The sequence below is a fragment of the Streptomyces sp. NPDC001156 genome, from assembly GCF_053598275.1.
This window is the reverse complement of sequence record NZ_JBSFJX010000011.1, coordinates 57,672-114,614: the sequence shown is the minus strand read 5'-3', so window position 1 is coordinate 114,614 and position 56,943 is coordinate 57,672. Positions and strand designations below refer to the sequence as shown.

Annotated in this window: 51 protein-coding genes, 1 pseudogene and 1 riboswitch (2 of these 53 running past the window's edge); of the genes and pseudogenes, 32 read left to right on the top strand and 20 right to left on the bottom strand. The window is 70.2% G+C overall.

The genetic code is table 11. From position 1 onward, the window contains the following. Positions 1-238 carry the 3' end of a glutathionylspermidine synthase family protein gene (locus ACWDA7_RS08900; RefSeq protein WP_450603457.1) on the top strand. The gene continues 947 nt to the left of window position 1, outside the view, so only the last 238 of its 1,185 coding nucleotides appear in the window; its start codon lies off the left edge, out of view; it ends in the stop codon at positions 236-238. A gap of 9 nt (positions 239-247) precedes the next feature. Here the strand turns inward: ACWDA7_RS08900 and rocD are convergent, their stop codons facing one another. Continuing rightward, positions 248-1,453: an ornithine--oxo-acid transaminase gene (gene rocD / locus ACWDA7_RS08895; RefSeq protein WP_450603456.1), complete on the bottom strand. Its 1,206-nt coding sequence runs from the start codon at positions 1,451-1,453 to the stop codon at positions 248-250. 102 nt (positions 1,454-1,555) lie between these two features. Next, positions 1,556-1,645: riboswitch (ZMP/ZTP riboswitch) on the top strand. A gap of 41 nt (positions 1,646-1,686) precedes the next feature. Here rocD and ACWDA7_RS08890 point away from each other — a divergent pair. Beyond that, positions 1,687-3,135, top strand: coding sequence for a glycine hydroxymethyltransferase (locus ACWDA7_RS08890; protein WP_450603455.1), 1,449 nt, complete (start codon positions 1,687-1,689; stop codon positions 3,133-3,135). A 74-nt stretch (positions 3,136-3,209) separates the two neighbouring features. Here the strand turns inward: ACWDA7_RS08890 and ACWDA7_RS08885 are convergent, their stop codons facing one another. Then, on the bottom strand, positions 3,210-3,854 hold the full coding sequence (locus ACWDA7_RS08885) for a hypothetical protein (RefSeq protein WP_450603454.1): 645 nt from the start codon (positions 3,852-3,854) through the stop codon (positions 3,210-3,212). A 161-nt stretch (positions 3,855-4,015) separates the two neighbouring features. Here ACWDA7_RS08885 and trpS point away from each other — a divergent pair, with 161 nt between their 5' ends. Both trpS and ACWDA7_RS08875 read left to right on the top strand, forming a co-directional pair. Next, positions 4,016-5,023, top strand: a complete 1,008-nt coding sequence (trpS, locus tag ACWDA7_RS08880) for a tryptophan--tRNA ligase (RefSeq protein WP_450603468.1) — start codon at positions 4,016-4,018, stop codon at positions 5,021-5,023. Positions 5,024-5,199: 176 nt separating this feature from the next. Next, a complete protein-coding gene (locus ACWDA7_RS08875; protein WP_450603453.1) occupies positions 5,200-5,781 on the top strand; it encodes a 2'-5' RNA ligase family protein in 582 nt (193 codons plus the stop codon). Positions 5,782-5,850: 69 nt separating this feature from the next. Here the strand turns inward: ACWDA7_RS08875 and ACWDA7_RS08870 are convergent, their stop codons facing one another. Beyond that, positions 5,851-6,618 (bottom strand): SDR family NAD(P)-dependent oxidoreductase, encoded by a 768-nt coding sequence (locus tag ACWDA7_RS08870; protein ID WP_450603452.1) that lies wholly within the window; start codon positions 6,616-6,618, stop codon positions 5,851-5,853. Positions 6,619-6,783: 165 nt separating this feature from the next. On the opposite strand from ACWDA7_RS08870, the gene ACWDA7_RS08865 reads away from it, so the two are divergent. Beyond that, the gene (locus tag ACWDA7_RS08865; protein WP_450603450.1) at positions 6,784-7,695 is read left to right on the top strand and encodes a YihY/virulence factor BrkB family protein; all 912 of its coding nucleotides are present in this window, start codon (positions 6,784-6,786) and stop codon (positions 7,693-7,695) included. Here ACWDA7_RS08865 and ACWDA7_RS08860 read toward each other — a convergent pair. Continuing rightward, positions 7,643-8,905 (bottom strand): D-alanyl-D-alanine carboxypeptidase family protein, encoded by a 1,263-nt coding sequence (locus ACWDA7_RS08860; protein WP_450603449.1) that lies wholly within the window; start codon positions 8,903-8,905, stop codon positions 7,643-7,645. The two genes, ACWDA7_RS08865 and ACWDA7_RS08860, sit on opposite strands and share 53 nt — an antisense overlap. 103 nt (positions 8,906-9,008) lie before the next feature. On the opposite strand from ACWDA7_RS08860, the gene ACWDA7_RS08855 reads away from it, so the two are divergent. From ACWDA7_RS08855 to ACWDA7_RS08840, 4 genes are all read left to right on the top strand, one after another. Beyond that, a complete protein-coding gene (locus ACWDA7_RS08855) occupies positions 9,009-9,251 on the top strand; it encodes an SCO4848 family membrane protein (protein ID WP_432931685.1) in 243 nt (80 codons plus the stop codon). A 17-nt stretch (positions 9,252-9,268) separates the two neighbouring features. After that, entirely contained in the window at positions 9,269-10,522 is a 1,254-nt protein-coding gene (locus tag ACWDA7_RS08850) for a metallophosphoesterase (RefSeq protein WP_450603447.1), read from the top strand. Positions 10,523-10,961: 439 nt separating this feature from the next. Next, the gene (locus ACWDA7_RS08845; RefSeq protein ID WP_450603446.1) at positions 10,962-12,518 is read left to right on the top strand and encodes an ABC transporter substrate-binding protein; all 1,557 of its coding nucleotides are present in this window, start codon (positions 10,962-10,964) and stop codon (positions 12,516-12,518) included. Between the two features lie 130 nt (positions 12,519-12,648). Continuing rightward, entirely contained in the window at positions 12,649-13,050 is a 402-nt protein-coding gene (locus ACWDA7_RS08840) for an ATP-binding protein (protein WP_450603445.1), read from the top strand. A gap of 31 nt (positions 13,051-13,081) precedes the next feature. Here the strand turns inward: ACWDA7_RS08840 and ACWDA7_RS08835 are convergent, their stop codons facing one another. Next, positions 13,082-14,551 (bottom strand): ATP-binding protein, encoded by a 1,470-nt coding sequence (locus ACWDA7_RS08835; protein ID WP_450603444.1) that lies wholly within the window; start codon positions 14,549-14,551, stop codon positions 13,082-13,084. Continuing rightward, positions 14,548-15,252 carry a response regulator transcription factor gene (locus ACWDA7_RS08830; RefSeq protein WP_450603443.1) on the bottom strand — a complete coding sequence of 235 codons (705 nt, stop codon included), beginning with the start codon at positions 15,250-15,252 and terminating at the stop codon, positions 14,548-14,550. Before ACWDA7_RS08830 ends, ACWDA7_RS08835 begins: the two co-directional genes overlap by 4 nt. A 157-nt stretch (positions 15,253-15,409) precedes the next feature. On the opposite strand from ACWDA7_RS08830, the gene ACWDA7_RS08825 reads away from it, so the two are divergent. The 4 genes from ACWDA7_RS08825 (at position 15,410) to ACWDA7_RS08810 (ending at position 19,829) form a co-directional block, all read left to right on the top strand. Continuing rightward, positions 15,410-17,812: an MMPL family transporter gene (locus tag ACWDA7_RS08825; RefSeq protein WP_450603467.1), complete on the top strand. Its 2,403-nt coding sequence runs from the start codon at positions 15,410-15,412 to the stop codon at positions 17,810-17,812. 688 nt (positions 17,813-18,500) lie between these two features. Beyond that, positions 18,501-18,902, top strand: a complete 402-nt coding sequence (locus tag ACWDA7_RS08820; RefSeq protein WP_450603442.1) for a TM2 domain-containing protein — start codon at positions 18,501-18,503, stop codon at positions 18,900-18,902. Further along, positions 18,895-19,302, top strand: a complete 408-nt coding sequence (locus ACWDA7_RS08815; RefSeq protein ID WP_450603441.1) for a DUF2752 domain-containing protein — start codon at positions 18,895-18,897, stop codon at positions 19,300-19,302. Before ACWDA7_RS08820 ends, ACWDA7_RS08815 begins: the two co-directional genes overlap by 8 nt. 263 nt (positions 19,303-19,565) lie before the next feature. After that, complete coding sequence (locus ACWDA7_RS08810) at positions 19,566-19,829, top strand: TM2 domain-containing protein (RefSeq protein ID WP_359393847.1); 264 nt, start codon at positions 19,566-19,568, stop codon at positions 19,827-19,829. Positions 19,830-20,270: 441 nt separating this feature from the next. Here the strand turns inward: ACWDA7_RS08810 and ACWDA7_RS08805 are convergent, their stop codons facing one another. The 7 genes from ACWDA7_RS08805 to ACWDA7_RS08775 all read right to left on the bottom strand — a co-directional run bounded on the left by ACWDA7_RS08805 (position 20,271) and on the right by ACWDA7_RS08775 (position 25,456). Continuing rightward, positions 20,271-20,411 carry a hypothetical protein gene (locus ACWDA7_RS08805; RefSeq protein WP_450603440.1) on the bottom strand — a complete coding sequence of 47 codons (141 nt, stop codon included), beginning with the start codon at positions 20,409-20,411 and terminating at the stop codon, positions 20,271-20,273. A 151-nt stretch (positions 20,412-20,562) separates the two neighbouring features. Beyond that, positions 20,563-21,129: a hypothetical protein gene (locus ACWDA7_RS08800; RefSeq protein WP_450603439.1), complete on the bottom strand. Its 567-nt coding sequence runs from the start codon at positions 21,127-21,129 to the stop codon at positions 20,563-20,565. A gap of 147 nt (positions 21,130-21,276) precedes the next feature. Next, positions 21,277-22,038 (bottom strand): succinate dehydrogenase iron-sulfur subunit, encoded by a 762-nt coding sequence (locus tag ACWDA7_RS08795; RefSeq protein ID WP_450603438.1) that lies wholly within the window; start codon positions 22,036-22,038, stop codon positions 21,277-21,279. Continuing rightward, entirely contained in the window at positions 22,038-23,792 is a 1,755-nt protein-coding gene (gene sdhA, locus ACWDA7_RS08790; RefSeq protein ID WP_450603437.1) for a succinate dehydrogenase flavoprotein subunit, read from the bottom strand. Before sdhA ends, ACWDA7_RS08795 begins: the two co-directional genes overlap by 1 nt. 19 nt (positions 23,793-23,811) lie before the next feature. Further along, positions 23,812-24,294 carry a succinate dehydrogenase hydrophobic membrane anchor subunit gene (locus ACWDA7_RS08785; RefSeq protein ID WP_359393837.1) on the bottom strand — a complete coding sequence of 161 codons (483 nt, stop codon included), beginning with the start codon at positions 24,292-24,294 and terminating at the stop codon, positions 23,812-23,814. 5 nt (positions 24,295-24,299) lie between these two features. After that, entirely contained in the window at positions 24,300-24,680 is a 381-nt protein-coding gene (sdhC, locus tag ACWDA7_RS08780; RefSeq protein ID WP_359393834.1) for a succinate dehydrogenase, cytochrome b556 subunit, read from the bottom strand. A gap of 167 nt (positions 24,681-24,847) precedes the next feature. Continuing rightward, positions 24,848-25,456, bottom strand: a complete 609-nt coding sequence (locus ACWDA7_RS08775) for a 2-oxo-4-hydroxy-4-carboxy-5-ureidoimidazoline decarboxylase (RefSeq protein ID WP_450603436.1) — start codon at positions 25,454-25,456, stop codon at positions 24,848-24,850. A gap of 312 nt (positions 25,457-25,768) precedes the next feature. Here ACWDA7_RS08775 and ACWDA7_RS08770 point away from each other — a divergent pair, with 312 nt between their 5' ends. The 6 genes and pseudogenes from ACWDA7_RS08770 to ACWDA7_RS08745 all read left to right on the top strand — a co-directional run bounded on the left by ACWDA7_RS08770 (position 25,769) and on the right by ACWDA7_RS08745 (position 31,662). Then, complete coding sequence (locus ACWDA7_RS08770; protein ID WP_450603435.1) at positions 25,769-27,343, top strand: beta-N-acetylhexosaminidase; 1,575 nt, start codon at positions 25,769-25,771, stop codon at positions 27,341-27,343. 163 nt (positions 27,344-27,506) lie between these two features. After that, positions 27,507-28,082 carry a hypothetical protein gene (locus ACWDA7_RS08765; protein ID WP_450603434.1) on the top strand — a complete coding sequence of 192 codons (576 nt, stop codon included), beginning with the start codon at positions 27,507-27,509 and terminating at the stop codon, positions 28,080-28,082. Positions 28,083-28,307: 225 nt separating this feature from the next. After that, positions 28,308-28,625, top strand: coding sequence for a hypothetical protein (locus ACWDA7_RS08760; protein WP_450603466.1), 318 nt, complete (start codon positions 28,308-28,310; stop codon positions 28,623-28,625). 146 nt (positions 28,626-28,771) lie between these two features. Beyond that, positions 28,772-29,432 (top strand): annotated as a pseudogene (locus tag ACWDA7_RS08755) (RNA polymerase sigma factor). A 503-nt stretch (positions 29,433-29,935) separates the two neighbouring features. After that, positions 29,936-30,610, top strand: a complete 675-nt coding sequence (locus ACWDA7_RS08750; protein ID WP_450603465.1) for an RNA polymerase sigma factor — start codon at positions 29,936-29,938, stop codon at positions 30,608-30,610. Further along, entirely contained in the window at positions 30,610-31,662 is a 1,053-nt protein-coding gene (locus ACWDA7_RS08745; protein ID WP_450603433.1) for a hypothetical protein, read from the top strand. Before ACWDA7_RS08750 ends, ACWDA7_RS08745 begins: the two co-directional genes overlap by 1 nt. A gap of 466 nt (positions 31,663-32,128) precedes the next feature. Here the strand turns inward: ACWDA7_RS08745 and ACWDA7_RS08740 are convergent, their stop codons facing one another. Then, positions 32,129-32,965 (bottom strand): L,D-transpeptidase family protein, encoded by an 837-nt coding sequence (locus tag ACWDA7_RS08740; protein WP_450603432.1) that lies wholly within the window; start codon positions 32,963-32,965, stop codon positions 32,129-32,131. A gap of 231 nt (positions 32,966-33,196) precedes the next feature. On the opposite strand from ACWDA7_RS08740, the gene ACWDA7_RS08735 reads away from it, so the two are divergent. Then, positions 33,197-34,777 carry an acyl-CoA mutase large subunit family protein gene (locus ACWDA7_RS08735; RefSeq protein WP_359393822.1) on the top strand — a complete coding sequence of 527 codons (1,581 nt, stop codon included), beginning with the start codon at positions 33,197-33,199 and terminating at the stop codon, positions 34,775-34,777. Between the two features lie 214 nt (positions 34,778-34,991). Continuing rightward, complete coding sequence (gene leuE, locus ACWDA7_RS08730) at positions 34,992-35,645, top strand: leucine efflux protein LeuE (RefSeq protein WP_450603431.1); 654 nt, start codon at positions 34,992-34,994, stop codon at positions 35,643-35,645. Positions 35,646-35,662: 17 nt separating this feature from the next. On the opposite strand, the gene ACWDA7_RS08725 is transcribed toward leuE, so the two are convergent. Next, positions 35,663-36,820, bottom strand: a complete 1,158-nt coding sequence (locus tag ACWDA7_RS08725) for an acyltransferase family protein (protein ID WP_450603430.1) — start codon at positions 36,818-36,820, stop codon at positions 35,663-35,665. A 246-nt stretch (positions 36,821-37,066) separates the two neighbouring features. On the opposite strand from ACWDA7_RS08725, the gene ACWDA7_RS08720 reads away from it, so the two are divergent. From ACWDA7_RS08720 to ACWDA7_RS08710, 3 genes are read left to right on the top strand one after another with little or no spacing between them, the layout of a single operon-like run. Next, positions 37,067-38,569: a hypothetical protein gene (locus tag ACWDA7_RS08720; RefSeq protein ID WP_450603429.1), complete on the top strand. Its 1,503-nt coding sequence runs from the start codon at positions 37,067-37,069 to the stop codon at positions 38,567-38,569. Then, positions 38,566-40,914, top strand: a complete 2,349-nt coding sequence (locus tag ACWDA7_RS08715; RefSeq protein WP_450603428.1) for a glycosyltransferase — start codon at positions 38,566-38,568, stop codon at positions 40,912-40,914. The genes ACWDA7_RS08720 and ACWDA7_RS08715 overlap by 4 nt, the downstream gene beginning before the upstream one ends. Before the next feature lie 3 nt (positions 40,915-40,917). Beyond that, on the top strand, positions 40,918-42,636 hold the full coding sequence (locus ACWDA7_RS08710; RefSeq protein WP_450603427.1) for a hypothetical protein: 1,719 nt from the start codon (positions 40,918-40,920) through the stop codon (positions 42,634-42,636). A 108-nt stretch (positions 42,637-42,744) separates the two neighbouring features. Here ACWDA7_RS08710 and ACWDA7_RS08705 read toward each other — a convergent pair whose 3' ends face one another. From ACWDA7_RS08705 to ACWDA7_RS08685, 5 genes are all read right to left on the bottom strand, one after another. After that, entirely contained in the window at positions 42,745-44,013 is a 1,269-nt protein-coding gene (locus ACWDA7_RS08705) for an NAD(P)/FAD-dependent oxidoreductase (protein WP_432931723.1), read from the bottom strand. Then, the gene (locus ACWDA7_RS08700) at positions 44,010-44,453 is read right to left on the bottom strand and encodes a GtrA family protein (RefSeq protein ID WP_360998107.1); all 444 of its coding nucleotides are present in this window, start codon (positions 44,451-44,453) and stop codon (positions 44,010-44,012) included. The genes ACWDA7_RS08705 and ACWDA7_RS08700 overlap by 4 nt, the downstream gene beginning before the upstream one ends. After that, entirely contained in the window at positions 44,443-45,486 is a 1,044-nt protein-coding gene (locus ACWDA7_RS08695; RefSeq protein WP_450603426.1) for a glycosyltransferase family 2 protein, read from the bottom strand. Before ACWDA7_RS08695 ends, ACWDA7_RS08700 begins: the two co-directional genes overlap by 11 nt. Before the next feature lie 254 nt (positions 45,487-45,740). Then, positions 45,741-47,072: a polysialyltransferase family glycosyltransferase gene (locus ACWDA7_RS08690; protein WP_450603425.1), complete on the bottom strand. Its 1,332-nt coding sequence runs from the start codon at positions 47,070-47,072 to the stop codon at positions 45,741-45,743. After that, on the bottom strand, positions 47,072-48,058 hold the full coding sequence (locus ACWDA7_RS08685; RefSeq protein WP_450603424.1) for a glycosyltransferase family 2 protein: 987 nt from the start codon (positions 48,056-48,058) through the stop codon (positions 47,072-47,074). Before ACWDA7_RS08685 ends, ACWDA7_RS08690 begins: the two co-directional genes overlap by 1 nt. Before the next feature lie 198 nt (positions 48,059-48,256). On the opposite strand from ACWDA7_RS08685, the gene ACWDA7_RS08680 reads away from it, so the two are divergent. From ACWDA7_RS08680 to pstS, 8 genes are all read left to right on the top strand, one after another. After that, positions 48,257-49,597 carry a DUF6716 putative glycosyltransferase gene (locus tag ACWDA7_RS08680; protein WP_450603423.1) on the top strand — a complete coding sequence of 447 codons (1,341 nt, stop codon included), beginning with the start codon at positions 48,257-48,259 and terminating at the stop codon, positions 49,595-49,597. A gap of 41 nt (positions 49,598-49,638) precedes the next feature. Further along, complete coding sequence (locus tag ACWDA7_RS08675) at positions 49,639-50,979, top strand: cytidylyltransferase domain-containing protein (protein WP_450603422.1); 1,341 nt, start codon at positions 49,639-49,641, stop codon at positions 50,977-50,979. 14 nt (positions 50,980-50,993) lie between these two features. After that, entirely contained in the window at positions 50,994-51,932 is a 939-nt protein-coding gene (locus ACWDA7_RS08670) for an N-acetylneuraminate synthase family protein (RefSeq protein ID WP_360998101.1), read from the top strand. 26 nt (positions 51,933-51,958) lie between these two features. Continuing rightward, a complete protein-coding gene (locus tag ACWDA7_RS08665; RefSeq protein WP_450603421.1) occupies positions 51,959-53,173 on the top strand; it encodes a hypothetical protein in 1,215 nt (404 codons plus the stop codon). Positions 53,174-54,009: 836 nt separating this feature from the next. Continuing rightward, the gene (locus ACWDA7_RS08660) at positions 54,010-54,396 is read left to right on the top strand and encodes a hypothetical protein (RefSeq protein WP_450603420.1); all 387 of its coding nucleotides are present in this window, start codon (positions 54,010-54,012) and stop codon (positions 54,394-54,396) included. A gap of 98 nt (positions 54,397-54,494) precedes the next feature. Continuing rightward, positions 54,495-55,433, top strand: a complete 939-nt coding sequence (pstC, locus tag ACWDA7_RS08655; RefSeq protein ID WP_450603419.1) for a phosphate ABC transporter permease subunit PstC — start codon at positions 54,495-54,497, stop codon at positions 55,431-55,433. A gap of 2 nt (positions 55,434-55,435) precedes the next feature. Further along, a complete protein-coding gene (gene pstA / locus ACWDA7_RS08650) occupies positions 55,436-56,656 on the top strand; it encodes a phosphate ABC transporter permease PstA (protein WP_450603418.1) in 1,221 nt (406 codons plus the stop codon). Positions 56,657-56,709: 53 nt separating this feature from the next. Further along, on the top strand, positions 56,710-56,943 hold the start of the coding sequence (pstS, locus tag ACWDA7_RS08645; protein WP_450603417.1) for a phosphate ABC transporter substrate-binding protein PstS. 1,449 nt of this gene lie beyond the right edge of the window; 234 of the gene's 1,683 nt are visible here — the first part of the coding sequence; it begins with the start codon at positions 56,710-56,712; the stop codon falls past the right edge of the window.

Sequence of the window (56,943 nt, the reverse complement as noted above, 5' to 3'; positions counted from 1 at the left end):
GCCGCTCCTCGGCCGCGAGGGGGAGGGGGTGACGGTCCACGAGCCGGGTGCTCCGGTCCCCGTGCGCGAGGACGCCTGCTGCTACCAGGAGCTGGCACCCCTGCCGTCCTTCGACGGCAACCGTGTCGTCCTCGGCGCCTGGGTCGTCGAGGACGAGTCGGCGGGGCTCGGCATCCGGGAGTCCTCCGGCCTGATCACGGACGAGTACGCGCGCTTCCTGCCGCACGTGATCCTGTGAGGGCCGCCCTCAGATGTCCAGCACCGCACGCAATTGGCCGAGCCCCCAGTCAAGGTCCTTCTCGGCGATGACGAGGGGCGGGGCGATCCGGATCGTGGACTGATGGGTGTCCTTCACCAGGACACCCCGGTCCATCAGCTTCTCGCAGACCTCGCGTGCCGTGCCGCAGTCCGGGTGGATGTCCACGCCCGCCCACAACCCCCGTCCGCGGACCCCGGTGACCCGGCCAGTGGTGGTCAGTGTGCCCAGCTCGCGGTGCAGATGCACGCCCAGCTCCGCCGCCCGCGCCTGGTACTCGCCGGACCGCAGCATCGCCATCACCTCGAGGGCCACCGCGCAGGCCAGCGGGTTGCCGCCGAAGGTCGAGCCGTGCTCGCCCGGCCGGAACACCCCGAGCACCTCGGCGCTGGACACCACCGCCGACACCGGCACGATCCCCCCGCCGAGGGCCTTCCCGAGCACGTACACATCCGGTACGACGCCTTCGTGCTCGCACGCGAACGTCCGTCCGGTCCGGCCGAGCCCCGACTGGATCTCGTCGGCGACGAAGAGCACGTTCCGCTCCCGGGTCAGCTCGCGCACCGCCGGCAGATACCCGGCCGGCGGTACCAGCACCCCCGCCTCTCCCTGGATGGGCTCCAGCAGCACCGCCACGGTGTTCTCCGTCACCGCCGCGCGCATCGCGGTCATGTCCCCGTACGGCACGATCTCGAAGCCCGGTGTGTACGGGCCGAAGTCCGCGCGTGCCTGCGGGTCGGTGGAGAAACTGATGACCGTCGTCGTACGGCCGTGGAAGTTGTTGCCCGCGACCACGATCTTCGCCATCCCGGCGGGCACGCCCTTGACCCGGTAGCCCCACTTGCGGGCCGTCTTGATGGCCGTCTCCACCGCCTCGGCGCCCGTGTTCATCGGCAGCACCATCTCCATGCCGCACAGCTCGGCCAGCTGCTCGCAGAACGCCCCGAACCGGTCGTGGTGGAACGCCCGCGAGGTCAGCGTCACCCGCTCCAACTGCGCCCTGGCCGCGTCGATCAGCCGCCGGTTGCAGTGGCCGAAGTTGAGCGCCGAATAGCCGGCGAGCAGATCCAGATAGCGGCGTCCCTCGACATCCGTCATCCAGGCACCCTCCGCCGTCGCCACCACGACCGGGAGAGGGTGGTAGGTGTGCGCGGTGTGCGCCTCGGCCGCGGCGACCATGGCTTCTGTCGTGCTCACGGTGGCTCCCCTTCCGGCCGTACGGGGCTGTGTTCTGCCTCTCCTATCGTCGCTCGCATGGTGGACGCGGGAACCGGGCCGTGGCACATGCCCGGTAGGCTGACCACGGGCCGTGACTGGCGCGCTGGGATGGGACCGACCATCGGGGAGCGGCCCGGATGCAAGCGAGTGCCGTGCGCCTGGGCCGACCGTGAACCGTGAACGCTTGTAGCCACGCCGCACCGGAGGCCGACATGCCAGAGCAGCCTTTGACCACCGAGTCCACCGCCTTCCGCGCCGCCCTCGACGTGATCCGCGCCGTCGAGCCGCGGGTCGCCGACGCCATCGGCCAGGAAGTCGCCGACCAGCGCGAGATGCTCAAGCTGATCGCCTCCGAGAACTACGCCTCCCCGGCCACGCTGCTGGCGATGGGCAACTGGTTCAGCGACAAGTACGCCGAGGGCACCATCGGCCGCCGCTTCTACGCCGGCTGCCGCAACGTCGACACCGTCGAGTCGCTCGCCGCCGAGCACGCCAAGGAGCTCTTCGGCGCCCGCCACGCCTACGTACAGCCGCACTCCGGCATCGACGCCAACCTGGTCGCCTTCTGGGCCGTCCTCGCCCAGCGTGTCGAGATGCCCGCTCTGGAGAAGGCGGGCGTCCGCCAGGTCAACGAGCTCTCCGAGGAGGACTGGGCCGAACTGCGCCGTGCCTTCGGCAACCAGCGCATGCTCGGCATGTCCCTGGACGCGGGCGGCCACCTCACCCACGGATTCCGCCCGAACATCTCCGGCAAGATGTTCGACCAGCGCTCCTACGGCACCGACCCGGCCACCGGCCTGATCGACTACGAGGCGCTGCGCGCGTCGGCGCGCGAGTTCAAGCCGCTGATCATCGTGGCGGGCTACTCCGCCTACCCTCGGCTGATCGACTTCCGGATCATGCGTGAGATCGCCGACGAGGTCGGCGCGACGCTCATGGTCGACATGGCGCACTTCGCGGGCCTGGTCGCGGGCAAGGTCCTGACCGGCGACTTCGACCCGATCCCGCACGCCCAGATCGTGACGACCACCACCCACAAGTCGCTGCGCGGCCCGCGCGGCGGGATGGTCCTGTGCGACGACTCCCTCCGGGACCAGGTCGATCGCGGCTGCCCGATGGTGCTGGGCGGTCCGCTCCCGCACGTGATGGCCGCGAAGGCCGTCGCCCTGGCGGAGGCCCGCCAGGAGTCCTTCCGCGACTACGCCCAGCGGATCGTCGACAACTCCCGCGCCCTGGCCGAAGGCCTGACGCGCCGCGGCGCCACGCTCGTGACCGGCGGCACGGACAACCACCTGAACCTGATCGACGTGGCCTCGTCCTACGGCCTCACCGGCCGCCAGGCGGAGGCGGCCCTGCTGGAGTCGGGCATCGTCACCAACCGCAACGCCATCCCGGCCGACCCGAACGGCGCCTGGTACACCTCCGGCATCCGCGTCGGCACGCCCGCGCTCACCACCCGCGGTCTGGGCACGGCGGAGATGGACGAGATCGCCGCCCTGATCGACCGTGTCCTGACGACCGCCGTCCCCGGTACCACCGGCAAGGGCACCCCGTCGAAGGCCCAGCACGTCCTGGACCTGAAGATCGCGGACGAGGTGGCGCACCGCGCGAGCGACCTGCTGACGGACTTCCCGCTGTACCCGGAGATCGATCTCGGCTGACCGGACGCCGTCCGGCGGCGCGGGGACCCGCGCCGCCGGCCACGGACGGCCCGCGGCCTACCTGACGGCGTCGGTCACCGGAGCTCCCCGAGAGCCGCCGTACGCCGTACCGCGACGAGCGTGGCGACGGACCCCAGCGCCAGTCCCGCTCCGAGCCCCGCGCCCGCCCAGCGCAGGTCTGCCGAGGAGCCGTCCCCGGCGGCGGTCCCGGGCGGCTCCAGCAGCCCGGCTTTCTCCAGCCGGTCGAAGACCGACCGCGGAGCCCGGTGCCATCTGATGTCGTCGTCGGCGACGTCGGGGGCCGGATCCGACCGCACCCACGCCGTCCCGTCGTCGGCGAGGAACACCTGATCCTGCCGCTCGACGGCCACGTCGCCCCCGGGTGCCCGAGTGGTGTACGGCCACCCCCCGATCCCGGTCAGCGCCCACGTCACGGTGGCCCGCACCCGCGGGTAGCTCCCCTGGGCCCATGCGTCCGGTACCCGCTCGGTCCTGGTCTCCGTCGGGGCCAGGAGCTGCCACAGCAGCACGAAGTCCCGGTCCCCCGAGCGCAGTGTGGTCATATGGCCGGTACCGTTCGCCACGACGAGCGCCAGATCGGGGATGTCCTTGCTCACGCCCCGCGCCGGTGCGGCGGCTCCCGTCAGTGCCGTGACCGCCACCGCGAGCGCCGCCATCAGCCTGCCGAGCACCTGCACGCGGACCCCCTCCATCGTCATGACTCCTTTTACACCGCCGGGGTTACACCGCAGGGACGCACCGGGGGCACACCTGTTGCCCACCAGTTCCGGACCGGCCCCCCGAACCTGAGAGAATGGTGGGCATGGCCTCTGACAGCCCGCACGGCTCCCACCACAACCCGCAGGGGAATGGCTCCGCCATGCAGCGTCCTCGCGTGCTCTCCGGAATCCAGCCCACCGCCGGCTCGTTCCACCTCGGCAACTACCTCGGCGCCGTCCGCCAGTGGGTGGCCCTGCAGGAGAGCCACGACGCGTTCTACATGGTCGTCGACCTGCACGCGATCACCGTCCCGCAGGACCCGAAGGAGCTGCGCGCCAACACCCGCCTGGCGGCCGCCCAGCTGCTCGCGGCGGGGCTCGATCCGGAGCGCTGCACCCTCTTCGTCCAGAGCCATGTCCCCGAGCACGCCCAGCTCGCCTGGGTCATGAACTGCCTCACCGGTTTCGGCGAGGCCAGCCGTATGACGCAGTTCAAGGACAAGTCCGCCAAGCAGGGCGCCGACCGGGCCAGCGTCGGCCTGTTCACGTACCCCGTCCTGCAGGTCGCCGACATCCTGCTGTACCAGGCCAACGAGGTCCCGGTCGGCGAGGACCAGCGCCAGCACATCGAGCTGACCCGCGACCTGGCCGAGCGCTTCAACGGCCGCTTCGGCGAGACCTTCACCGTCCCGCGGCCGTACATCCTCAAGGAGACGGCGAAGATCTACGACCTGCAGGACCCGTCGATCAAGATGAGCAAGTCGGCGTCCACGCCGAAGGGGCTCGTCAACCTGCTCGACGATCCGAAGACGACCGCCAAGAAGGTCAAGAGCGCGGTCACCGACACGGACACCGTGATCCGGTACGACACGCAGGAGAAGCCCGGTGTCAGCAACCTGCTGACCATCTACTCCACCCTCACCGGAACCGGGATCGAGGAGTTGGAGCAGAGGTACGAGGGCAAGGGCTACGGCGCCCTCAAGACGGACCTCGCCGAGGTCATGGTCGACTTCGTGACGCCGTTCCGGGACCGCACCCAGCAGTACCTGGACGACCCCGAGACGCTGGACTCGGTCCTGGCCAAGGGCGCGGAGAAGGCACGAGCCGTCGCCGCGGAGACCCTCTCCCAGGCGTACGAGAGGGTGGGCTTCCTGCCCGCGAAGCACTGACCGCCACCGCCGCGACCCATGCCGGGGCCCGGCACGCCCTGGAGGTGCTGCACTCCACTCCGTCCGCGCCTGCCCGACGGCATGGTCGTGGCCGTACAGTCGGGAGGGACGGACACCGCAGCGGCGGCTCGTCCCGCACACCGGCCGCGCACACCGACACGACGACAGGAGACGACGTGGGGACCGTAACGATCGGTGTGTCGATCGCGGTCCCGGAGCCTCAGGGCAGCCACCTCCAGGAGCTGCGCGCGGGCTTCGGCGACGCCGCGGCTCACGGCATCCCCACGCACGTCACCCTGCTGCCGCCCACGGAGGTCGACGCCTCCGAGGTGCCCGCGATCGAGGACCACCTCCTCGAGGTCGCCGCCGCCGCACGCCCCTTCCGCATGCGGCTGTGCGGCACGGGCACGTTCCGGCCCCTGTCCCCCGTGGTCTACGTCCGGGTCGTCGAGGGCTCCGAGGCGTGCACATGGCTGCAGAAGCAGGTCCGCGACGCCTCCGGGCCGGTGGCGCGCGAGCTGCTCTTCCCGTACCACCCGCACGTCACGGTGGCGCACGGCATCGACGAGGCGGCGATGGACCGGGCGTACGAGGAGCTCGCCGGCTACGAGGCCGGCTGGCCGTGCACGGGCTTCGCGCTGTACGAGCAGGGCCCGGACGGTGTCTGGCGCAAGCTGAGGGAGTTCGCCTTCGGGGGCGCGATGGTGCCACCGCAGGCGGGCGCACCGACGCGGGACGCCACCCTGCCGCTTCCCTAGGCCCGGTCGTCGCCCTTCGGGCGGACGACGCGAGCCGAGCGCACGACCCGGTCGCTCCCGGGTCCCGCATTACTGAATCGGCAGCCGCCTGAACAGCGTCCGCGGCACGAGTCGCAGCACCGACATCGCCAGCCGCAGCGTCCCCGGCACCCACACCACCTCCGACCGCCGGCGCAACCCCAGCTCGATCGCCGCGGCCACCTCCTCCGGCGTCGTGGCCAAAGGTCCCGCGTCCCGGGCCCGTGTGCCGCGCCGGTGGACGGAACCGGGGCGCACGACCATGACGTGCACACCGGTGCCGTACAGCGCGTCGCCCAGGCCCTGGGTGAACGTGTCCAGCCCCGCCTTGCTGGAGCCGTAGATGAAGTCCGTGCGGCGGGCGCGCTCGGCGGCGACCGACGACAGCACGACCAGCGAGCCGCGGCCCTGGTCCTGGAGGGCGCGGGCGCACACCAGGCCCGCTGAGACCGCGCCCGTGTAGTTGGTCTGCGCGACGCGGGCCGCGGCCACCGGGTCGCGCTCGTCGGTGGCCTGGTCGCCGAGCACGCCGAACGCGAGGAGGACCATGTCGACGTGGTCCTCGGTGAACATCTTGCCGAGGGCGGCTTCGTGCGCCTCCGGGTCTAGCGCGTCGAAGGCGACGGTACGGGTGTCGGCACCGAGCTCCCGCAGGTGTTCGGCGGCCCGGTCGAGCTCGGGGGAGGGGCGTCCGGCCAGCCAGACGGTGCGGGCGCGCCGGGCGATGAGGCGGCGTGCGGTGGCCAAAGCGATCCCGGACGTGCCGCCGAGGATCAGCAGGGACTTCGGGGAGCTGAAGGCGTCCTTGTGGGAAGGCATGATCGCGACCGTATCGCCGTAAAAGGGGCATGGTGGTACGGATTCTCCACTCGGTGCGGCTCCTCACCGGAATGGGTGACCAGCCGTGGCGGACCGGGGATGCCGTATCCGTGGCTGAGGGGGTACTCGAGGACTGGTGGAGGGGGACGAGGGGAGAGTCAGATCATGGACTGGCTGAAGAAGCTCCCCGGTATCGGGCCGATCGTGACGCGGCTCATGACCACGCACGCCTGGCGTTGCTATGAACGCCTCGACCGGGTGAAGTGGAGCCGTCTCGCCGCGGCGATGACCTTCGTCAGCTTCGTGGCGCTCTTCCCGCTGCTCACCGTCGCCGCCGCGATCGGCGCCGCGACGCTCAGCGTGGCCCAGCAGAACAAGCTGCAGAGCAAGATCGCCGAGCAGGTCCCCGGGATCTCCGACCAGCTCGACATCCACGCTCTGGTCGCGAACGCCGGCACCGTCGGGTTCATCGCCGGTGCCACGCTGTTCTTCATCGGCATCGGCTGGGTCGGCCAGGTGCGGGACTGCCTGCGGGCGGTGTGGGAGCTGCCCGAGGGCGCGGAGAACCCGGTGCTGGCCAAGGTCAAGGACGCGGTGGTGCTCGTCGGCCTGGGCGGCGCGATCCTGCTCACCATCGCCACGTCCACCGTCGCCTCCGCGCTGGTCGACTGGATCGCCGGGCAGATGGGCCTCGACAAGGGCGGCTGGGGCAGCCTCCTGTTGCGGATCGCCGCCTTTCTCGTCGCCGTCCTCGCCGACTTCCTGGTCCTCCTCTACGTCCTCACCCTGCTGCCCGGCGTGGAACCGCCGCGCCACCGGCTGCTGACCGCCGCCCTGATCGGCGCGGTCGGCTTCGAGTTGCTCAAGCTGCTGCTCAGCGGCTATATCCAGGGCGTGGCCTCGAAGAGCATGTACGGCGCCTTCGGGGTGCCGGTCGCGCTCCTGCTGTGGATCAACTTCACCTCGAAACTCGTGCTGTTCTGCGCCGCTTGGACGGCGACGCAGAACAACGGGGCCGAGGAGGTCAGGGACGCGCCCGGCGACGCACCAGATCAGGCAGCGGCCAGCGGCGGTTGACCAGGTACACGCTCGCCGCGAGCAGCACCAGGACGCCGCCGGTGATGGCGAGCGCGGTCCCGACGCCGCTGGAACCGTTCTGCGTCACCGTGGCGGCGACCGGTTTGGTCGATTCCCCGCCCGCGGGGGTGGCGGACGGAGTGGTGCCGGGCCTCGACTGCACCTGCGCGTCCTTCGGGGCGACGAGCTCACCCACCGGTGTCACCTTGCCGGCCGCGGCGAATCCCCAGTCGAAGAGCTGGGCGGTCTCCTTGTAGACCTCGTTGTGGTCCTTCTTCTCCGGGTTCATGACCGTGACGAGGAGCACCCTGCCGCCTCGTTCGGCGACGCCCGTGAACGTCGCGCCCGCGTTGGTGGTGTTGCCGTTCTTCACGCCCGCGATGCCGCGGTAGGGCGTCATGTCGCTGTCTCCGGACAGCAGCCGGTTGGTGTTCTGGATCTCGAAGGACCCGCGGGTCTTCTTGTGGCCCTTCGTGGTCGTCTCGCCGGGGAACTTCGCCCGCACCGTCGAGCAGTACTCCCTGAAGTCCTTCTTCTGCAGCCCCGAGCGGGCGAACAGCGTGAGGTCGTAGGCGGACGAGACCTGCCCCGGGGCGTCGTAGCCGTCCGGGCTGACCACGTGGGTGTCGAGGGCCTGGAGTTCCTCGGCGTGGGCCTGCATGTCCTCGACGGTCCGGGCGACACCGTGGTTCATCGCGGCCAGCACGTGCACCGCGTCGTTGCCGGAGCGCAGGAAGACGCCGAGCCACAGGTCGTGGACCGTATAGGTCTCGCCCTCCTTTATCCCGACCATGCTGGAGCCTGCGCCCATGCCAGCCAGGTCCGTGGGGGCCACCTTGTGTGTCTCGTTCCGCGGGAACCTGGGCAGCACGGTGTCGGCGAACAGCATCTTCAGGGTGCTCGCCGGAGGCAGCCGCCAGTGCGCGTTGTGGGCGGCCAGGACCTCACCGGACTCGGCGTCGGCGACGATCCAGGAGCGCCCGGTCAGGTCCTTCGGGAGCACCGGGGCACCGCCGCCGAGGTTCACCTGCGTTCCGGGCTTGGCGAGCGACGCGCCGCCGACGGCCGACATCACGGCCGGGGGTGTGACGGACGCCGACGGGCTCTGCGTGGCCGCGACGGCGGTCGCGGGTGCGGTGAGCGAGAAGGACAACACGGCTGCGGAGGCGAGCGCCGCGCGGCGCCCGGCGATCTTCTTCAAGGCGAACACGATCGCGAAAGTACCGGGTGCGGGACGGGAAGTCCCGCCCGGTCCCGGCCGAAGCCGCCCACCCCCGAGCGAGCGCCGGGCCAAGAGCGGCGATACTGGACGTATGAAGCTCAGCCGCCCCATTTCCTGGTTCCTGCTCGCCTTCGGGGTGTGGAGCTGGGTCATCTGGATCACTTTCGTCAAGAACCTGTGGAAGGACGGCAGTGGACTCGCGTTCGACGACGCTGGGAACCCGACGGCGTACTTCTGGGTGCACTTGACGCTCGCCGTCGTCTCCTTTGTCTTGGGGACTGTCGTCGGGGTCATCGGGTTGCGCGGACTGCGCGCGTTGCGGCGAACGTCATAGCGCGGGACGCGAACCCGGTGGCCGTCTTCGCGTTCGTGCTCATCGTCGTGACCGTCCTCACCGCGTTCGCGGCGCTGCACTGGTACGCGTGGCGCCGGTTGGTCCGCGACACGACACGAGGCCCGGGCCCGGTCCGGCGCCTCGGCACCGCGGTGCTCGTCGCCGGGCCGGTGCTGGCCGTCGCGGCCCTGGTCGCCGAGCGCGCGGGCGCTCCCTTCTGGCTCCAGCGCGCCCTCGGATGGCCGGGTTTCCTGTGGCTGGCCGTGTCGCTCTACCTGCTGCTCGCGCTGCTCGTGGGCGAACTCGTGCGGCCGCTGCTGGTACGCCGGTTCGGGCACCGGCGGGTGCCGACGCGGGAGACGGCCCCGACGCCCGTACCGGTATCCGCGGGGACGGCGGCGACGGACCACGAACCGGAGGCCACCTCTTCGCCGGTTCCCGCCGTCGTCTCGCGCCGCCTCCTCGTCTCCCGGGTGGTCGGCGGCGCGGTGGCCGCCGCCGCGGTGGGCACGGTGGGCTACGGCACCTACGGGGTCCTTCGCGGCCCTGCTGTGAAACGCGTCACGATCCCGCTGGCCAAACTCCCGCGCGCCGCCCACGGTTTCCGCATCGCCGTCGTGAGTGACATCCACCTCGGCCCGGTGCTGGGCCGGGGCTTCGCCCAGCGCGTGGTGGACACGATCAACTCGACCCAGCCGGACCTGATCGCGGTCGTCGGCGACCTGGTCGACGGCAGCGTGAAGGACCTGGGCCCGGCGGCGGCGCCGCTGTCCGGGCTGAAGGCGCGCCACGGCAGCTACTTCGTCACCGGGAACCACGAGTACTTCTCCGGCGCGGACGCGTGGCTGGAGGAGGTACGCCGGCTCGGCCTGCACCCGCTGGAGAACGCGCGCACGGAACTGCCCGCGTTCGACCTGGCCGGGGTGAACGACCTGGCGGGTGAGAGCGAGGGCGAGGGCCCCGACTTCACCAAGGCGCTCGGCGACCGCGACACCTCACGCGCCGTGGTGCTCCTCGCCCATCAGCCGGTTCAGATCCATGAGGCCGTGAAGCACCAGGTGGACCTCCAGCTCTCCGGCCACACCCATGGCGGCCAGCTCTGGCCGGGCAACTTCGTCGCGGCCGCCGACAACCCGACCCTCGCGGGCCTGGACCGCTACGGCGACACGCAGTTGTACGTGTCCCGGGGAGCGGGCGCCTGGGGGCCGCCGACACGGGTGGGCGCGCCCTCGGACGTCACGATCGTGGAACTGGCCTCGAAGCAGGTGTGACGGACGTGATCGCGCGGCCGTTCCCACGACCGGGAAGGGGCCGTGCTGCGGTCTCATTGGCCTTACCGGTCTTGGCGATTGCGCCCGCTATCAACGGCAGGATGAATTCGACGCCGAATGGAGAAACGTTTCCACCGGGCTGAAAGTCGTCCCCCTGGGAAGATGTGCCAGGATGCCAAGATCGCGATTTCGTATGCGGTGTTGCTCGGGCAACGCACCTGGTGCCACCCGGCCCGTGCCCGCCGGGTGGCGCTGTGGGTTTCCGGGGGCAATCCAGCTGGAGAATGCGTGAACCGTGGCCGAAACCTGATGGAAACAACCGCCCGTCAAGTTCTTTTGCATCTCAACGGATCTCCCTTCCCTCACGTGAAACACCTGTGATTAGGTAATCCGCGCCACCGGGGAGTGGCATGCGCTGAGGGCCTGGGGAGGGGCGCCGATGCGATCGGTTCGCATGCGGATTCTCGCGACTGTGCTGGTACTGGCGGGCGTGGGAGTGGGCGGGTGGCAACTGCTGCCGGCCAAGGAGAACACCAACAGGACGATTACGGTCGGGACGACGGACGCCGTCACCTCGCTCGATCCTGCGGGGGCCTACGACGCCGGATCCTGGGCTTTGTTCAGCGGTGTCTTCCAGTCACTGCTGACCTTCGAGTCCGACGGTGTGGAACCCGTGCCGGACGCCGCCGAAAGCTGTTCCTTCATGGGGACGGACCTGACGACGTACCGCTGCACGCTCCGCAAGGGACTGACGTTCCCGAGCGGCCGCACCATGACGGCCGAGGACGTCAAGTACTCCTTCGACCGGGTCAAGCGCATCAACTCGGACGTCGGCCCTGCGACCCTGCTCGACACCCTCGGCTCGGTCGACGCGCAGGGCCTCAACGTCACCTTCCATCTGTCCTCGCCGGACGCGACGTTCCCGTTCAAGGTGGCCACCGGAGCCGGTTCGATCGTCGACAGCACCAAGTACCCGAAGGACGCGCTGCGCACCGATACCGGGGCCGACGGGACCGGGCCGTACACCCTCACGCAGTACACGAAGGACAAGTCGGCCACTCTCACGCCGAATCCGCACTATCAGGGCGACATCAACGGCACGGGCAAGCCCATCCTGATGCGCTACTACGCCGAGCCGGCCGCCCTGCTGACGGCATGGAAGGCGAAGGAGGTCGACGTGGCCACCCGCCAGCTGCCGCCCTCCATGCTCGCCGGTCTCTCGCCGAGCGACCCCGACCAGCGCGTCAGCGAGGCCGACAGCGCCGAGATCCGCAATCTGGTCCTGAACACCGGGGCCCACTCGCCGCTGCACGACGTCCGCGTCCGCCAGGCCATCGCCATGGTGATCAACCGCGAGGAACTGGTCAGCAAGGTGTACGAAGGCACCACCGATCCGCTGTACTCGCTCATTCCGGCCGGTATCACCGGGCACACCACCTCGTTCTTCGACGCCTACGCCAAGCGCGACATCAGCAAGGCCCGCGGCCTGCTCACCGCTGCGGGCGCGCACGTGCCCGTCCACTTCACGTACGGGTACGGCAAGGGCCGCGGCGCCGCCGCCGAGGAGGCCGCCGAGCTCAAGAAGCAACTGGAGGCGACCGGGCTGTTCACGGTGGACCTCCACGGTTATGAGTGGACCGACTTCCAGAAGCGGTACGCGAACGGCGAGCTCGACGCCTACGCGGTCGGCTGGGTCGCCGACTTCCCCGACCCGGACACCTTCACCGCTCCGCTCGTCGGTACCGGCAACAGCATGAAGAACGGCTACAGCAGCAAGGCCGTCGACGAACTGATCCGGCACAGCCAGCTGTACTCGGACCGCAGCCGGGCCGCCGACGACTTCAAGCAGATCCAGAAGATCGTGGCGCAGGATGTCCCCCTGATCCCGCTGTGGCAGCGCAAGGAGTACGTGGTCACCAGCGAGGACGTCGGCGGCGGACAGTACCTGTCGGACGGCACCGGGGTCTTCCGCCTCTGGCGGCTCGGCTGGATCTGACGCACGGCGGCCGGACCGGAGCCGTCGGCCGGCGCGGTCCCGCGGAGGCGAATCCGCGGGAGTGACAGCGGGCGCCCACCCTCACCCACCACCATGTGTTGACGAGGGGTGGGCGGGGTGAGGAGCGGATGTGGTCAGACGCAACTCTTTCCGGCTGCCCCGCCACCCGGCGTCCGTCGGCCTCGCCCGGCGCCGGGTGCGCGACCACCTGGCCGACTGGGGACACGGACCGGGGGATCTGGCCCTGGACGCGGCGTTGCTGCTGGTCTCCGAGCTGGCCACCAACGTCGTCCGCCACGGACCGCATCACGAGCAGGAGTTCGAGGTGGCGGTCACCGCCCTTGCCGACGGCTCCTGCTTCATAGAGGTGTCGGACGAGGGCCGGACCGGACCCCGCCTGAGGGTCGCCGACGACCTCGCCGAGACCGGCCGAGGGCTGCACCTCGTGGAGCACATCGCGGCGGCCTGGGGCGTATGGAGCCGGGGGCGCCACGGGAAGACGGTGTGGGCGCTGGTGGTCCGGGACGGGTGAGCCGCCGCGGCGCACCGAGGGGTCCGGGCGCTCACCCGTGACGGTGGTCGGATGCCCGCGCCGGGAGTGTCACCGTCACCGCCAGGCCTTCGCCCGGCGCCGTGCGCACCGACACCTCGCCGTGGTGCGCCGCCACCACGCCCTGCACGATCGCCATGCCGAGCCCGCTGCCCGCGCCCCCGCCCGCGCGGAAGAAGCGGTCGAAGATCCGCGCCGCGTCCTCCTCCGCAAGCCCGGGTCCCTTGTCCGCGACACACAGCCGCACCACCCCGTCCTCCCGCTCCAGACCGAGCCGTACCGGCACGTCGGCGGGCGTGTGGACGCGGACGTTGGCCACCAGGTTGCCGAGCACCTGCCGCAGCCCCGATTCGTCGGCCCGCACCAGCAGCGCGCCCTCCGCGTCCACGGTCACCGGACGGTCTGGCTGCTGGGCCCGCAGGTCCTCCGCCGCGTCCCGCACCAGACGGTTCACGTCGACGTTCCGGAAGCGGAGTTCGGGCCGCTGGTCGAGGCGTGCCAGGGTGAGGAGCTCGTCCACGAGGCGGCCCATCCGGTCCGCCTCGGCCATCATCCGCTCCCACGACCGCTTGCGCTCCTGCGGATCGGTCAGCATGCCCTTGTCGTACAGCTGGAGATAGCCGCGTATCGCCGACAGCGGGGTGCGCAGCTCATGGGAGGCGTCCGCGACGAAGCGGCGCAGCTGGGCGGCGCTCCGCTCACGCGTCCGGTACGCCGACTCCACTTGGTGGAGCATGGAGTTGAGGGCGGTGCGCAGCTGCTCCACCTCCAGGGACGTCTCCCTGCTGGAGGGCACGCGCCGGGTCAGATCGCCCTCCGCGATCGCCGACGACGTCTCCACCATGTCCTCCAGCGGCCGCATCCGCCGGCTCACACTGATCATCGTCAGCGCGGCGAGCAGGGCGAGCAGCAGGGTCCCGACGGCGAGATCGAGCTTGAGCGCCTTGGCGATGCCCGTGTGCAGGACACCGGTCGACCGGGCGAGCAGGACGTATGTGCCGTCGGCGAGCCGTGCCCCGGTCACCCGGTACGGGTCGCCGCCGAGCTGGATGTCGCGCGGCTGCGGCTCCTTGGCGAGAGGGGCAGGGTCGTGGACGGTGGAGGCCAGCGCCTCCTGGGCGGCGGTCGGCTTCAGACCGGCGACGCCGAGCACCGCGCCGTGCCGGTCGACGGCCGCGAAGACGGTGTCCGGGTTCGGGGAGTCGCCGCGGCTGTGTGGCAGCAGCCGGTCGCGGACGACCGCCACCGCGCTGAGCGAGTCGATCTCCCGCAGCGTCAGGTGCGAACGGGTGAGCGAGTCACGGGACTTGGTCAGTTCGGTGTCGATCTGCCCGAGCACGTAGTGCCGCATGCCCATCAGGCTGATGGCCGTCGCGGCGACGATGCCGAGCGCCAGGAGGCCCACGTTCGCCCGCGTCAGCTTGCCCCGCAGGGAGCGGACGCCTCGGGGCCGGGGCGCCGGGAGCAGCGTGCGCAGCCTCATGCCAGTCCGTATCCGACACCGCGGCGCGTGGTGATCACCGGTGGGCCGAGCACCTCGAGTTTGCGGCGCAGATAGCTGATGTAGGTCTCGACGACCGTCGACTCCGGCGGTGTGTGCTCGTACTGCCACACATGCCGCAGCAACTGCTCCTTGGGCACGATCCGACCGCCGTTGCGCACCAGGAAGCGCAGCAGCGCGTACTCGGTGGGGGTCAGCTCGACCGTGCGGCCCGCCCGGTGGACCGAGTACGTCGTCTCGTCCAGCTCCAGGTCGCCATAGCGCAGCGGCGGGCGCTGCGGCAGGACGTCGGCGGGGCGGGTGCGGCGCAGCACGGCCCGTACCCGGGCGATCACCTCGTCTATGTTGAACGGTTTGGTGATGTAGTCGTCGCCGAAGCCGAGGGCCCCGACGATCTCCGCGGGCGCGTCGCGCGCGGTGAGGAAGACCAGCGCGAGATCGGGCCGCCGGGCGCGCAGTTCGTGGCCGAGCGCACGGCCGTCGCCGTCCGGCAGCATCACGTCCAGCAGCGCCGCGTCGGGCCGGGTGCGCTCGGCGAGCGCCAGCGCCTCGCGGACGGTGCCCGCGGTCATCACCTGGAAGCGGTGGTAGCGCAGGGCGATGGCAAGGACGTCCGCGATGCTCTCCTCGTCCTCGACGACGAGGACCGTGGCTCCCTCGTGCGCTGCCTCGTTGACGGTCATGTCCACCAGTATCCGCGGCGGCATCGGCGGCGGGTCCGTGGGCGCTTTGGAGTTCCTTGAGAGTCATGGCGCGGAACGCCCGTCCGCGCCCGCCACTGCGGATGCTGGAGCTCCAGGACTCGGGGGACCTGATGAAGGAGCGTGGAGAGTGACGACATTGGCGCGGTGGTGCTATCGACACCGGCTGCTGGTCCTGTTGCTGTGGGTGGTGGCGCTGCTCGGGGTGGGCGCGACCGCGTCCGCCAGGGGTACGGACTACGCGAACGTCTTCTCCCTGCCGAACACGGACTCCAAGACCGCGTACGACCTCGTGGCGAAGGCCTTCCCGAAGGCGTCGGGCGACACCGACACGGTGGTGTGGAAGGTCGACGAGGGGTCGGTCAGGGACGAGGCGGTCCGGGCGCGGATCGAACCCGCGCTGGCGAAGATCGCGCGGATGCCGGGGATCGGCGCGGTGGGCAGCCCGTACGCGGGCGCCCACGGCGCGGCGCAGATCAGCGGGGACGGAAAGATCGCGTATGCGCAGCTGACCTTCACCCAGCGGGCGAACGAGGTGCCCACAGAGCTCGTGCAGGACGTCGTCGACACCGCGCAGGATGCCGAACGCGGCGGACTCCAGGTCGAGCTGGGCGGTCAGGCGATCACCCGGATCCAGCAGCCGCCCGCGGGGCTGTCCGAGTCGGTCGGCATCGTGGCGGCGGCCGTCGTGCTGTTCCTCGCCTTCGGCTCGCTCTTCGCGATGCTGCTCCCGATCGCCGTCGCGGTGTTCGGCGTCGGCATCGGGTTGTTCGGCACCCAGCTGATCAGCCATGTCACGGCCGTGCCCGACATCGCGCCGCTGCTCGCCTCGCTGATCGGCCTCGGCGTCGGTATCGACTACGCCCTGTTCATCGTCACCCGGCACCGGCGCGGCATCCTGCGCGGTCTGGAACCGGAGGAGTCGGCGGTCATCGCCCTCAACACCTCTGGCCGGGCGGTGCTGTTCGCGGGCGGCACGGTGTGCATCGCGCTCGCCGGGATGCTGGTGACGAACCTGCGCTTCCTGGACGGCGTGGTCATCGGCACCTCGCTCACCGTCGTGCTGAGCGTGCTCGCCGCCGTCACCCTGCTGCCGGCGCTGCTCGGGCTCCTCGGCCCGCGGGTGCTCAGCAGGCGGCAGCGGCGGCGGCTCGAGGCACAGGGGCCGGAGCCGGAGCGGGCGAGCGGTCTCGCGGCGCGTTGGTCGGCCACGGTGCAGAAGCGCCCCCGGACGATCGCCGTGCTCGCGGTGGTGGTCATGACCGTACTCGCCCTGCCGGTGCTCTCGCTCCGGCTGGGAGCCGCCGACCAGGGCAACGACGACGCCTCCACGACGACCCGGAAGGCGTACGACCTGCTCGCCGAGGGCTTCGGGCCCGGCTTCAACGGCCCGCTCCAGGTGGTCTCCGTCGGCGGCGACACGGCCACGCTGGTCAAGGGCATCCGCGAGACCCACGGAGTGGCCCGGGTCGCCGCGCTGCCGCCCGCTCAGGGCGTCACCGTCATCCAGGTCGTCCCCACCACCTCACCGCAGTCCGAGCAGACGGACCAACTCATCGACACCCTGCGCGACGAGGTGATCCCGAAGGCCGGGGCACAGGCGCACGTCGGCGGTGTCACGGCGGTCTCGAAGGACTTCGCGTCCGTCACCGGCGACCGTCTGCCGTACTTCATCGCGACCATCATCGGGCTCGGCTTCCTGCTCCTGCTGATCGCCTTCCGCTCGCTCGTGGTACCGCTCACGGCCGGCGTAATGAACCTGATCGCCGCGGCGTCCTCCTTCGGGGTCCTGGTCGCCGTCTTCCAGTGGGGCTGGGGCCTCGACCTGCTGGGTCTCGGCAAGGAGGGCCCGATCCAGGCCTTCCTGCCGATCATCATGCTGTCGCTGCTCTTCGGCTTGTCGATGGACTACCAGGTCTTCCTGGTGAGCCGGATGCACGAGGAGTGGGTGCACACCGAGGACAACGCCCGCGCGGTCCGGGTGGGCCTCGCGGAGACCAGCCGGGTCATCAACTCCGCGGCCCTGATCATGGTCTGCGTCTTCCTCGCCTTCGTGCTCAGCGGCAACTCGGGCGCGGCGATGGCGGGCGTCGGTCTCGCGGCGGCGGTGGCGCTGGACGCGTTCATCCTGCGGACGGCGCTGGTACCGGCGGCGATGCATCTGTTCGGCCGGGCGAACTGGTGGCTGCCCGGGTGGCTGGAGAAGCGGCTGCCGCATCTGGCGGTGGAGCCGCAGGCGGCGGCGGAGGAGACGCCGCAGCCGGGCATCGCGAGCGTGGTGCACGGGTTCGTACGGGACGCGGAGGGCGACCCGGTCGAGGGAGCGGCGGTGACGGTGCTGTCGAAGGGCGGCCGTCAGCTGGACCGGGTCACCTCACTGGCCGACGGCTCGTACATCGTCTCGGTCCCGGCGCCCGGCACTTATCTGGTGGCGGCGACGGCGTCCGCGTACGGCTCCCGAGCCCGGCACGTCGTCGTCGGGGAGGAACCGCTGGTGCACGACGTGGAACTGACGGGCCACGAGGTGGACGCCGTCAACTGACCCAGACCGGGCCGGCTCGAGGACGCGCGCGACGTCAGGTCCGACTCTGCCGCCCACGGACTCGGGGAGTGTGACGAGCTCCCCGGGGATGTGGGCGGCCTCCCGTGGGCCGGTGGCGAGAGCATCATCGGCGGCAGGCTGGACGGCAGGTGATCCTTTCGGTGGGCTTCACCCGAAAGTGATCACCCGCCCTGCTCTCCGGCCGCCGGATCCGACAGCATCTTCGTCATCCCCGGCAGGAAGCGGATGCACAGCGTCTCTGATTGGCTTGGCGAGCCTGAGCGTTGCTCAGCCTTGGGAGCCAATCGCCTTCGTGCCCTGGTACTGAACGACAGGAGCCGCCAGCCCGCGTGGCACGTCCCTCCGGACGCTGGTCGACCGGGCCGCAAGACCCGACCGAGGAGGGTGCCCGACGTCGCCTGGGCGCCGGGCGTGCGCGTCACACTCTGCCACAGGTTCACTACGCTTCGCTAATCCAACTGGTGAGCCTGTGCAGCTCGGGGACAGGGCCCGCAGCACCGGAATCCGGCCAGGGCGACGCCCCGCGCGCCGGCCCCTGCCGGGGTGCCCGACGCCGATTCACACGGCCCCGGCTTCTGCACGGCCGGGTGCCTCGTGCATGATGTCCGGCCTCATCATCTTTTCGTGTTTTCGCGGTTCTTCCGCGTAGGCCCCAGGAGAAGTCCCCTTGAGCGAGCAGCCGCAGCAGCCGCAGCAGCCGGGTCCTTACGGATCGAATCCCTACGGGCAGGGCCCCGGCGGGTACGGGTATCCCCAGCAGCCGCCCGGGCCGTACGGGTACGCCGCCGGTCCCGTCCCGCCGGGGACGTACACCGGTGACCCGAACGCCCCTTACGGCTACGACCCCTTCGGCCGCCCGTACTCCGACAAGTCGAAGATCGTGGCGGGTGTACTGCAACTCGCCCTCGGCACCCTCGGCGTCGGGCGCTTCTACATCGGCAACGTCGGCATGGGCCTGGCCCAGCTCTTCACCTGCGGCGGCCTCGGCATCTGGGCCCTGATCGACGGCATCATCCTGCTGACGAGCGACAGCCAGACCGACGCCCAGGGCCGGGTCCTGCGTGGCTGAGGCCTTGCCGCGCCCGAGGTCCCTGCTCGGGCATCCGGCGGCGGCACCCCTCGCGGTGCTCGCCGCCGGGGCGGCCGGCGCCGGGTACCTCTACGTCACCGATCCGCACCAGCCCGGCCATCTCCTGCCCCAGTGCCCGTTCCGGCTCGTCACCGGCCTGCTCTGCCCCGCCTGCGGCGGCACCCGCATGGTGTACGACCTGATGCACGGTCACTTCGCCGCGGCCTGGATGGACAACCGGGCCCTGCTGCTCGCCTCGCCCTACGCGCTGGCGCTGTTGGGGCGCTGGATGGTGGAAGGCCTGCGGGGACGCCGCTGGCAGCCGCGGTTGAGCCGCCGGGGACAGGCCCTTGTGCTGGTGACCGCCGTGGTGTGGACCGTGGTGCGCAACGTCGTCTGAGCCGTGCACCGGCCGGGCGGCCACGCCGGCTGATGCGACGTGACCAGGCCTGATTTGCAGGGAAGTTGACCGGAATTTGATCACGGAATGGGAACGATCGTTCGATCCCACTCCCGTCCGTCCCATCCGCCTCCCTAAGCTCGCGGGTCGCAGGGGGGATGGCTGTGCGTGACTTCGTCGTGGGATCCCTCCTGGGCTCATCCAGTCCGGAGCATGTCCGTTTCGGTTCGTGACTCCATACGGCACATCCAGGAGCAACATCCATGACCGTCCCCACCCCTGAGGCCCCCTACGGCGTCGACCCGCTCGGCCGCCCGTACTCCGACAAGTCCAAGATCGTCGCGGGTATCCTGCAGATCTTCCTGGGCGGCTTCGGTGTCGGCCGCTTCTACGTCGGCAGCACCGGCGTGGCGATCGCCCAGCTCTTCACCTGCGGTGGCTTCGGCATCTGGGCGCTGATCGACGGAATCCTGTTCCTCACCAGCAACGACCGCACCGACAAGCAGGGGCGTGTGCTGCGCGGCTGAGCGCGGCTGGACACGGTTCACGATGCGAGGGCCTGCTCCCCGGGGGCGGGCCCTCGAACCGTGTCCGGGCCCGTTGCGGTGGTGGCTCGTACTGCCGTCCGGTGTGACGGTCATACTGAGAGGCCTCAGGACGTGTGACGTGTGATGCCCGTGGGAGCGGGTTCATGGGGGAGGCGGCTTCGTGCGGCGGCGGCTGACGGTCGGTCTCGTCCCGTGCGGGCTCTCCGTCACCTGCGTCTGGGGACTCGTACGCGCCGGCAGTTTCACAGGACGCAGTGACTGGCGGCGCCTGCTTCCGGTGACCGCCGACGACCTGACGGCCACGGTGCTGGCCCTCATCGCGTGCGGGGCACTACTCGCCCTGCTGCTGCAGCCGGGCACCGGAGGCGACCGCGGCGACATGGTAGTAGGCGGTGCCGATCGGGCTGTGCGGAGAGGGGGCTACTTGAGTTTCTCGCGGACCTGTTCTTCCCAGAGGAGGGCTTCGCGCTCGTCCTCGCAGTTGACGATGAGTGCGGTCGGAACGTCCTTCAGCCGGCAGGTCGACGGATAGTGCGGAACCTCTTCGGGGTATCGCTTCAAAAACGTACGGAGTTCCTCTGCTTCGCCGCTGAGGGCGCGCAACAGGTTTTGTCTGTCCTTGTCCGCGCTGTTGTATCCCGTGCCGCAGGAGCCGAGCGACAGGCATATCGAGGCGGCGGAACCACCCCGGGCAGGACGGTGTCGTAGAGCATCAGCTTTGCCTCCCAGCCGTGTCTTTGAAGATCAGGAACCAGATCCACACGCCTTCCGCGACGGTCGCGGCGAAGACCATGACGCTGGCGATCCACCGCCAGACGAACTGCTTTCCGCCGTCGGGCGGTGCCAGGGCGAAGCCGACACCCACCCCGAGCAGCAGAACGCCGACGTTGAAGCAGTAAGCCGAGTACCGGGCGTATTTCCGATTTCGATCACGGGCCATCTCACGCATGTGCACGAACTCCCGTGTGCGCTCCCTCTCGCCCAGGTCCTCCCACGCCGAGAAGTGGCCCAGATGCTCATGGAGGTCCTTGACCGTGAAGACGAACTGCCGTGCGTAGTAGTTGATCTGTATGGCCGCGACCAGGACCAGGGAGCTGGCCACGAGCATCAGCAGAGTCAGCCCCGGCACGCGGAACGCCTTGTCGGCTCCAGCGACCACACCGGCCAACGAGAGGGATCCGGCGGTGAACAGCGGCGCCGCGATGAAGAAGGCGTCCTTCACCGCGGCTTCGTATCCGTACGGTCGCGGGCGGTCCCTTTCGCTGGGTCTGTCCGCCACGGTGCCCCCCTCTGGCGTACGGCCTCGTCCCACGTCGCAGTGTGACCGCGGAAGGAACGGATCGACAGGAGCGAGAACCCGCCAAAACGCCCGAGGGCCCTGTTTCCGGAGTGACGGAAACAGGGCCCTGAAGCCGGATCGAGGAGATCAGAAGCGGCGCGTGATCAGCGCTCGCTTCACCTCCTGGATGGCCTTCGTCACCTCGATGCCGCGCGGGCAGGCGTCCGTGCAGTTGAACGTCGTGCGGCAGCGCCACACGCCGTCCTTGTCGTTCAGGACCTCCAGGCGCTGCTCGCCGGCGTCGTCACGCGAGTCGAAGATGAAGCGGTGCGCGTTGACGATGGCCGCCGGGCCGAAGTACTGGCCGTCGTTCCAGAACACCGGGCACGAGGACGTGCAGGCGGCGCACAGGATGCACTTCGTCGTGTCGTCGAAGCGCGCGCGGTCCTCCGGGGACTGCAGACGCTCACGGGTCGGCTCGTTCTTGTCCTTCGAGATCAGGAAGGGCATGACGTCCCGGTACGCCTGGAAGAACGGGTCCATGTCCACGACCAGGTCCTTGAGGACCGTGAGGCCCTTGATGGGCTCGACCGTGATGGGCTTCTCGGGGTTGATGTCCTTGATCAGCGTCTTGCAGGCCAGACGGTTCTTGCCGTTGATCCGCATGGCGTCGGAGCCGCAGATGCCGTGGGCGCAGGAGCGGCGGAACGTCAGCGTGCCGTCCAGATCCCACTTGATCTTGTGCAGACCGTCGAGGACGCGCTCCTTGGGGTCGATCTTCAGCTGGAAGTCTTCCCAGGTCGCCTCCGCCGAGACCTCCGGGTTGAAACGGCGGATCCGGAAGGTGACGGTGATGTACGGAGAGGCCGCGGACTCCGCCTCGACCTTGTCCAGAACAGGGGTAGCCATCAGTACTTACGCTCCATCGGCTGGTAGCGGGTCTGGACGACCGGCTTGTAGTCGAGACGGATGGACTCGGTGCCGTCGGCGCCCACCTCGCGGTACGCCATGGTGTGGCGCATGAAGTTGACGTCGTCGCGGTTCGGGTAGTCCTCGCGGTAGTGACCGCCGCGGGACTCCTTGCGGGCCAGGGCCGACACCGCCATGACCTCGGCCAGGTCCAGCAGGTTGCCCAGCTCGATGGCCTCCAGCAGGTCCGTGTTGAACCGCCTGCCCTTGTCCTGGATCGCCACGTTCTTGTAGCGCTCCCTGAGCTCGGCGATCTTCTCGACGGCCGTCTTGATCGTCTGCTCGGTGCGGAACACCATGACGTTGGCGTCCATGGTCTCCTGCAGCTCGCGGCGCAGCTCCGCCACGCGCTCGGTGCCCGTGGACGCGCGCAGCCGCTCGATCTGGTCGATCACGAGCTGCGCGGGGCTCTCCGGCAGTTCCACGTACTCCGCCGCCTCCGCGTACTCGGCGGCGGCGATGCCCGCACGACGCCCGAAGACGTTGATGTCCAGGAGCGAGTTCGTGCCGAGGCGGTTGGCGCCGTGGACGGACACGCAGGCGACCTCGCCGGCCGCGTACAGGCCCGGGACCACCGTGGTGTTGTCCGCGAGGACCTCGCCCTCGACGTTCGTCGGGATGCCGCCCATCGCGTAGTGCGCGGTCGGCTGGATCGGGATCGGGTCCGTGTAGGGCTCGATGCCGAGGTAGGTACGGGCGAACTCGGTGATGTCGGGCAGCTTGGCGTCGAGCTGCTCCGGCGGGAGGTGGGTGAGGTCCAGGTAGACGTGGTCGCCCTCGGGACCGCAGCCCCGGCCCTCGCGGATCTCCGTGTAGATGGAGCGGGAGACGACGTCACGCGACGCCAGGTCCTTCATGACGGGCGCGTACTTCTCCATGAAGCGCTCGCCGTCCTTGTTGCGGAGGATGCCGCCCTCACCGCGCGCACCCTCGGTGAGGAGGATGCCCATGCGCCAGATGCCGGTCGGGTGGAACTGGAAGAACTCCATGTCCTCCAGCGGCAGACCACGGCGGTACACCGCAGCCTGGCCGTCACCGGTCAGCGTGTGCGCGTTCGACGTCACCTTGAAGAACTTGCCGGTGCCGCCGGAGGCGTAGATCACGGCCTTCGCCTGGAAGATGTGGATCTCGCCGGTGGCCAGCTCGTAGGCCACCACACCGGCCGACGTCTTGACGCCGTCGACCTCGGTCATCAGCTGGTCCAGGACGTAGAACTCGTTGAAGAACTCCACGCCCTCCTTGACGCAGTTCTGGTACAGCGTCTGGAGGATCATGTGGCCGGTGCGGTCGGCCGCGTAGCAGGAGCGGCGGACCGGGGCCTCGCCGTGGTTGCGGGAGTGACCGCCGAAGCGGCGCTGGTCGATCCGTCCCTGGGGCGTCCGGTTGAACGGCAGGCCCATCTTCTCCAGGTCGAGGACCGCGTCGATGGCCTCCTTCGCCAGGATCTCGGCGGCGTCCTGGTCGACCAGGTAGTCACCGCCCTTGACCGTGTCGAAGGTGTGCCACTCCCAGTTGTCCTCCTCCACGTTGGCCAGCGCGGCGGCCATGCCGCCCTGCGCGGCGCCCGTGTGGGAGCGGGTCGGGTAGAGCTTCGTCAGCACGGCGGTGCGGCTGCGCTTCGTGGCCTCGATGGCGGCGCGCATGCCCGCGCCGCCGGCGCCGACGATGACGGTGTCGTACTTGTGGATCTTCATGATTCTCGCAGCCCCGTGCCTAGCGGATGTTCGGGTCGAAGGTGAAGATCACCAGCGTGCCCAGCAGGATGGTCCACACCGTGGCGGTGTAGAGCAGCGCCTTCAGCCACAGACGCGTGCTCGCCTGCTCGGCGTAGTCGTTGATGACCGTACGCAGGCCGTTGGCGCCGTGCAGCATGGCGAGCCACAGCATGGCCAGGTCCCAGACCTGCCACCACGGGGAGGCCCAGCGGCCGGCCACGAAGGCGAAGCCGACCTTGGAGACGCCGCCGTCGAGGACGAGCTGGATCAGCAGGTGGCCGAGGACCAGGACGACCAGGACGATGCCGGACAGGCGCATGAACAGCCAGCCGTACATCTCGAAGTTGCCGCGGGTCGACTTCGGGGTCTTCAGCGTCCGCTTGCGCGGCGCCTCGATGAGCGGCGCCGGGTTGTCGACGTCGTACAGCGTGGCGCCCTCGACGGGGCCGATGCCGGAGGGGGTGGTTTCAGTCGTGGACATGCGCGTCAGCTCCCGAACACTTCACGAGCGGCGTGGCCGAGGACCGGGTAGATGGCCCCGAGCATCAGCACGACCCAGATGCCGACGACGGTCCACAGCATCTGCTTCTGGTAGCGGGGGCCCTGCGACCAGAAGTCGACGGCGATGACACGCAGGCCGTTCAGCGCGTGGAAGAGGATGGCGGCGACGAGGCCGTACTCCAGCACGGCGACGATCGGCGTCTTGTACGTGGCCACGACTTTGTCGTAGGCCTCGGGGGAGACACGGACGAGAGCGGTGTCCAGCACGTGTACGAACAGGAAGAAGAAAATGAGGACGCCGGTGACTCGGTGAGCCACCCAGGACCACATTCCTTCCCGGCCGCGGTACAGCGTTCCAGCCGGCACGGAAGAACCCTCCGGGAGCGGGGACTAGGGCCGCGCCGGCTTCTGTGTCGGTCGGGCCCAGCCGGGTACGGTCCACCGGCCCCCAGCATCGTAGCGACGTGTTGTCGGAACGCTCACGGCGGCCCTGCCGATGTGATCGAACCGGCGATCAAACGAGCACGGACGGGCTATCGGGTGTGCTCGACCACGGGCCGCTCACGGGAGTCCTGGACCAGACGTGCGAGTCGTCCTCGCGCCAGTCGTCGCAGCTCCTCCGCCGCGAGCGGACGCTCTTCTTCCGGATCGTTCGTCAACCGTGACCGGATGGCGGCCAGCACCTGGTCGGCCGCCTCCCCGGGCGTCACGTCGTCCAGGCAGATGACGAACGTGTGTCCGAATTTGCTTTCGTAGGCCGCGTGCGCCGCGCTCAGTGCGGTACGGGCGGCGGAGTACGCACCGGCCGGCAGTAGGGTGAGCGACTCGCTCGCCAGGGCCTCGGCGATGTCCGCGGACGTGAGGTCGTAGGCCGCCTCGTCGGCCGCGGCGAGCAGGGAGTCCAGGTCGGGGTAGGGACGGTGGTCGGCGACGCGGTCGGCCCAGCGCAGGCTACGGCAGCAGCTGAGCAGGGCACGCCGGACGTCCTCGGCGGGCGCGGAGTTGAACCGCGCAAGACCCGTGGGGGCCTTGCTGCGGCGTTGCGCCGGGAGGGCGGTGGAGCCGGGGAGGTGCGGGGGACGGTGCGAAGGCAGCGTGGGTCCTCGGCGAGTGGCGGGCGCGGCGTCGGGCGGACGCCACATGCGGGTCGGCAGGGGAGTGTGCGGGAAACCGGCGCCACGTTATCCGCGGCGGTCGGGTGCCCGTCCAGGCGCTGCCCGGAAATCACCCGGATGGGAGAGTCCCGGTGCGTCCAGTGGACAGGTGGGGCGGGCGGGGGTCGTAGGTTCGGAAGGGGACAGGCGCGTGGAGGTGGACGACGTGCGGTGGAAAGCCGGACCGATACGGACGTGCGGGGTGCGTCAGGCGCCGCACCGGCGCATGCGCACGACGGGGCCTGATACGGGTGTGGAGCGAGGTGTGCTGCGGTGACCGGCCGGAGACGACGGGTTCCTGTGAAGGAGACGCACCGAAAGCGCAACGGGTTGCTTGTGGGCGGCGGAATCGTCGTGGCGGGCGCCGTCGCCGCGGCCGTGGCGTTCTGGCCCTCCGGCGGCGGCCCGTCCGTCAGCCCGCCGGGCGGCGCCAGGACTCCGGCACCGACGGCCACCTATCCGCTGTCCCAGGCGCCTGCCACGATCCCCGCTGTCCGCGAGCACACCCCCGCCCACGGTCCGGGCTGGCGGCCCGCCTCCGGCGCACGCGTGGTGATCGACAACGCGCCGCTCGCCGACGAGGGGCAGCTGCTGGCCGGTGAGCTCGGCATGACGTACGCGGGGCAGACCGGGGCCCGCGACGGCGACGTGGAGCTGGGCCTGAGCGGGAGCGGTGACCAGGAGTCGTACACGCTGACCGTCCAGAACCGGCGGGTGCGGATCACCGGTCCGGGCGAGGCCGGCGTCTTCTACGGCACCCGCACCCTCAAGCAGGAGGTGCACGGCGGCGGGACGGCCCCCGAGGGCGTCGTCAAGGACGCGCCCGCCAAGCCGCGCCGCGGGTTCATGATCGACATCGCCCGCAAGTTCTACACGGCGAGCTGGATCGAGGACCGCATCCGGGAACTGGGCGATCTGAAGTACAACGAGCTCGGCCTGCACTTCTCCGACGACCAGGGCTTCCGTATCGAGTCCTCCTCGCATCCGGAGATCGTGTCCCGGGAGCACCTGACCAAGGCCGAGGTCAAGACGATCGTGGACCTCGCCGCGAGCCGGCACATCGCCATCGTTCCCGAGATCGACTCGCCCGGACATCTGGGCGCGGTCATCGACGCGCACCCCGACCTGCAGCTGCGCAGCGTCTACGGCACCGCGCCGCGCGGCACACTCGACATCTCCAAGCCGGAGTCCGCGAAGATCGTGGACGACCTCCTCAACGAGTTCGCCGGGGTGTTCCCGGGCGCGTACTGGCATCTGGGCGGTGACGAGTACCAGGCGCTGACGGTGGCGAATCCGGCCGCGTCCTACCCTCAGCTCGCCGCCGCGGCGAGGGCGAAGTACGGGCCGAACGCGGGCATCACCGACCTCGCGACCGGTTGGCTGAACGACCGCGCGAACGTGATGCGCGGGCACGGCCGGACGATGCGTGCCTGGAACGACGGCTTCTACCGGACCGCCTCGGTGCAGCCCGCCAAGGATCTCGAGGCCGCGTACTGGACCGGCAAGGAGATCGGCGCCCGGCAGCCCGACGGCTACCTGGCCGGGGGCCGCAAGGTGATCAACTACAACGACGAGTACCTCTACTACGTGCTCGGCCAGCCGCAGACCTTCGTCTACCCGACAGGCCGGCGGATCTACGAGCAGTGGAACCCGCGCGTGCTGCGGGGCAGTACGGCGGTGTCCCCCACGTACGACGGGCAGATCCTCGGCGGGGTGTTCGCGGTGTGGAGCGACCGCGCCTACGCGCAGACCCAGGACCAGGTGGCGGCGGGGATCCATATGCCGCTGCGGGCGACCATCCAGAAGCTCTGGGACCCGAGGACGCCGGCGCTGTCCTGGACACAGTTCCAGGAACTGGCGAACCGCCTCGGCTGAGACCACCGCCGCGGAGCCGCAGTTGGCCGAAAACCTCTTCCTCGAACTCCCGGACGACTGGGCGTGGTGCCCCGGTGACACTCCCGGTAGGTTGCACGCAGTAAGGGGAAGTGCGGGATCCGTAGACGTGAAACGCCCCCACGCGGCGTTCCGAGGAGGCGTGATGAGCCTGGTTGACCTGATCGAACAGGCCGACGAGCGAGCACTCGCGGCGAGCGGTCTGGCTTGTTTGGATCGCTGTGTCCCGCTGCTCGGAGGCGACGACGAGGTCCTGCGCCCGCTCTGGGCGAGCCTCGTCGAGGGCCATGACTGGGAGGAGCGGCTCGACAAGGCGCGCGCCGGACTCGGGATCGAGGAGGAGACCGGGGACGAGGCGGACTGCGCCTCGGAGGCCGAGGCCGCGCAGCTCGCCCGCGGCATGCTGGCGGCGGTCCCCGGGGAGGTGTCCGTGGACGCCCTGCGTCAGTGGGCCGACGCCTGCTCGGTCGCCGCGCTGCGGATACACCGGCTGCTGGACCCCGCCGCCGACGACGGCGAGTTCTCGGTGGCGGCCTGCCGAGAGGGCCGCACGGACGGGGTGCCGCCGCTGGTCGCCGCCGAACTGCGGCGCCAGGTCGCCGTACTGGAGCTGGTCACCGGCCACGGGGCGGGCGGACTGCGCCAGGCCCTGGACGTGTCGACCGAGGGGCGCCGGGTGCTGCGGGCCGTGGTGTCCCGGCGCGCACGAGGCCGCTCGTAACCCCGGGAAACGCTGCCCCACCTGGGTCAACCCCTCTCGGTGCAAGGATCCTGTGTCCGTCCTGTGGTTCGTTGCGGCGGTCCTGCACCGGTGTCGGGGACCCCCTCCGGACGGCGTGACACCCGGAGGCCGGGCCACGCTCTCCTGGTTGTGAACGCAACTGAGCTGACCAGGCCTCACGCCGCGAACAAGCCCGTGCGCTGGGCCGCCGACGTCGTCACGACCATGCGCGAGGGTGCCCGGCTGCGGCTCGACTACTCCGCGCAGAGCCTGTGGCGGGTGGACCGGACGATCGAGGACATACGCCGGCAGCGCGCGCCGTACGCCGCCGTGGAGACGGTGCTGCGCGGATTCGGCGCGTACGCGGGCGAAGTGGTGATCCGGCTGACCGGCGGCGAGTGGTGGACGGCCGGCAGCGACCACTGGGTGCGCACGCCCGACGGCCGCCTCTGGGACCCCGTCGACGAGGCCCGCCGCTGCTACCACGGCGACGGTTCGCTGCGACTGCTGTGCCGGGACGCCACGGGCACGGCCGGGTCCTGACGGGCGCCGGACGGCGCGGCGCGCCAGGCTTCTTGACGGGCAGTGACCTTTCCGTGGACGCCGACGCTGATGACCTTGGGCGTGGGCACGAGCGGTGTGCCGTACGCGTGGGGATGCGGGACCACTCGCCACGAACGAGGACAGCGTTGGGCCAGGCAGGGGAACCCCGCCGCGCACAGCAGCGCGACGGAGAGCTGGGGACGGCCGTCGTACGGGCCCAGCAGGGGGACGAGAGCGCCTTCGCGGTCGCCTACCGGATCGTGCAACCGGGGCTGCTTCGGATATCTGCGCGGGCTCGTCGGCGACGACGCGGAGGACGTGGCGTCCGACGCCTGGCTGGAGATCGCCCGCGACCTGCGGCGGTTCCGGGGCGACGGCGCCGGCTTCCGCGGCTGGACCGCGACCGTCGCCCGGCACCGCGCACTCGGCCATCTGCGCCGCCGGCGCGTCCGCCCCAGTGCCACGGCGCCCGACAACGATGTACCCGAGCCGGTCGGCCGCCACGACACCCACGATCAGGCCCTGGAGTCCCTGTCCGCCGAGCGCACCGTGGAGCTCGTTTCGCGGTTGCCGCGCGACCAGGCCGAGGCCGTGCTGCTGCGCGTGGTCGTCGGCCTCGACGCGCCCGCGGCCGCCCGTGTTCTCGGCAAGCGCACCGGAGCGGCCCGCACCGCCGCCCACCGGGGTCTGAAGCGTCTCGCCCGCGAACTCGGCGCGCCCCGACGTGACGCGAGAGCGGAGGACTGCCCCGCAACACCGGGGGAGTCGAACGAGCGCGGGCAGGCCGTCAAGTCGGCCGGGATGTAGGCGAAGCCGACACCGGGTGGGCCGCGAAGCCGTCCGGGAACTCCGTATCCGCCAACGGTAAGTAAGAAGGACACGCGGTAAGAAGGCGGAGAGAAAGCGCGCACTGTCCGTGTCGGTTCTTCCGGGGCGGGGGATCCCCCCAACCGGGGTCCGCGGAACGGCCGATGGCAACGGCCGGGGCCGCCACCCCCCACAGGAGAGGCCCCGGCCGTCGCGCGGCACGGGCCGCGCGGCGGCCCGTACTCACTACAGCGCCGTGGATGCGTTTTCTGTCACACCTCACCGCGTCACGAGTTGGTTGCACGTTGTACTGTCGTGGACGTAGCGCGGTTTCAGGCCGTAACGTGCCTTTCGCGCCGACCGCGGACGATCAGCAATACGGGTGATACAACCGCCGCAGACCACGAGCGGGCCACAGACCGCAGGCCACGATGAGAATCACGACGGCGAGATCCGGCACGCCACAGCAGTGTCGGCTCAAGCGCACAGAGGGGCAGTTCGGGTTGCTGGGGGACGACGCGGAGCTGACGGCCGCGGTGCTTGCGGCACAAGACGGGGACGAGACCGCGTTCCGGACTGTGTACCGAGCGGTGCACCCGAGGCTGCTCGGATATGTGCGGACGCTGGTCGGCGACCCGGACGCGGAGGACGTCACCTCCGAAGCATGGCTGCAGATCGCCCGTGACCTCGAGCGGTTCAGCGGTGACGCCGACCGGTTCCGCGGCTGGGCGGCCCGGATAGCCCGCAACCGCGCACTCGACCACATACGCATGCGCGGACGCCGGCCCGCGATCGGCGGCGACGAGACCGAACTGAGCGGGAAGGCCGCCGAGTCGGACACGGCTGGCGAGGCGATCGAGTCCCTGGCCACGGGACGCACCCTCTCCCTGATCGCCCAGCTCCCGCAGGACCAGGCGGAGGCCGTCGTGCTGCGCGTCGTCGTGGGCCTCGACGCCAAGACCGCCGCCGACACGCTCGGCAAGCGGCCCGGGGCCGTGCGCACGGCGGCGCATCGTGGCCTCAAACGGCTCGCGGAGCTGATCGATGCGGGCGCGGAGACCGATCCGGAATCCGCCGGCGTGCTCGGCGCCCTGCCTTCCCAGCGAGACATGCACAGGCGCACGGTGTCGTCCGCCGGTGTGACGCATACGCGTTCGCGGACGCAGAAGGACATGTGATGGCCGACGAGCAGTACAAGTGGCTGGACGGTGACGCGGCTGAGCGTCTGCTCCGTGGAGAGCCGCTGGACGCCGTCGACGACGACACCCGCGCACACGCCGACAGGCTCGCGGAGGCCCTTGCCGCACTCGCCGCGACACCCCTGTCGACCGGCGCCGAACTCCCGGGCGAGGCCGAGGCGCTGGCCGCCTTCCGGACCGCGCGCACGGCCCGCGACGGCGAGCGGACGGCGCCCGACCGGCCCGTGCACCGGCAGCCCGCGGCCCACCCCCTGGACGCCGGGCTGGTCCGCCTCGGCCGTCCGGCCACCGGTGGCCGTAAGGTCCGCTGGGGGCGACCGGTGCGGTTCGGTCTCGCCGCGGCGGTGGCCGCGGCAATGATCGGCGGCGTCGCGGTGGCGGCCGGAACCGGAATTCTGCCGACGCCCTTCGGTGATGAACCGGGCCCCGCCGCGTCCGTGTCGGCCTCCGTGAACTCCCAGCAGCCGCTGCTCACGCCGACGCCCAGCGGCTCGGAGACCGGCGGCTCCCCTTCGGTGACGCCCGGCGGTACGAGCGGCGCGCCCACGCAGGGCGACTCCTCGCACGACGAGGCGAACGCCGGGTCCCTCCCGAGCCACCGGACGGGCCCCACCGACAACCGCACCGACGGCCGCAACGAGGAATGGTGGACGAGGGTGCGCTCCTCCTGCCGTGACCTGGTCAACGGCAGGGAGCTCGGCACCCGGCGACTGCGCGGCCTGGAGGACGCGGCCGGCGGCAGCGGCCGGGTGAAGGAGTTCTGCACGGGCGTCCTGGGCCGGGGCGAGGACCGTACGCACCACGGCGGCGAGGACTCCGGCACGGACGGCAACGGCAGCAGCGGCAAGGACGGCGGCGACGGCGACCAGGGCGGCACCGCAGGCGACGGCGAGGGCCACATATGGCCGGGCGGTAACAGCCTCGTCGCCCCGCCGACGGCCAAGTCCGGCGCCCCGGCCTCCGTCCTCCCGGACAAGACGGCGTCCCCGAGCCCGACGTACAGCGCGCTGAGCCCGTCCGACGGGCAGTGACCCACCGGTAGCCGAGCCGTCGCTTGCCTGTCCGGCCGGGGTGGCCGCCCATCGGCCGCTTTGCCCCGCCCGCTCCTCCGACGGCCGCCTCTCCGGCCCGCCCACCGGCCCGTACCCGTCGCGTTACTCCCGGCCGCCGACCCGTCGGCCCCCCGTCCGACGCACCCACCCGCCGCCGGACCAAGACCGCCGATCCATCGACCGCAGGGTTCGCCGGCACCCGCAGCGAAACGGACCTGATCCCTCCCGCAGCCGTCTGACCTGCGGATTCGTAGAGCTTTCAATTTTCTTCGGGGAGGGTGTGACACTTTCGGCCCCTGTGGCGCAGTACTGAGTGAGCCGACTGGTCATCGGCCGTAGCACAGAGCCGGGGTCCCCCCCGTACCCACGGCTCGGTGCACCCCGGCGCGGGCGGGACACGTTCCCCCGGTCCCGCCCGCGCCCCGCACAGCCCACGCCACTCTTCTCACCAGTAGACGACGACCTTGTCGCCGTTCCGCACCCGGGAGAACAGCGCAGAGATCGCGGCCTCGTCCCGTACGTTCACGCATCCGTGGGAACCTCCGGCGTATCCGCGCGCCGCGAAGTCGTACGAGTAGTGCACTGCCTGGCCACCGCTGAAGAACATCGCGTACGGCATGGGGGAGTGGTAGAGCGTGGACACGTGGTAGCGCGACTTCCAGTAGATGTGGAACACGCCCTCCCGGGTGGGCGTGTATTGGGCGCCGAACCGGACCGACATCGTCGAGACCGTCCGCCCGTCGATCATCCAGCGCAGGGTCCGGCTGGTCTTGCTGATGCACAGCACCCGGCCCGTCATGCAGCGCGGGTCCGGGGCGGCGGCCGGCTGGCCGCCCATCAGGTACAGCTCCCACTTGCCGGGCTCGTGCGTCATCCCCAGCAGCCGTCGCCAGGTGACGGAGTCGACCCGGCCCGTCCGGGGCAGTCCGCGTTTGCCCTGGAACCCCTTGACGGCGTCCTCGGTCAGATCGTCGTACGTTCCCGTCGGGCCGTCGAACAGCCAGTCGACCTGGCGGAGCCGGGCCTGCAGCTCGCGCACCCCGGGGCCGGAGTCGTCACGCTCCCACAGGACGGCCCCGGAGGGGGCCTTCGGGGCGGGCGTCGTGCCCGGCGTGCCGCTTCGGGACGGCGCCCGGGAGATCTCGATGTGTACGGGTGAACGGTGCTTGCCGTCCGTCCCGTTCGCGTCCACAGGCTGCACCGTGCAGCCCGCGACCGCGGCCAGTACGGTGGCCACGGCGGCTGCCGCGGCCTGCGATCTGCCCATGTTCTTGGTGCGCATCCGGGCCCCTGTCGTCTCACCGGCCCTCGTGGTCCGGTCGTGTCCCCTCAGATGCTCCCCATGCGTGACCGCCGGCGAACTACGCTGCATGGTTGTGAGCAAGGTCCCAGCGGGCGGCACTCCACCGGGCGCACGGCCGCCGCTACAGTCCGTCGCGAGGGTCGTCTGTACTGGCGAGTAACCGAGCCAGGCCACCAAGCCGAGTAACAGAGCAACGCGGAGGCACACACCATGGCGCGCGAGTCGGAGTCCGGACTGCCCATCGAGCCGGTGTACGGGCCGGCAGCCCTTGAGGGCTGGGACCCGGCCGGGAAGCTGGGCGAGCCCGGGGCGTACCCGTTCACCCGTGGCGTGTACCCGTCGATGTACACGGGCCGTCCCTGGACGATGCGTCAGTACGCCGGTTTCGGCACGGCGACGGAGTCCAACGCGCGCTACAAGCAGCTGATCGCGAACGGCACGATGGGCCTTTCGGTCGCCTTCGACCTGCCCACCCAGATGGGCCACGACTCCGACGCTCCGATCGCGCACGGCGAGGTCGGCAAGGTGGGCGTCGCGATCGACTCGGTCGACGACATGCGGGTGCTGTTCGGCGGGATCCCGCTGGACAAGGTGTCCACGTCCATGACGATCAACGCACCGGCCGCACTGCTGCTGCTCCTGTACCAGCTCGTCGCGGAGGAGCAGGGCGTCTCCGCCGACAAGCTGACGGGCACCATCCAGAACGACGTGCTCAAGGAGTACATCGCGCGCGGGACGTACATCTTCCCGCCCAAGCCGTCGCTGCGCCTCATCGCGGATATCTTCAAGTACTGCAAGGCCGAGATCCCGAAGTGGAACACGATCTCGATCTCCGGCTACCACATGGCCGAGGCGGGCGCCTCTCCCTCGCAAGAGATCGCGTTCACGCTGGCGGACGGCATCGAGTACGTCCGCACCGCGGTCGCCGCGGGCATGGATGTGGACGACTTCGCACCGCGGCTGTCCTTCTTCTTCGTGGCGCGCACGACGATCCTGGAAGAGGTCGCCAAGTTCCGCGCGGCCCGCCGGATCTGGGCGCGCGTCATGAAGGAGGAGTTCGGGGCCAAGAACCCGAAGTCGATGATGCTGCGCTTCCACACCCAGACGGCGGGTGTCCAGCTGACGGCGCAGCAGCCCGAGGTGAACCTGGTCCGGGTCGCCGTCCAGGGCCTGGCCGCGGTCCTCGGCGGTACCCAGTCGCTGCACACCAACTCCTTCGACGAGGCCATCGCGCTGCCGACGGACAAGAGCGCGCGCCTGGCCCTGCGCACCCAGCAGGTGCTCGCCTACGAGACGGACGTCACGGCGACGGTCGACCCCTTCGCGGGCAGCTACGTGATCGAGAAGATGACCGACGAGGTCGAGGCGGCGACGCTGGAGCTGATGCAGAAGGTCGAGGACCTCGGCGGCGCGGTGTCGGCGATCGAGCACGGCTTCCAGAAGAACGAGATCGAGCGCAACGCCTACCGCATCGCGCAGGAGACGGACGCCGCTGAGCGGGTCGTCGTCGGCGTCAACCGGTTCCAGCTGGACGAGGAGGAGCCGTACGAGCCGCTGCGGGTCGATCCGGCCATCGAGGCCCAGCAGGCGGAGCGCCTCGCCAAGCTGCGCGCCGAGCGCGACCAGTCGGCGGTGGACTTGGCACTGGAGGCCCTGAAGAAGGCCGCCCAGGGGGAGGACAACGTGCTGTACCCGATGAAGGACGCCCTCAAGGCCCGCGCCACGGTGGGCGAGGTGTGCAACGCGCTGCGCGAGGTGTGGGGGACGTACGTGCCCTCGGACGTCTTCTGACCTGGGCAACCTCGTGCCTCTCTACACCGACCCGGTCGACGGCAACCACCCTGGCCCCGCTTAGCTTCAAGCGGGGTCAGGGTGTGGCCGTGCCGGAGAGTGTCGGCGTTCGTGTCGAACTCGCCGTCGACACCCTCCTCGACGGCGACGGCTGACCGTCTCGCCCCCCGAAACCCGGACCGGAGTGTCGTATCCCCGTGCGACACTCCTTTCCATGTTCGGTGTCATCGATCTCCCCACCTATTTGGCAGGACTCGTCCTGATCGTGCTCCTGCCCGGTCCCAACTCCCTGTACGTCCTGTCCGTTGCCGCCCGGCGCGGGGTGCGGGCGGGGTACACCGCGGCGGCCGGTGTCTGGTGCGGGGACACCGTGCTGATGACACTGTCCGCGGCCGGCGTCGCCTCCCTGCTCCAGGCGAACGCGGTGCTGTTCGGCATCGTGAAGTACGCGGGCGCCGGCTATCTGACGTGGCTCGCGATCGGGATGCTGCGGGCCGCCTGGGGAATGTGGCGGACGCGGCGGGAGAAGACCGTGGAGCACGTCCCGGCCCCCGCCGGCCCCGCCGGGGAGCGGCCCTACCGCCGCGCGCTGGTCGTCAGCCTGTTCAACCCCAAGGCGATCCTGTTCTTCGTCGCCTTCTTCGTGCAGTTCGTCGACCCCGGGTACGCCTACCCGGCGCTGTCCTTCGTCGTGCTCGGCGTCTTCGCGCAGCTCGCCAGCGTGCTCTACCTCAGCGCGCTGATATTCAGCGGCACCCGGCTGGCCGAGGCCTTCCGCCGCCGCAAGCGGCTGTCGGCAGGGGCCACCTCGGCCGCGGGCGCGCTGTTCCTGGGGTTCGCCGTCAAGCTGTCCCTCGCCAGCGCCTGACGGTCGCCCCCCTCCGGCTACAGCTGGGGCTTCGAGAGGGCGGTCCGCAGCTTCGGGGTCAGCCACTCCTCCACGCACCGGTTCAGCAGCCACGCCAGCACCAGCATCGAGGCGATGGTCAGCGCGAAGGTCCCCCACGGCGGGATGTGCAGCCCTCGGTGCAGTTCCTTGATGACGACCCATCCGAGATGCTCGTGGACGAGGTAGAACGGGTACGTCAGTGCGCCGGCGACGGTCAGCCAGCGCCAGTTGGCCCAGCTGAGCCAGCCCAGCGCGATCACGGTGACCGCGAGGAAGCCGAAGGTGACGACCGCGATGATGCCGTAGGCGCTGCGGTAGGAGAACTCGTGCGCGTTGTGGTGGTGCCACAGGCTCTGCACCGCGTAGTGCTGGCCGATCAGCCAGTTCACGGCCACGATGCCCCAGGCGTACGCGTCCTTGCGGTTCCGGTACACCAGGTACAGCCCGACACCGCCGACGAAGAACGGCGCGTACTCGGGCATCAGGACGATCTCGAGCAGCGGGTTCTTCGAGGCGTGCGTGATCGCCGCCGCCAGCGTCCAGCCGGCACAGAACATGATCACCCGCCGGCGGTTCGCGCCGGGCAGCACGATACACAGGGCGAAAAGGGCATAGAACCGAATTTCCGCCCAAAGCGTCCAACACACGCCCAGCACACGCTGGGCGCCCAGGGGCTGCTGGAGCATCGTCAGGTTCACCAGTGCGTCACTTGGTGAGACGGTCTTGTAGACGACCATCGGCAGGGCGAACACCGCGGTCACGATGATCACCGCCGCCCAGTAGGCGGGCAGCAGACGCGCGGCGCGCGATGCGAAGAACGAGCGGAGCGGCCGCCCCCAGCCGCTCATGCAGATGACGAAGCCGCTGATGATGAAGAAGACCTGGACGCCGAGGCAGCCGTAGGCGAACCACGAGTGCAGTGTCGGGAACAGCGTCTTCGCCGACTTCCCCCAGGCGGTGGTGACGTCGCCGCCGCGGCCGCCGTAGTGGTAGAGCGCCACCATCAGCGCCGCCACGAGTCGCAGCCCGTCGAGGGCGCGCAGCCGGCCACCCGAGGACTTCGCCCGCGGAGGAGCGGCCGGAGCACTCTGGTCCGGAATGGCCGCGGCCTTGGCGGGCTGCGGCTTGGCTGTACTCACGACCGTTTCGGTCACGCTGGTCCCCCTCATGCACGGGTCTGTTTTGCGTACTCCTGACCGAATGCGCCCGGGTCGGAGAAGAGGCGTCTATGAGCACCCTAAGACGTCCCCCTGAGTACTCATGTTCGGTGAGATCGCCATTTGCCTGTCGGTCCCTGTCGGTTAACCGGGACGTCGTATTGGTTCCTTACTGTTCTTCAACCTTCCCCCCAGGCCTTGCCGATTCCATGCGGCTTTCACACCTTGCAGAGCAGGAGCACCATGACGAGGGTTCGCAGTAGATGGTCACTTTCCCGGCCCGGGGGACCGGTCTCGGCAGCGGGGGACGCCGGACCGCCGAGCGCCGAGGTCACCCCGACCGAACTCGAGGACTGTCTGCGCGCATGCGCCGTGCACAGCGGCAAGGTCGTCGGAAGCCTCGACCCCCGGCGTGCGGCTCTGGCTGAACAGCTGCGCCAGCTGCTCGCCGCATGGGCCGGACAGCAGCAGCCGGCGGCGGCCCCGACGGGCAATCTGCTCCGCCGCGGCGCGAAGGCGGTCACCGGCGGAGGCGTCGGCAACGAGCTGCTCGACGCGCTCCTCGCCGTCGGCAACAAGGGGCTGGACTGCGGCTACGACGACGAGCTGAACCTGACCCTGCTGATCACCGACGCCGTTCTTACCCTGCGTAAGAACTCCCGCGCCGGCTGGCGGCTGCGCGGGCGGCTGCTGGAGGCCATGGGCCTGCCGACCGCCGCGGTCGAGGCGTACGAGCGCTACCTGGACCTCACCAGCGAGGACGGATTCGGCGTCCGCGCCCGGGTCACCGGCATCCGGACGGCCCAGGAGCGGCGCGGGGAACTGCTCTCCGTGCTCCGCCGGGACGTCCCGGCCGCCGCCTCCTTCACCGAGCGGCCCCCGACCGAGGCGTGGTCCGAAGGCCTCCAGGCGCACGCCGACGGCGACTGGGACGGAGCGCAGGCCCGCCTCGTGGGAGCGCTCCTGACCATGGACCACATCGAGGCGCCCGAGCAGGACTTCCAGGAGGCGCTCAGCCAGTACCTGGACCTGGCCACCGCCGGCCACGGCCGTCCCGCCCCCGGGTTCATCGAGACCGTCGCGCTCTTCGCCGAGCAGCGCCGCAACCGGATGCGCGGCCCCCTGGAGGACCCGCTGTTCGGCGGTGTGCAGTGGCTCACCCTGGGCGAGTTCCGCAACCAGATCGCCGGGAAGTCCATCTGCCTGATCGCCAACTCGGGCAAGGTCGGGGCGAGTTCCATGGGTTCCGAGATCGACGGCTACGACCTCGTCGTACGCTTCAACTCGTACAAGCTCGACCCCGTCCACACCGGCAAGCGGACCGACATCCATGTCACCATCCACAAGCACGGCTTCAACTGGGACCAGCCGGTGACCACCCGCCTCGTCTTCGGCGGGCTCTCCGGGGACTGGAAGTACTCCCTGCGCAACCGGCTGGTGCCGGGCGCGCAGCAGTACCTCGGTGACGAGACGCTGCGCTGGCCCGTCCGCAACATCGGCAACATCGGCTCCGATGTGTGGCCCGGGATCCCCACGAGCGGCTTCAACATGCTGTGGCTGCTCGACTTCCTCGACGTCAGCCCCACCCTGGACCTGATCGGCTTCGACTTCTACGAGAGCGGCGCCTATCGCATCGACGCCGCGATGAAAATGCCCATCACGTCCGTCCACGAATACACCAGTGAGAAGGCGTGGGTCATGGAACGGGCCCAGAGCGTCTCCGGCATGAGGATCTCCCTGCGATGACCACCATCCCCACCTCCGGCTCCGTCGCCGCCGCGGCCCGGACGTCGGCACCCGACGCGGGCTCCGCCCGGGCGCTCACCGGCAAGCGCCGTATCGCCTTCGCCAGCTTCGTGGACGAGAACTACCTTCCCGGGTTCCTCGCCCTGCTGCGCTCCCTGGCGCTGTCCAACCCGGACGTGTGCGAGGACTTCATCGTCCTGCACGACGACCTGCGCCCCTCCTCCATAGCCCGGATACGCGCCCTGCACCCGCGGATCGTGCTGCGCCGGGTGGACGCCGACCACTACGACTCGTACGTCAAGGGCGACCAGGACAACTACCTGGTGCGCAAGGCGTACTTCATCCTCGACATCTTCCGCATCCGTGATTACGACACCGTGATCACCCTGGACACCGACATGGTGGTCCTCGGATCGCTGAAGGATCTGCTCTCGCTGCGCGAGGGACTGGCGGCCGTGCCGCAGTTCTTCTACGGCCAGCACAAGCTCAACAGCGGGCTGCTGGTCATCCAGAAGGAATACCTCAGCGACGAGTTCTGCGCGAAGATCGACAAGGTCGGCCGCGCGGGCACCTACGAGCTGGACAAGCACGACCAGGGCATCCTGAACGCCGTGCTCGACGGCGACTTCGTCCGCCTCGACCCGAAGTACAACTTCGTCAAGCGCCGGCTGTCCGGGAACCTGCCGGTGCCTGACGACACGACCATCCTGCACTTCACCGGGCGGCACAAGCCGTGGCAGGGCGGCGAGGCCGGCTACGAGCTCGCGCAGGAGCGCTGGCGCGAGTTCGACATCGACGACGCCGAGCTGCACGCCGCCTACGTCGCCCTGAACGGGGCCCTCCACCACGACCTGCTCGTGCACTTCGGTATGCCGCACGTGGAGCGCACCGGTGACATCGACATCGCACGCCGTGTCGCCCTCGCCCACATCGGCGCGGGCGACTACCAGGCCGCCGTCGACATCATGGAGCGGGTGCACATTCCCGTCGACGAGGCCTGGCCGCACGAGGTCTACGGGCACGCCCTGATGAGCGTCTCCCGCTATGAGGAGGCCCGGACCCAGCTGCTGCTGGCCACCGCCGCGCCCAACCGTGCCGCGACCGCCTTCTCCCGGCTCGCTCAGATCGCCTGGGTGCACGGCGAGGACCACGCCGCACGCCAGTACGCGCTGTCCGGGCTCTCCGTCGACCCGACCCACCGCGCCAACCGCATCTGGAACCAGCGCACCACCGGCGTCCCCGCCCAGCAGCAGGGCAGCCCCGAGGACCAGCTGGCGCACGTCGCCTTCTACATGGACCGCCAGGGCAACGCGGGTGACAAGCTGCTGCCGGAGAGCGTCCGTCTCGCCTTCGGACCCGACACCACCGGCCGCCGCTGGCACTCGGTCCACGCCCACCGGCTGTTCGACGAGCCGGCCCTCGAGCGCGTCAACGCCCGCAAGGGCCTGGTCATCGGCGGCGGCGGCCTGTTCATCCCGGACACCATGCCCAACGGCAACAGCGCCTGGCAGTGGAACGTCCCGGACGAACTGCTGAACCGCATCGACGTACCCATCGCGGTGTTCGCCGTCGGGTTCAACGCCTTCGACGGCCAGTCCTACCGCGCCGAGCGGTTCCGCACCTCGCTGCGCCTGCTCGTGGAGCGGTCGGCCTTCTTCGGCCTGCGCAACCACGGCTCGATCGAGAAGGTGCGCGCCATGCTCCCGGCGCACCTGCACGACAAGGTGCGCTTTCAGCCCTGCCCCACCACGGTCACGCGACAGATCGTCGCGGGCTGGCAGGACCCGGCCAGGCGCGACGACACCATCCTGATCAACGCCGCCTACGACCGCGCCGGGCTGCGCTTCGGCCACGACTACGCCTACTTCCTGGCGCAGATGGCCAAGGCGGTCAAGGGCCTCGGCGAGCTCGCCGAGGTGCAGTGCGTGGCGCACTCGCTGGACGACGAGAAGATCGCCTTCGACCTGCGCCGCGAGCACGGCATCTCGATGCCCGTCATCCCGATGTACAACTTCGAGAACGACGAGATCCGCGACCTGTACGCCCGCACCAAGCTGGTGATCGGCATGCGCGGGCACGCCGGCATGATCCCGTTCGGCTGCGGCACGCCCATCATCAGCCTCATCTCGCACCCGAAGATGGCGTACTTCCTGAGCGACATCGAGCGGCCCGAGTGGGGCGTGTCCGTGCACGACCGCGACCTCGGGGCACTGCTCGTCGAGCGCGCCCGGGACCTGCTCGCCGACCACGCCGCGACCGTGGCCGACGTGCACGGCCGCCAGCAGGAGCTCTGGAAGGTCACCGAGGCCAACGCCGCCGACCTCAGCAAGATCCTGGGCGGCTGACCCATGGCCACTCTTCTGGCCGACGCGCCCGCCGCGCCGAAGCCGCGCATCCGCCGGTCACCCCTGTGGTGGCCGGTGGTCGCGGTTCCCGCGGCGGCCGCCGTCGTGTACACCGTGCTCACCCGCCGCCTCACCGGTGACCTGCAGTACGTCCTCGGCGCACTGCGCACCGGTGGCGACGCGGGCTATTCGCCGTCGGAGGTCTTCACCCACCGGCCCTTCTTCTACCGGTGGTTCATCGCGCTGCTGGACAAGATCTCCTTCGGCGGGACGGTCGAGCGGGAGACCGTGATGGAGGCGGCGGGGGCCCTGCTCGCCGCCGCGGCGGCCTACGCCCTCTACACCGCGCTGCGGCGCTGGGTGAGCGGCCGCGAGGCGGCTCTGGCCGCGGGCGCGGCCGGCCTGCTGATGATCCTGACCCCGCGCACCGACTTCCTCCAGCCGGAGTGGGCGGCCGTGGTGCTGAGCGTGTTCGGCGTGGCCGCGGCGCTCGGCCCGGCCCGGCCGTGGCCGGCGGCGCTGCTCGCCGCGGTGCCGCTCGGGCTCGCGGTGATGATGAAGTACTCCACCGCCTCCACCGCGGCCTTCGGGATCCTGCTGGTCTACGTCGCCGACCGCGGCCGGGCCGTCCGGGTGGCGCTCGTCGCCGTGGTCGGCGCGGTGGGGCTGTTCGGGCTGAGCGTGCTAGCCGGGTCCCACGAGTTGCAGTGGACCAAGGACATGCCGCAGATCAACCAGTCTGCGCTCAGCCGCACCGGCATCCATCCCACGTACATCTTCGAGCGCTCGGTGGACTTCCTCGCCGACCGTTCGGTGCTCAGCCCCGTGCTGCTGCTGCTCCCGGGCGCGCTGCTGCTCCTCCTCGCCCGGGTGCGCGGCCGCGGCCGGCGGCTCGAACTGTCGGTGATCGCCCTGGCCATCGGCTGCGGCTCGCTGGCCGTCGTGGTCGTGCAGGGCAACTGGTTCCTCTACCACGCGTTCCAGCTGACCGTGGTCGCCGCCGCGACCTGGGGCCTCGCCGTGGGCGGGGCACGTCGCACGCCGCCGTGGTGCTTCGGCGTCGTGTCGCTGCTGCTCGGAGCGCTTCCCGTGCTGTACACCCACGCGCCCAAGGGCCTGCAGCGGCCGGCGACCGTCTGGGCGCTGGGCCTGGTCGCCCTGCTGGCGGCCGGCGTGGACACCTGGCGCGAGGCCCGCGTCAGGAACGGTGCTCGGCCCGGGCGCCGGGGCGTGTGGCCGGGCGCACTCATCGCCCTGGCCGGTGTGGTGTGCGTGACCGGGGGCATCTGGCCCGACTCCCCGCACCTGGTGTCGCACGGCAAGGTGAACTCGACCAGTGCCTCGTACCTGCGGAGCATGGAGCGCAGGGAGGAGGTCGCAGACGAGTTGCGCGCGCAGATCCCCGCCGGCGCCCCCGTGCTCTACCTGGCCTTCGGCGACTCGGTGTACTACATCGACCACCCGGCCCAGTGCCGGTACCCGATCGCCACGTTCCTGCAGCGCAGCCGCTTCCTGAAGGACGTCGCCGGACTGAAGTCGTTCAAGGAGAACGCCGACTGCGTCGACCACGATCCGGCTCGGTACGCGGTCCTCGACCGGGTCTGGTTCCGGCCCGGCAAGGTCGACCCGGACCTCAAGCGGCGCATCACCGCCACGTACGACTGCCCGCCGAACGGCGAGTCGAAGATCGTGGTGTGCGTGCGCAGGCCCGGAGTCGACTGACCCGAGCACAAGGACTACGGGGCCCCGGCCGGCACACCGGGACCCCGTAGGCACAAAGAAGACGGGGCCCCGGTCGGCACACCGGGGCCCCGTCGTCGTTTCCGCGGGTCAGCGCAGCCCGAGCGACGCGGTCACCTTCCGTGCCATCGCCACCGAGTAGCTCTGCCCCCGGTCCTGCGGGTAGATCTGCGCCATCGTCGCCAGCGTGACCTTGCTCATCGGCGTCTCGTGGCCGGGAATCAGCGCGCGGTACTCGGGCGTCACGACCGGCTGGGCGAACCCGGCCTTCGAGAAGTGCCACTTCTGGATCCAGGAGCGGTCGAACTCCGGGTTGATCCGCTGCAGGTACGGCACGAACCTGTCCAGCAGCTCACCGGGCTCGGTGGTGAACCGCCAGTCCTCGCGCTCCACGTAGTTGCCCACGTACAGGACGTGCCGGCCGCCGTAGACGGACGGGTCGATCATCCGGGTGTGCTCGACCACCGCGAGGAACGGGAAGTCCGGCTCGTTGATGTTGAGCCAGTAGTACGGGATTACGCTGCGGTCCAGTTCCAGCACGAAGCAGGTCGCGCCCAGGTACTGGTTCTTCCACACGGCGTCGTCGGCGGGCAGACCGGCCGCCTTGGCGAACGCGGGCTGCGGGGTGGTGACGATCAGCTGGTCGAACTCGTAGCGGGAGCCGTCGGCGCAGTGCACCACGGCCGCCGCGTCGTCGCCGTCCTGCCGGATGGTGTCGACCGCCTTGCCGAACTCGACCTTGCCGCCGCGCTCCTCGATGCCGTCGCGCAGCGCCGCGTACACCCGCTCGAACCCGCCGTCGACATAGCCGAGTTCGAACGTACGGCAGTGGATGCGGGCCCACAGCCAGGCCATTGACACCTGCTCGGCGCGGTCGCCGAACTTGCCGCGCAGCAGCGGCTCCCAGATCGCCGCCGTCGCCTTCTTGCCGGCCCACTTACGCAGCCAGGCCAGAGCGGTGAGGTCGTTGTAGCGCTCCCCGTTGCGCACGGCCTTGAGCACCGCGGAGGAGCCCGCGAAGCGCACGGCGTCCACCGGCGAGAACTCCGGGAAGCGCAGCATGTCGACCGGCGAGGTGAAGTCGATCAGCTTGCCGTTCCGGTAGATGCCCGTGGTCGGCTTGTGGAAGCGCAGTGCGTCGCCGAGCCCCAGCTCCTCGATCAGGGCGATCATGGCCCGGTCGCTGCGGAAGATGTGGTGGTAGTAGCGCTCCAGCGGCACACCGCCCACGTCCAGCGAGGCGGCGAGGCCGCCCAGTTCTCCGGCCGCCTCCAGGATGGTGACCTGGTGGCCGGCGCGTACGGCGTCCCAGCCGGCGGTCAGGCCGGTGGCGCCGGCGCCGATGATGCCGAGGTTCATGCGAAGCTCCACTTTCTGTTGAGCACGAACTGGAGCGCCAGGACCAGTGGCAGCGAGCCCGCCTTGACGAGGTTGGCGTCGATCCCCAGTGCGTCGGTGAAGACGAGGAAGAGCAGGTCCGTGAAGACGATCCCGGTCAGACCGACGGCGTAGAAGCGCAGGAAGCGCATCACGAGCCGGTCGCGCCGTTCGAAGGTGAACAGGGCGTTCAGGATGAAGTTGTTGGTGATGGCGAGCGTCGTGCTGAGCACATTGGCGATCTGCTCGTTCATTCCCGCCCAGTTGTGCAGCAGCAGGAAGACGACCATGTCCAGCGCGACGCCGCTGCCGCCGATCACGGTGTAACGGACCAGCTGGCGCAGCATCTGCGACCGGCTCTCGGTGACCGTGTCCCCGGAGCCGGTTGCGGACGCTTCCTCGGCCGCGGTCTCAGACGCCACGACGACCGTCCCGCCCGTCGTCGTCCCCACCGATGACCTCGCGCACCAGGTACAGCGGGCGTCGCTGCGCCTCGCTGTAGATGCGGCCGATGTAGCTGCCCAGTACGCCCAGCGACAGCATCTGGGTGCCGCCCAGGAAGAGCACCACGACCATCAGCATCGTCCAGCCGGAGACGGTGATGTCGGGCCGGAAGAACTTCATCGCGAGCGCGTACACGATGCCGACGAGCGAGAGCATCAGCACCACGAAGCCGAGCCGCGTGATCAGCTTCAGCGGGGTGGTGGAGAAGCTGGTCACGCCGTCGATCGCGAGGCGGGCCATCTTGCGCAGCGGGTACTTCGTCTCGCCGGCGAATCGCTCGTCGCGGTCGAAGGAGATCTCCTTCTGCCGGTAGCCCATCGAGGCCACGATGCCGCGCACGAACCGGCTGCGCTCGCGGTACCTGCGCAGTTCGTCGGCGACCCGCCGGTCCAGCAGCCGGAAGTCGCCGGTGTCCACCGGGATGTCCACGTCGGTCCAGGACCGCAGGAGCCGGTAGAACATGTGCGCGGTGGTCCGCTTGAACGCGGTGTCCTGCCGGGAGCGACGGCGCGCGTGCACGATCTCGGCGCCCTCGCGCCAAGCGTCCACCAGCTCCAGGCTGACCTGCGGCGGGTCCTGGAGGTCGGTGTCCATGACGATCACCGCATCGCCCTTGGCGATGTCCAGGCCCGCGGTGATGGCGATCTGGTGCCCGAAGTTACGGGCGAAGTCGATCACCCGGACGCGGCTGTCGTTCTTCGCGAGTTCCTCGAGCAGGGCGAGTGAGCCGTCGGCGGAGCCGTCGTTGATGTAGACCAGCTCGTAGTCGAGGTCCTGGCGCTCCGCGAGGGCGGCGGTCAGCGCGGCATGGAAGGCGGATATGCCCTCCTGCTCGTTGTAGACCGGGAGCACGTAAGAGATCAGCGGCCGTCGGCCAGCCGGCGACTCGCGCTGCGCGAGCGGGACGGAGACGACGGTCTCCACGGAGGGGCGGATGTCCTGCTGGGTCATCCCAGTCTGCCCGCCTGTCCGAACGCTGTGTAAGCAATACCTGAATGACGCATTGTCGGAAACTAAAGAAGATGCGTGAACCGCAGCCAAACAGACCGCGTCCAGGAATCGTCGTCCCCGTTTCTCTTCGGGTATTCGGATTGTGTGATCTTCGCTGACTTCTTCGATGTCCCACCGCCGGGGGGCAGGGAAACACAAAGCGGGTGGATCACCCGGTGATCCACCCGCTTTTCGTCGGCGCCGAAGGGACGCGTTCAGCGGCGTACCGCCTTACGCAGTGCACGGGCCCGTCGGACGACCCGGCGCGCCGTGGCGTTGCGCGGCAGGAACGCGAGCCGCTCGGGGATGCCGCCCGGCAGCCCCAGCGAAGTCAGCCGGCGGCGCTTGAAGTAGCGCTGTGTGCGCGGGCCGAAGTGCTCGGAGATGAAGCGTTCGGCTGCCGTCCGCAGCTCCGGGTAGATTTGCGGCTGCATGACGAAGCCGATCGCGGTGACCAGATCGGTCAGCGTGTCGGCCGGGACGGTGTCGGGCCCGCGCTTGTCCTCCAGCTCCGGCAGCACGGCGTCGGCCAGGGTGAGGGGGACGCGGTTGCTGTTCTGGTACGGCGCGAGGCGGTCAAGCAGCGGCTCGGTGCCGATGCGGGCGACCGGCAGGTCGTAGAAGGTGGAGGCGGTGAACAGCGCGGTCGAGAAGCATCCGACCACCAGGCCGGGCCGCACCTTCTCGAACAGTGTCTCGGCGAGCACCGGCAGGTCGATGACGCTGAGGTCCACGCCGAGCTTTTCGGCCTCGGTCTCCAGGGCCCGGCTGTAGCGGGCCGGTGCGGTCGGGTGCGGCTTGAAGACGATCGAGCGGTGCCCGCGGGCGACCGCGCCCCGCATCATCCGCACATGCAGGTCCTCCTCCTCCTGCGGGGAGAGGATGTCGAGCGCGGACAGGTACTGGCCGAGCAGGACCGCGGCGTTCTCGGGCAGGGCCGGTAGCTGCGGAACGGCGTCGCCGAGCCGGCTCAGCACCTTCAGGAACGCGCTGGTCGGCACGATCTGGGCGGGCACGCCGAACTCGGTCAGCAGCAGCGGGGTCAGGCCGGGGACCAGGTCCAGGTGGAGCAGCCGCCGCACCCGCGTGCCGACCAGCGGGTCGATCTTGTTGCGGGTGGGGCCGTAGCTCATCAGCCCGTCGGCGTAGACGTCGATGGGCGCGTCCGTGAACATCTGGGCGATGGCCAGGGCGGGGGTGACCTGGATGGACTCCAGGACCAGGGACACCCGGTCGTCGCCCAGGTCCCACAGCAGTCGCAGATAGCGTTCGAACAGCGGGATGTCGTCGGGGCGCGGTGACCAGGCGCCGGGGTGGAACGGGCGGATGGCGTCGTTCCAGGACAGGACGGCGTCGAAGTGATCGCGCAACGGTGCGAAGCCCGGCATCTCGTCGACGGCGGGGGTGGTCTCGGGCATGCCGGCGTTGTTGCACACCAGCAGCACCCGGCGATCGGCCTCGGGGAAGCTGTCCGCCTCGATCGCGGCGGCCAGGGTCGCTGCGCCGTACAGCGTCGAGGCGCAGAAGATCTGAGTGGTGCGGGGCATCAGGCGGCCGCCTTCGGTGTGGTCACCCGGCGGCGCAGTCGTCGCAGCCTGGACGAACGGTTCAGGTCCATGGTGTCGAGGACGTCGGTGACCAGTTCCTGGGGCATGCGCTTGATCGCCGCGGCACTCATCGCGCGCAGCTGCCTGGCCACCCCCGGCTCGAACTTGTCGATCTCCGACAGGTGGTGGGCGATGATCGCGCAGTAGGTGCGCACCGCCTTCGGCAGCAGCCGGTCGGCGTCGGGGTCGGTCGCGGTCTCCTCGATCACCTGGTCGAAGGCGCGGATGAAGTCGAGCTGGCGCACATCGCCGATCTGGGTGAGCGAGCCGGCCACGCCGCGGCGGTAGAAGACACCCATCAGGCTCACCACGGCGAACGACTCCGCCTGACGGTGCAGCTTCCAGATCCACGGCCGGTCCTCGGCCGTGCGCAGTCCGTCGGTGAAGTGCAGCAGGCCCTTGTCGAGCAGACGGCGGTGATAGGCACCGGCCCAGGCGTAGGGGTAGTCGACAGAGGTGGAGCGGGTGGCGGGCAGGATCGCGTCACGCGGGTTCATGACTTCCCAGCGGCGTCCGTGCGGCGCGCGGAACACGGCACGGGCGCGCGCGGTGGCCTGGACATGATCCGTACGGACGAAGTCGCAGCCCAGCTCCTCCAGGGCGGACACGAGCTCCCCGAGGTAGCCCGGGGCGAGCCAGTCGTCGCCGTCCAGGAATGTCAGGTACTCGCCCTGCGCGGCGTCCAGGCCGGTGTTGCGCGCGGTGGCGAGCCCGCCGTTCTCCTCCCGGCGGATGAAACGTACGCTCGCGACGTCCGAGAGCTCTTCGGCCGCGCGTTCGAGAATGGCCGGCGTGTCGTCTCTGGAATGGTCGTCGACCAGGATGAACTCGAATTCGGGTCGGGCGTTGAGCCGGAGACTCCGCAGAGTGTCCGGGGCGTATTGCTGCACGTTGTAGAACGGCACGATCACGGAAAGCTTTGGCACCTGCGAAAGCGTAGGGTGCTGCCCGTCAGGTGAACTTTCCGGTACGGATACGGGGGGTGAACTCAATGTGTCGGAACGGTGCATCCCGTGCGCTTTCAGGGCTTTGACGAGCCAGTTCGGCTCTCGGTGAGGTGCTGTTAACCTTTTGGTTAGTCGCGGTTGGGTCAAGCCTTGGATTTGCTTCCTAGCGTCTGTGGTGTGCCAGCAAGTACTACGAAGCCCCTTCGGATTGCCGTACTCGCGGACTCCGACACCCGCTGGAAATGGGGTGCGCTGACCGCGAGCCGCATCGCTGCGGGCCCGTCCATGGAAGCCGGGTCGGGCGGTGACGCGCAAGCCGCCCCTCTCATGGCCGGCTTTCTGTTGCGCGGTCGTGCCACACCCACCGTGCGCCAGCTCGAAGAAGTCGGTGTCCGCGCGGACTCTCTGCGTGAGGTCACGGCCGTCGAGTTCCTGCGCGAGATGACGAAGGAGACGTACGACGTCCTCGTCCTCGCTCTCGTCGGCGGTGGGGTTCAGGCCATGCTGCACGGCCTCGCCCACGCCTGGCAGGGGCGCACCCGGCGTCCCCTGGTCGTCACCGGCTATGTCGGTGTCGTGTACGAGAAGCTCGCCGACGGCCTGCTGCTGCGCCACGGCGCGGACCTCGTCCTCGCGAACTCGCGGCAGGACGCCGAGCGCTTCCGCGCGGTGTACGAGGGAGTGGGCGCCGACGCCTCGTCGGTGACCGAGGTGGCGCTGCCCTTCCTCGGCGGCGCCCCGTACGAGAAGAGGGACCCCTACACGGTCGTCTTCGCCGCGCAGCCCTCCGTACCGGAGAACCGCAAGGACCGTACGTACCTGCTGGACCGGCTGATCCAGCACGCGCGCCGGCATCCCGAGCGCGAGGTGCTGCTCAAGCTCCGCTCCAGGCCGGGCGAGCACACCACGCACATCGAGGAACTGCCCTACCAGAAGCTGGCCCAGAAGCACGACCTGCCGGCCAACTTCCGTCTGGTGTACGGGAACATGGGCGAGGTCCTCGACCGCACCGACCTGCTGGTCACCGTCAGCTCCACGGCGGCCCTGGAGTCCCTGCACCGCCGCATCCCCACCGTCGTCCTGACCGACCTCGGGGTGCGCGAGGGACTCGGCAACCACCACTTCGTGGGCTCCGGCTGCCTCGCCTCCTGGGACCAGCTCGACGCCGGGTACGAGCCGGCGCCCGACCCCGGCTGGGTCGCCCGCCAGGGCGTCGCCGCCGACGGGTCGTACGCGACCGCCTTCGACGAGGCGCGCAGGCGCATCAGCGAGCTGCTCGCCACCGATGAGCTTCCGCCGCTGAAGCCCTACTACACGCCCGTCACCGCGCCCGGCTATCTGCCCGGCGTTCTCGCCCGCCACCACCTCGCCCCGGACGGCAGCCCGCTGCCCGGCGCGCCCGCCGCCGACAAGGAGCCCGGCCCGGTGCGCCAGATCGTCCGCCGCGCCGCCCGTGGCGCCTACCGCCACGGAGTGCAGCGCGTCGCGCCCGTGATCCGGCGGATGGGGGAGCTGTGAGCGAGCGCATCCCACGCCAAGGACCCCTAGGAGTAGTGCCCATGTCCAACCCGGAAGCGGGACACCCGGCGCCGGTGCGCCGTGTGCTCGCGGTGATTCCCGCGCGCGGCGGCTCCAAGGGCGTGCCCGCGAAGAACCTCGCCCCGGTCGGCGGGGCGCCGCTGGTGGCCCGTGCGGTGCGCGAGTGCCGCGCCGCCCGCCTCGTCACCGATGTCGTGGTCTCCACCGACGACCAGGCGATCGCCGCCGCCGCCCGTGAGGCCGGCGCCGAGATCGTGCTGCGTCCCGCCGCCATCGCCGGCGACACCGCCACCTCCGAGGACGCGGTCCTGCACGCCATGGACGCCCACGAGGCGCTGCACGGCTCGCCGGTCGACGTGGTGCTGCTGGTCCAGTGCACGAGCCCGTTCATCGTCCGCGAGGACATCGACGGGGTGGCCGCCGCGGTCGTCGAGAACGGTGCGGACACGGCGCTGACCGTGGCCCCCTTCCACGGCTTCATCTGGCGCGACGCGGCGGACGAGCCGGCTCCGGTCATCGGATCGCAGCGCACCGGCGAAATGGGAGGCGGCACCAAGGTCGCCGGCTCCACGGGCACCCACGGCGGGTACGGCGTCAACCACGACAAGTCGTTCCGCCCGCGCCGCCAGGACCGCCCGCAGGACCTGCTGGAGACCGGCGCCGCGTACGCCATGGACGCGGCCGGGCTGCGTGAGCACCGGCACCGCTTCTTCGGCCACACCGAGCTCGTGCGCACCGACCCGGCCCGTGTGCTGGAGATCGACGATCCGCACGACCTGGCCCGCGCCCGGGCCCTCGCACCGCTCTTCGACGCGAACCGCCCCCACGTTCTCGGCTCCGCTCGAACAGGGGGGACCCCCATCGGTGCGCTGCCGACCCGCGCCGACATCGACGCGGTCGTACTCGACTTCGACGGCACCCAGACCGACGACAGGGTGCTGATCGACTCCGACGGACGTGAGTTCGTCTCCGTGCACCGCGGGGACGGCCTCGGCATCGCCGCGCTGCGCAAGAGCGGCCTGACGATGCTCATCCTGTCCACGGAGAAGAACCCGGTCGTCGCCGCCAGAGGCCGGAAACTGCAGATCCCGGTCCTGCACGGCATCGACCGTAAGGACCTCGCACTGAAGCAGTGGTGCGAGGAGCAGGGCATCGCGCCTGAGCGCGTGCTCTACGTCGGCAACGACGTCAACGACCTCCCGTGCTTCGCCCTCGTCGGCTGGCCCGTGGCGGTCGCGAGCGCCCACGACGTCGTGCGCGGCGCCGCACGCGCGGTCACCACCGTACCCGGCGGCGACGGCGCGATCCGAGAGATCGCCAGCTGGATCCTCGGCCCCTCTCTCGACTCCCTCGACAAGTAAGGAATCTCCCTGCCATGAGCACCAACTCCCGTCTGCGTCAGTTCGGTACGCGTACCGCCGGTCCCGGTCAGCCCGTGTACATCTGCGGTGAGATCGGCATCAACCACAACGGTGAGCTGGAGAACGCCTTCAAGCTGATCGACGTGGCCGCCGAGGCCGGCTGCGACGCCGTCAAGTTCCAGAAGCGCACCCCGGAGATCTGCACCCCGCGCGACCAGTGGGACATCGAGCGCGACACCCCCTGGGGCCGGATGACCTACATCGACTACCGCCACCGCGTGGAGTTCGGTGAGGACGAGTACCGTCAGATCGACGAGTACTGCAAGGAGAAGGGCATCGACTGGTTCGCGTCCCCGTGGGACACCGAGGCCGTCGCCTTCCTGGAGAAGTTCGACGTCCCGGCGCACAAGGTGGCCTCCGCCTCCCTGACCGACGACGAGCTGCTCCGCGCCCTGCGCGCCACCGGCCGTACCGTGATCCTGTCCACCGGTATGTCGACCCCGAAGCAGATCCGCCACGCGGTCGAGGTCCTCGGCTCGGACAACATCCTGCTCTGCCACGCCACGTCCACCTACCCGGCGAAGGCCGAGGAGCTGAACCTGCGCGTCATCAACACCCTGGAGCGGGAGTACCCGAACGTCCCGATCGGCTACTCCGGCCACGAGACCGGTCTGCAGACCACGCTCGCCGCCGTCGCCCTCGGCGCCACCTTCGTCGAGCGTCACATCACCCTCGACCGCGCGATGTGGGGCTCCGACCAGGCCGCCTCCGTCGAGCCGCAGGGCCTGCAGCGCCTCGTGCGTGACATCCGCACCATCGAGGCCTCGCTGGGCGACGGTGTGAAGAAGGTCTACGACTCCGAGCTCGGCCCGATGAAGAAGCTGCGCCGCGTGGCCGGCGTCGTCGCCGAGGCGGAGATCGCCGCGGCCGCCGGCGAGCCGATGTCGGTCTGAGCACCTTACGGGACGGTCGTACGCCGATGAGCCCCCGCGCCGGATCCGCCGGCCACCACACCCTGGCCTTCGTCGAGAGCCCCGTGCAGCTCCTGAACGTGCTGGAGTGGGCGCACGCACACGCGCTCCGCACGGCGGGGAGCGGTGCGCCCGGGCGCCCCGCGGCGATCCCCGCACAGGGTGGCCCGCGGTCCGGCGAGGGGCGTACATCGGCGGACGACGCGGGGGCGGCCGGACATCAGGCGCCCGGGGGACTCACCCTCGTGGTGCTGTCCCCGACCGACCCGATGACCCGCGGCCAGCTCCGCCGGATGGCGGAGCTGGCCCGCGACGAGGGCTACGTGGTCCGCTGGGAGGAGGCGCGGGGCGGTACGGCCGCGCCGTTCCAGACGGTCGGCGGCCTCACCCGGCTGCTGCGCCGGGCGCACCGGGTGGTGATGGGAGACCCCTTCTCCCGCTACGTCCAGCTGCTGCTGACGATCACCAGGGCGCGCGAACTGGTGGTGGTGGACGACGGCACGGCGACCATGGAGTTCGTCGCCCAACTCGCCCGCGGCGAACGTCTGGTGCGCTGGCACCGCAAGGGCGGCCGCCGGGGCCCACGTGACCTGCTCTTCGCACCGGTGTCGTCGTCGGCGCGGCGCCGTCTGACGCCGAGCGCCCGGCGCACGGTGGAGGTCTTCTCGGCGATGCCGATCGAGGAGGTACCCGCCGGGGTCACGGTCACGGCGAACGACTTCTCCTTCACCCGTGCCCGCTTCGGGCCGCCGCGCATCACCAAGGGCGCGGACCTGGTCGGCACCTCCCTCGTCGAGACGGGAGTGGTGGACGGCGAGCGCTACCTGGAGGCGGTGATGGCACTCGCGCAGGCGCACGGTGCGCGGCGCTACTTCGCCCACCGCCGTGAAAGCCCGGAGAAACTGCACAACTTGGCGGTGCGGACCGGCCTCGAGGTGGTCCGCCCCGATCTGCCGCTGGAACTGATCGCGCGTCGCGGTCCCATCGGCCGTACGGTCCTCAGCTTCCCGTCCACGGTCGTCCACACCCTGCCGCTGGCCCTGGCCGGCACGGAGGTACGGGTGGCGGTGTGCGACATCGACCCGGCATGGCTGACCAACGGGGCGTCGCCGCGGGCCCAGGGCTTCCTGTCGGGAGTCACGGGTGCGGCCCGGGACGTGGACCGGCTGCCCTCGACGGCGGAGCAGGATGTGTCCGCCGGACAGGACGTCGCGGCGGGTTAGCGCCGCCGAGCCCGCAGGATCCCCACAGGCCGCGCGTCTCACCGGCGCGCTCCGGCCATTTACTCTCCCCGCGTGGAGCCGACAGGCGCCGCGCGGGGAGAGTCGTTTCCCCCGCGGGCACCGTGGACAGGGAGCCCGCGGTAGGGACTTGGGCCGACCGGATCAGGGCAAACCGGACTCCGGAAGAGCGGATTCCTCGCCTGATCCGGGCCCGGCCGGCCCAGCGTCATGCCGGGCGTCGCTTCGCTGCCCGCGTCTTCCGCTTCCGGCCGGCGGCCACGGCGGCGGCCGTCATGGCGTCCGCCGGCGGGCCGTCGCCGGGATGCTCATCTGCCTGCGCGGCATCGTTCAAAAGCGATCGAGTTCGCTCTGACAACCGTCTTGGCGCCGCTGCGGTGATGTCATCGGGGCGCCCTCCCCGAACGGACTCCGCTTCGGTTCGATCCCGTTGCCGTGCACCTTCGTTGGGCCGTGATCGCCGTGTGCGCGCCCGGTACGGGAAGCCCCCACATCTCCCCCAAGCCCTCGAACCCTTTCGTTCATCTCCCCTGCGTTCGGCCTTTACCCAACTGTGGGCGCAGCTCGTACAGAACTCGGCGACTCTCGGTTCGCTTTGGGTGGTGATTCCGCCGCTGGCGAAAAACTGCTCAACGCGGTGAAGGGGAGAGGGGGTGGTTTCCATGGTTCCGTCGCGGTTCTTGTACGTAGTTCGCGGGGCGCAGCGAAGACCCGTGGGGGGTGAACCGGCGGTCGGTTGGCGGCTCATCGGATCCAACCACCGTGAACTGGGGCGCAGCGCAGAAACGTTCGCTGGATTCGAAGAGTGCCGGACCGCCGTGAAGCGGCTCCGGGAACGGATCGCGGACGCCAGGATGCTGCTGACCACGTCGGAGGGGGCGGGGGGCTGGAGCTGGCGCCTGGAGATCGACGGCCAGGCGGTCGCGGTCGCAGGGCGGCCGTATCAGCGCCAGCGGGACTGCCAGTACAACGTGGGCCAGTTCTTGAACGCGGTCCCGGTCGCCGAGCTGACGGAGCCGACGGCGCACGCGCCGCGGGGGACCGGTGGCTCACGTCCGCACGAGTCCGGCCAGGCCTCCGGCGATCGGTCCGGTCCGGCCAAGTCGGGCCTCTCCCGAGCAGAGTCGGATGGCGCAGGGCGCGCCCGTTCCGGCGAGGACGACGGTACCGATGCCCCTGACCGGGCTGGAGTGAGTGTGAGATGAGCGTGGTCATACCCCGACTCGGGAGACCGGCGGAACCCGATCCGGAACCCGGTCACTCGGACGAGGCGAGACGTGCCTCGCGCGGGAAACCCGAACCGGTGGACCTTGCCTTCCGCGGGTTGCTCCGCGGCAGCGGCGCCATCGTGTTGGCGATCATGCTGCTGGTGGGTGTCTTCCTCACCTTCCGCGCGTTCCAGGCGCTGAAGGTCGCCAAGTGGTCGTTCCTCACGACCTCCGCATGGGAGCCGGACTCCCATCACTTCGGTATCGCCGCCGTCCTCACCGGCACGGTGCTCATCGGCCTGACGGCGATCACCATCGCCGTGCCGCTGGCGCTCGGCACCGCGCTCTACATCTCGGAGTACGCGCCGCGGAGGCTGAAGCGGACCCTGGTCAGCCTGGTGGACCTGATGGCCGCCGTGCCGAGCGTGGTGTTCGGATTGTGGGGCTTCTTCTTCCTCCAGGCGCATGTGGTCGGGCTCTCCCGCTGGATCTCCACGTACTTCTCCTGGATCCCGATCTTCAAGGTCGACGGGGCCGACCCGAGCGACCCGCTGCAGGCGACGACGGTCTACACCTCCTCGACCTTCATCGCGGGAATCGTCGTGGCGCTCATGGTCACGCCGATCGCCTGCTCGGTGATGCGGGAGACCTTCTCGCAGGCGCCGGCCGGCGAGCGTGAGGGCGCCCTCGCGCTGGGCGCGACCCGCTGGGGAATGATCCGCGCGGTCGTCCTGCCGTACGGGCGGGGCGGCATCATCGGTGGCACCATGCTCGGCCTCGGACGGGCCCTGGGCGAGACCATCGCCGTCTACATGATCATCTCCCCCGTCTTCGCCGTGCAGTGGCACATCCTGCAGAACGGTGCCAACTCCGTCTCCGCGCTGATCGCGCTGCGCTACGGCTCCGCGAGCCAGTTCGGCATGTCGTCCCTGATGGCCGCGGGCCTCGCACTCTTCCTCATGACCCTCGTCGTGAACTTCATCGCGTCCACGATCGCGGCCCGCAGCCGGTCGGGTGTGGGAACGGAGGCCTGACCATGACCACCGACATCCTCAAAGAGCCGGCGGGGCAGACCGTACTGCCGACCGCCGCCGGCCGTGACAACACGCCCGAGGTCCGCCGTAACACCACGTCCTTCAAGGGTTCGGACCTGTTCGCCCTGGTGGGCGCGGCGGTGGGCTCGCTCTCGCTGACCACGCTGCTGTTCGTCTGGATCGCCCCGTTCGACGCGTTCCTGGGCTTCGTCGTCGTCGCGTACCTGCTCTTCATCGCCCTGTACGCCGTGCTGGTCTCCTTCGACGAGAACAGCACCGCGGTGCGGGACAAGGTCGCCGCCGTCCTGTGGCACAGCCTGGCCGCGCTCCTGGTGGGCGCACTGGTCTTGGTGGTGGGCTTCACACTGTGGCGCGGCCACTCCGCTCTCGTGCACCTCAACTTCTTCACCGAGGACATGTCGAGCACGGGACCGCTCCAGCCGCTCACCGACGGCGGCCTGCTGCACGCGATCGTCGGCACCCTGGAGCAGATCTCCATCTCCCTGACCATCACCGTTCCGCTCGGGCTCGCCTGTGCGGTGTTCCTCAACGAAGTGCCCGGACGCTACGCGCGTTTCGTGCGCACCATCGTCGAGGCGATGACGGCGCTGCCGTCGATCGTGGCCGGCCTGTTCATCTACGCCACCGTGATCCTCATCCTCGGTGTCGACAAGTCCGGGTTCGCCGCCTCGCTGGCCCTCAGTGTGATGATGCTTCCCATCATCATCCGCGCCTCCGACGTGGTCATTCGGCTGGTGCCGGGCTCGCTGCGCGAGGCCTCGTACGCGCTGGGCGCGAGCCGGTGGCGCACGGTGTGGACCGTGATCCTGCCCACCGCGCGCTCCGGTCTGACGACCGCGGTGATCCTGGGCACCGCCCGCGGCATCGGCGAGACCTCGCCCGTGCTGCTCACCTCCGGGATCAACGCCGGAATGAACGCCGACCCGCTCCACGGGCCGCAGATCTCGCTGCCGCTGGCCACCTTCGATCTGGTGCGCTCGCCCCAGCCCAACTACATCGTCCGGGGTTTCGGCAGCGCCGCCCTGCTGATGGCTCTGGTCCTGCTGCTGTTCGTGCTGGCCCGAGTGATCGGCGGGCGCGGCCCCGGCGAGCTGACCCGCAACCAGCGGCACCGGCGTGTGCTGGCCTCGCGCCGGGACGCCGAGCGCATGAGCAGGCGCGTCCACCCCAGGACCCCCGCCATCACCCCGGACACCGAATAACCGCTCCACCACCCCGGCCCGCACTCACCCACACCGACCAGGAGTCACCAGCCATGCCCGGATCGCCTCCGGCACCCTTCGCACGCCTGAGAGCCGTCACCGCTCTCTTCCTCTTGGCCGCCCTCCTGTTCGGCGCCACCCCAGCAACCGCCGCGTCCTACGTGCCGATCTCGGGTGCCGGCTCCACCTGGAGCCAGAACGCGCTCGACCAGTGGCGGGCCAACGTCAGGCAGTACGGCATGACCGTGAACTACAACGGCACGGGCTCCTCCGACGGCCGCAACCAG

Bases quoted from the DNA above. Each gene is read 5' to 3' on its own strand.
- ACWDA7_RS08890 (WP_450603455.1), top strand. From the start codon at position 1,687: ATGCCAGAGCAGCCTTTGACCACCGAGTCCACCGCCTTCCGCGCCGCC.
- ACWDA7_RS08885 (WP_450603454.1), bottom strand. From the start codon at position 3,854: ATGACGATGGAGGGGGTCCGCGTGCAGGTGCTCGGCAGGCTGATGGCG.
- trpS (WP_450603468.1), top strand. From the start codon at position 4,016: ATGCAGCGTCCTCGCGTGCTCTCCGGAATCCAGCCCACCGCCGGCTCG.
- ACWDA7_RS08870 (WP_450603452.1), bottom strand. From the start codon at position 6,618: ATGCCTTCCCACAAGGACGCCTTCAGCTCCCCGAAGTCCCTGCTGATC.
- ACWDA7_RS08865 (WP_450603450.1), top strand. From the start codon at position 6,784: ATGGACTGGCTGAAGAAGCTCCCCGGTATCGGGCCGATCGTGACGCGG.
- ACWDA7_RS08855 (WP_432931685.1), top strand. From the start codon at position 9,009: ATGAAGCTCAGCCGCCCCATTTCCTGGTTCCTGCTCGCCTTCGGGGTG.
- ACWDA7_RS08845 (WP_450603446.1), top strand. From the start codon at position 10,962: ATGCGATCGGTTCGCATGCGGATTCTCGCGACTGTGCTGGTACTGGCG.
- ACWDA7_RS08835 (WP_450603444.1), bottom strand. From the start codon at position 14,551: ATGAGGCTGCGCACGCTGCTCCCGGCGCCCCGGCCCCGAGGCGTCCGC.
- ACWDA7_RS08830 (WP_450603443.1), bottom strand. From the start codon at position 15,252: ATGACCGTCAACGAGGCAGCGCACGAGGGAGCCACGGTCCTCGTCGTC.
- ACWDA7_RS08810 (WP_359393847.1), top strand. From the start codon at position 19,566: ATGACCGTCCCCACCCCTGAGGCCCCCTACGGCGTCGACCCGCTCGGC.
- ACWDA7_RS08795 (WP_450603438.1), bottom strand. From the start codon at position 22,038: ATGGCTACCCCTGTTCTGGACAAGGTCGAGGCGGAGTCCGCGGCCTCT.
- sdhA (WP_450603437.1), bottom strand. From the start codon at position 23,792: ATGAAGATCCACAAGTACGACACCGTCATCGTCGGCGCCGGCGGCGCG.
- ACWDA7_RS08785 (WP_359393837.1), bottom strand. From the start codon at position 24,294: ATGTCCACGACTGAAACCACCCCCTCCGGCATCGGCCCCGTCGAGGGC.
- ACWDA7_RS08775 (WP_450603436.1), bottom strand. From the start codon at position 25,456: ATGTGGCGTCCGCCCGACGCCGCGCCCGCCACTCGCCGAGGACCCACG.
- ACWDA7_RS08765 (WP_450603434.1), top strand. From the start codon at position 27,507: ATGAGCCTGGTTGACCTGATCGAACAGGCCGACGAGCGAGCACTCGCG.
- ACWDA7_RS08760 (WP_450603466.1), top strand. From the start codon at position 28,308: ATGCGCGAGGGTGCCCGGCTGCGGCTCGACTACTCCGCGCAGAGCCTG.
- ACWDA7_RS08745 (WP_450603433.1), top strand. From the start codon at position 30,610: ATGGCCGACGAGCAGTACAAGTGGCTGGACGGTGACGCGGCTGAGCGT.
- ACWDA7_RS08740 (WP_450603432.1), bottom strand. From the start codon at position 32,965: ATGCGCACCAAGAACATGGGCAGATCGCAGGCCGCGGCAGCCGCCGTG.
- ACWDA7_RS08735 (WP_359393822.1), top strand. From the start codon at position 33,197: ATGGCGCGCGAGTCGGAGTCCGGACTGCCCATCGAGCCGGTGTACGGG.
- leuE (WP_450603431.1), top strand. From the start codon at position 34,992: ATGTTCGGTGTCATCGATCTCCCCACCTATTTGGCAGGACTCGTCCTG.
- ACWDA7_RS08720 (WP_450603429.1), top strand. From the start codon at position 37,067: ATGACGAGGGTTCGCAGTAGATGGTCACTTTCCCGGCCCGGGGGACCG.
- ACWDA7_RS08715 (WP_450603428.1), top strand. From the start codon at position 38,566: ATGACCACCATCCCCACCTCCGGCTCCGTCGCCGCCGCGGCCCGGACG.
- ACWDA7_RS08710 (WP_450603427.1), top strand. From the start codon at position 40,918: ATGGCCACTCTTCTGGCCGACGCGCCCGCCGCGCCGAAGCCGCGCATC.
- ACWDA7_RS08705 (WP_432931723.1), bottom strand. From the start codon at position 44,013: ATGAACCTCGGCATCATCGGCGCCGGCGCCACCGGCCTGACCGCCGGC.
- ACWDA7_RS08695 (WP_450603426.1), bottom strand. From the start codon at position 45,486: ATGACCCAGCAGGACATCCGCCCCTCCGTGGAGACCGTCGTCTCCGTC.
- ACWDA7_RS08690 (WP_450603425.1), bottom strand. From the start codon at position 47,072: ATGCCCCGCACCACTCAGATCTTCTGCGCCTCGACGCTGTACGGCGCA.
- ACWDA7_RS08675 (WP_450603422.1), top strand. From the start codon at position 49,639: ATGTCCAACCCGGAAGCGGGACACCCGGCGCCGGTGCGCCGTGTGCTC.
- ACWDA7_RS08670 (WP_360998101.1), top strand. From the start codon at position 50,994: ATGAGCACCAACTCCCGTCTGCGTCAGTTCGGTACGCGTACCGCCGGT.
- ACWDA7_RS08665 (WP_450603421.1), top strand. From the start codon at position 51,959: ATGAGCCCCCGCGCCGGATCCGCCGGCCACCACACCCTGGCCTTCGTC.
- pstA (WP_450603418.1), top strand. From the start codon at position 55,436: ATGACCACCGACATCCTCAAAGAGCCGGCGGGGCAGACCGTACTGCCG.